46 protein-coding genes and 4 pseudogenes are annotated in these 51,126 nt (G+C 62.8%); 15 read left to right on the forward strand and 35 right to left on the reverse strand.

Translation table 11 applies throughout. The annotated features are described in order from the left end of the window. From MESS4_RS18825 to MESS4_RS18840, 4 genes and pseudogenes are all read left to right on the forward strand, one after another. A partial coding sequence (locus MESS4_RS18825; protein WP_036241635.1) for an FAD-binding oxidoreductase occupies positions 1-304 on the forward strand: 304 nt, incomplete at its 5' end. 215 nt (positions 305-519) lie between these two features. Then, positions 520-1,845, forward strand: coding sequence for an FAD-binding oxidoreductase (locus MESS4_RS18830; protein ID WP_006334138.1), 1,326 nt, complete (start codon positions 520-522; stop codon positions 1,843-1,845). An 80-nt stretch (positions 1,846-1,925) separates the two neighbouring features. Beyond that, positions 1,926-2,872 (forward strand): annotated as a pseudogene (locus tag MESS4_RS18835) (tartrate dehydrogenase); the annotation flags it as partial. 10 nt (positions 2,873-2,882) lie between these two features. Beyond that, complete coding sequence (locus MESS4_RS18840) at positions 2,883-3,359, forward strand: Lrp/AsnC family transcriptional regulator (RefSeq protein ID WP_006334141.1); 477 nt, start codon at positions 2,883-2,885, stop codon at positions 3,357-3,359. Positions 3,360-3,551: 192 nt separating this feature from the next. Here MESS4_RS18840 and MESS4_RS18845 read toward each other — a convergent pair whose 3' ends face one another. Together MESS4_RS18845 and MESS4_RS18850 are read right to left on the reverse strand one after the other, a co-directional pair. After that, positions 3,552-4,928: an aspartate aminotransferase family protein gene (locus MESS4_RS18845; RefSeq protein ID WP_006334142.1), complete on the reverse strand. Its 1,377-nt coding sequence runs from the start codon at positions 4,926-4,928 to the stop codon at positions 3,552-3,554. Positions 4,929-4,942: 14 nt separating this feature from the next. Beyond that, positions 4,943-5,782, reverse strand: a complete 840-nt coding sequence (locus MESS4_RS18850; protein WP_006334147.1) for a GNAT family N-acetyltransferase — start codon at positions 5,780-5,782, stop codon at positions 4,943-4,945. 323 nt (positions 5,783-6,105) lie between these two features. On the opposite strand from MESS4_RS18850, the gene MESS4_RS18855 reads away from it, so the two are divergent. Further along, positions 6,106-6,795 carry a haloacid dehalogenase type II gene (locus MESS4_RS18855; protein WP_006334149.1) on the forward strand — a complete coding sequence of 230 codons (690 nt, stop codon included), beginning with the start codon at positions 6,106-6,108 and terminating at the stop codon, positions 6,793-6,795. Positions 6,796-6,933: 138 nt separating this feature from the next. Here the strand turns inward: MESS4_RS18855 and MESS4_RS18860 are convergent, their stop codons facing one another. The 5 genes and pseudogenes from MESS4_RS18860 to argE form a co-directional block, all read right to left on the reverse strand. Continuing rightward, positions 6,934-8,409, reverse strand: a complete 1,476-nt coding sequence (locus MESS4_RS18860; protein WP_006334150.1) for an NAD-dependent succinate-semialdehyde dehydrogenase — start codon at positions 8,407-8,409, stop codon at positions 6,934-6,936. Positions 8,410-8,428: 19 nt separating this feature from the next. Beyond that, on the reverse strand, positions 8,429-9,472 hold the full coding sequence (locus MESS4_RS18865) for a tartrate dehydrogenase (RefSeq protein ID WP_006334151.1): 1,044 nt from the start codon (positions 9,470-9,472) through the stop codon (positions 8,429-8,431). A gap of 229 nt (positions 9,473-9,701) precedes the next feature. After that, entirely contained in the window at positions 9,702-10,058 is a 357-nt protein-coding gene (locus MESS4_RS18870; protein ID WP_006334153.1) for a cupin domain-containing protein, read from the reverse strand. A 15-nt stretch (positions 10,059-10,073) separates the two neighbouring features. Then, positions 10,074-10,995: pseudogene (locus MESS4_RS18875) on the reverse strand (glyoxylate/hydroxypyruvate reductase A). A 17-nt stretch (positions 10,996-11,012) separates the two neighbouring features. Beyond that, complete coding sequence (gene argE / locus MESS4_RS18880) at positions 11,013-12,137, reverse strand: acetylornithine deacetylase (RefSeq protein ID WP_036241645.1); 1,125 nt, start codon at positions 12,135-12,137, stop codon at positions 11,013-11,015. 234 nt (positions 12,138-12,371) lie between these two features. Between argE and MESS4_RS18885 the strand changes: the two genes are divergently transcribed. After that, complete coding sequence (locus MESS4_RS18885; protein WP_006334173.1) at positions 12,372-13,250, forward strand: GNAT family N-acetyltransferase; 879 nt, start codon at positions 12,372-12,374, stop codon at positions 13,248-13,250. Positions 13,251-13,706: 456 nt separating this feature from the next. After that, positions 13,707-14,000 carry a hypothetical protein gene (locus tag MESS4_RS35155; RefSeq protein WP_348259955.1) on the forward strand — a complete coding sequence of 98 codons (294 nt, stop codon included), beginning with the start codon at positions 13,707-13,709 and terminating at the stop codon, positions 13,998-14,000. Between the two features lie 168 nt (positions 14,001-14,168). On the opposite strand, the gene MESS4_RS18895 is transcribed toward MESS4_RS35155, so the two are convergent. The 20 genes and pseudogenes from MESS4_RS18895 to MESS4_RS18995 all read right to left on the reverse strand — a co-directional run bounded on the left by MESS4_RS18895 (position 14,169) and on the right by MESS4_RS18995 (position 34,932). Continuing rightward, a complete protein-coding gene (locus MESS4_RS18895) occupies positions 14,169-15,431 on the reverse strand; it encodes an MFS transporter (RefSeq protein ID WP_157385617.1) in 1,263 nt (420 codons plus the stop codon). A gap of 252 nt (positions 15,432-15,683) precedes the next feature. Beyond that, positions 15,684-17,180, reverse strand: a complete 1,497-nt coding sequence (locus MESS4_RS18905) for an ABC transporter substrate-binding protein (protein ID WP_006334182.1) — start codon at positions 17,178-17,180, stop codon at positions 15,684-15,686. 45 nt (positions 17,181-17,225) lie between these two features. Continuing rightward, complete coding sequence (locus MESS4_RS18910; RefSeq protein WP_006334184.1) at positions 17,226-18,365, reverse strand: ABC transporter ATP-binding protein; 1,140 nt, start codon at positions 18,363-18,365, stop codon at positions 17,226-17,228. After that, positions 18,362-19,393 (reverse strand): ABC transporter ATP-binding protein, encoded by a 1,032-nt coding sequence (locus MESS4_RS18915; protein ID WP_157385619.1) that lies wholly within the window; start codon positions 19,391-19,393, stop codon positions 18,362-18,364. Before MESS4_RS18915 ends, MESS4_RS18910 begins: the two co-directional genes overlap by 4 nt. Continuing rightward, positions 19,386-20,309, reverse strand: a complete 924-nt coding sequence (locus MESS4_RS18920) for an ABC transporter permease (protein ID WP_006334188.1) — start codon at positions 20,307-20,309, stop codon at positions 19,386-19,388. Before MESS4_RS18920 ends, MESS4_RS18915 begins: the two co-directional genes overlap by 8 nt. Continuing rightward, positions 20,299-21,243, reverse strand: a complete 945-nt coding sequence (locus MESS4_RS18925) for an ABC transporter permease (RefSeq protein WP_006334190.1) — start codon at positions 21,241-21,243, stop codon at positions 20,299-20,301. Before MESS4_RS18925 ends, MESS4_RS18920 begins: the two co-directional genes overlap by 11 nt. Before the next feature lie 672 nt (positions 21,244-21,915). After that, positions 21,916-24,738, reverse strand: a complete 2,823-nt coding sequence (locus MESS4_RS18930; protein ID WP_081609786.1) for a heavy metal translocating P-type ATPase — start codon at positions 24,736-24,738, stop codon at positions 21,916-21,918. Positions 24,739-24,956: 218 nt separating this feature from the next. After that, on the reverse strand, positions 24,957-25,352 hold the full coding sequence (locus MESS4_RS18940) for a metalloregulator ArsR/SmtB family transcription factor (protein ID WP_006334200.1): 396 nt from the start codon (positions 25,350-25,352) through the stop codon (positions 24,957-24,959). A gap of 95 nt (positions 25,353-25,447) precedes the next feature. Continuing rightward, positions 25,448-25,702 (reverse strand): annotated as a pseudogene (locus tag MESS4_RS18945) (hypothetical protein); the annotation flags it as partial. Positions 25,703-26,104: 402 nt separating this feature from the next. Further along, entirely contained in the window at positions 26,105-26,524 is a 420-nt protein-coding gene (locus MESS4_RS33625) for a hypothetical protein (RefSeq protein ID WP_157385620.1), read from the reverse strand. 1,219 nt (positions 26,525-27,743) lie between these two features. Further along, positions 27,744-27,977, reverse strand: a pseudogene (locus MESS4_RS18955) (hypothetical protein); the annotation flags it as partial. 136 nt (positions 27,978-28,113) lie between these two features. Beyond that, a complete protein-coding gene (locus tag MESS4_RS33630; RefSeq protein ID WP_006334214.1) occupies positions 28,114-28,401 on the reverse strand; it encodes a hypothetical protein in 288 nt (95 codons plus the stop codon). 267 nt (positions 28,402-28,668) lie between these two features. Further along, positions 28,669-29,397 carry a sulfur oxidation c-type cytochrome SoxA gene (soxA, locus tag MESS4_RS18960; protein ID WP_244441164.1) on the reverse strand — a complete coding sequence of 243 codons (729 nt, stop codon included), beginning with the start codon at positions 29,395-29,397 and terminating at the stop codon, positions 28,669-28,671. A 50-nt stretch (positions 29,398-29,447) separates the two neighbouring features. Then, positions 29,448-29,768, reverse strand: coding sequence for a thiosulfate oxidation carrier complex protein SoxZ (gene soxZ / locus MESS4_RS18965; RefSeq protein WP_006334220.1), 321 nt, complete (start codon positions 29,766-29,768; stop codon positions 29,448-29,450). Beyond that, complete coding sequence (locus tag MESS4_RS18970; RefSeq protein WP_006334222.1) at positions 29,768-30,253, reverse strand: SoxY-related AACIE arm protein; 486 nt, start codon at positions 30,251-30,253, stop codon at positions 29,768-29,770. The genes soxZ and MESS4_RS18970 overlap by 1 nt, the downstream gene beginning before the upstream one ends. 2 nt (positions 30,254-30,255) lie before the next feature. Next, positions 30,256-30,696 carry a sulfur oxidation c-type cytochrome SoxX gene (gene soxX / locus MESS4_RS18975; protein ID WP_006334226.1) on the reverse strand — a complete coding sequence of 147 codons (441 nt, stop codon included), beginning with the start codon at positions 30,694-30,696 and terminating at the stop codon, positions 30,256-30,258. Positions 30,697-30,701: 5 nt separating this feature from the next. Then, entirely contained in the window at positions 30,702-31,964 is a 1,263-nt protein-coding gene (locus MESS4_RS18980; RefSeq protein WP_006334228.1) for an NAD(P)/FAD-dependent oxidoreductase, read from the reverse strand. Further along, on the reverse strand, positions 31,951-32,271 hold the full coding sequence (locus tag MESS4_RS18985; protein WP_006334230.1) for a c-type cytochrome: 321 nt from the start codon (positions 32,269-32,271) through the stop codon (positions 31,951-31,953). Before MESS4_RS18985 ends, MESS4_RS18980 begins: the two co-directional genes overlap by 14 nt. A gap of 4 nt (positions 32,272-32,275) precedes the next feature. Then, a complete protein-coding gene (locus tag MESS4_RS18990) occupies positions 32,276-34,450 on the reverse strand; it encodes a molybdopterin cofactor-binding domain-containing protein (RefSeq protein WP_006334232.1) in 2,175 nt (724 codons plus the stop codon). A gap of 11 nt (positions 34,451-34,461) precedes the next feature. Continuing rightward, positions 34,462-34,932: a (2Fe-2S)-binding protein gene (locus tag MESS4_RS18995; protein WP_006334234.1), complete on the reverse strand. Its 471-nt coding sequence runs from the start codon at positions 34,930-34,932 to the stop codon at positions 34,462-34,464. 315 nt (positions 34,933-35,247) lie between these two features. Here MESS4_RS18995 and MESS4_RS19000 point away from each other — a divergent pair, with 315 nt between their 5' ends. The 3 genes from MESS4_RS19000 (at position 35,248) to MESS4_RS19010 (ending at position 38,106) form a co-directional block, all read left to right on the forward strand. Continuing rightward, on the forward strand, positions 35,248-35,967 hold the full coding sequence (locus MESS4_RS19000) for a response regulator (protein ID WP_006334236.1): 720 nt from the start codon (positions 35,248-35,250) through the stop codon (positions 35,965-35,967). After that, positions 35,964-37,445, forward strand: coding sequence for an ATP-binding protein (locus MESS4_RS19005; protein ID WP_006334238.1), 1,482 nt, complete (start codon positions 35,964-35,966; stop codon positions 37,443-37,445). Before MESS4_RS19000 ends, MESS4_RS19005 begins: the two co-directional genes overlap by 4 nt. A 205-nt stretch (positions 37,446-37,650) precedes the next feature. Continuing rightward, complete coding sequence (locus tag MESS4_RS19010) at positions 37,651-38,106, forward strand: cytochrome c family protein (protein WP_006334240.1); 456 nt, start codon at positions 37,651-37,653, stop codon at positions 38,104-38,106. 320 nt (positions 38,107-38,426) lie between these two features. On the opposite strand, the gene MESS4_RS19015 is transcribed toward MESS4_RS19010, so the two are convergent. Continuing rightward, entirely contained in the window at positions 38,427-39,317 is an 891-nt protein-coding gene (locus tag MESS4_RS19015) for a LysR family transcriptional regulator (protein WP_006334242.1), read from the reverse strand. A 27-nt stretch (positions 39,318-39,344) separates the two neighbouring features. On the opposite strand from MESS4_RS19015, the gene MESS4_RS19020 reads away from it, so the two are divergent. From MESS4_RS19020 to MESS4_RS19035, 4 genes are all read left to right on the forward strand, one after another. After that, positions 39,345-40,475, forward strand: coding sequence for an aldo/keto reductase (locus tag MESS4_RS19020; RefSeq protein ID WP_348259956.1), 1,131 nt, complete (start codon positions 39,345-39,347; stop codon positions 40,473-40,475). Positions 40,476-40,492: 17 nt separating this feature from the next. Beyond that, positions 40,493-41,056 (forward strand): nuclear transport factor 2 family protein, encoded by a 564-nt coding sequence (locus MESS4_RS19025; RefSeq protein ID WP_006334248.1) that lies wholly within the window; start codon positions 40,493-40,495, stop codon positions 41,054-41,056. Between the two features lie 137 nt (positions 41,057-41,193). Then, positions 41,194-41,745: a nuclear transport factor 2 family protein gene (locus MESS4_RS19030; protein WP_006334249.1), complete on the forward strand. Its 552-nt coding sequence runs from the start codon at positions 41,194-41,196 to the stop codon at positions 41,743-41,745. 121 nt (positions 41,746-41,866) lie between these two features. Further along, on the forward strand, positions 41,867-42,217 hold the full coding sequence (locus MESS4_RS19035; protein ID WP_006334250.1) for an Atu4866 domain-containing protein: 351 nt from the start codon (positions 41,867-41,869) through the stop codon (positions 42,215-42,217). A gap of 138 nt (positions 42,218-42,355) precedes the next feature. On the opposite strand, the gene MESS4_RS19040 is transcribed toward MESS4_RS19035, so the two are convergent. Beyond that, positions 42,356-43,312, reverse strand: a complete 957-nt coding sequence (locus MESS4_RS19040; RefSeq protein WP_006334251.1) for a zinc-binding alcohol dehydrogenase family protein — start codon at positions 43,310-43,312, stop codon at positions 42,356-42,358. A 122-nt stretch (positions 43,313-43,434) separates the two neighbouring features. Between MESS4_RS19040 and MESS4_RS19045 the strand changes: the two genes are divergently transcribed. Beyond that, positions 43,435-44,355, forward strand: a complete 921-nt coding sequence (locus MESS4_RS19045; protein WP_006334252.1) for an AraC family transcriptional regulator — start codon at positions 43,435-43,437, stop codon at positions 44,353-44,355. Between the two features lie 291 nt (positions 44,356-44,646). Here MESS4_RS19045 and MESS4_RS19050 read toward each other — a convergent pair whose 3' ends face one another. The 6 genes from MESS4_RS19050 to MESS4_RS19075 form a co-directional block, all read right to left on the reverse strand. Beyond that, positions 44,647-45,636 (reverse strand): alpha/beta hydrolase, encoded by a 990-nt coding sequence (locus MESS4_RS19050; protein WP_006334260.1) that lies wholly within the window; start codon positions 45,634-45,636, stop codon positions 44,647-44,649. A gap of 26 nt (positions 45,637-45,662) precedes the next feature. Continuing rightward, positions 45,663-46,577 carry an SDR family oxidoreductase gene (locus tag MESS4_RS19055; RefSeq protein ID WP_006334262.1) on the reverse strand — a complete coding sequence of 305 codons (915 nt, stop codon included), beginning with the start codon at positions 46,575-46,577 and terminating at the stop codon, positions 45,663-45,665. A gap of 200 nt (positions 46,578-46,777) precedes the next feature. Further along, positions 46,778-47,725 carry an SDR family oxidoreductase gene (locus MESS4_RS19060; protein ID WP_006334267.1) on the reverse strand — a complete coding sequence of 316 codons (948 nt, stop codon included), beginning with the start codon at positions 47,723-47,725 and terminating at the stop codon, positions 46,778-46,780. A gap of 263 nt (positions 47,726-47,988) precedes the next feature. After that, on the reverse strand, positions 47,989-48,675 hold the full coding sequence (locus MESS4_RS19065) for a DUF2306 domain-containing protein (protein ID WP_006334268.1): 687 nt from the start codon (positions 48,673-48,675) through the stop codon (positions 47,989-47,991). A gap of 265 nt (positions 48,676-48,940) precedes the next feature. Next, positions 48,941-49,411, reverse strand: coding sequence for a DUF2147 domain-containing protein (locus MESS4_RS19070; protein WP_006334270.1), 471 nt, complete (start codon positions 49,409-49,411; stop codon positions 48,941-48,943). A 416-nt stretch (positions 49,412-49,827) separates the two neighbouring features. Further along, positions 49,828-50,919 (reverse strand): oxidoreductase, encoded by a 1,092-nt coding sequence (locus MESS4_RS19075; RefSeq protein ID WP_051070900.1) that lies wholly within the window; start codon positions 50,917-50,919, stop codon positions 49,828-49,830. Positions 50,920-51,126 lie beyond the last annotated feature (207 nt).

A 51,126-nucleotide genomic window follows, 5' to 3' on the forward strand; every position in this document is an offset into this window, starting at 1 on the left:
GATCAGGGAGACCCACCGCCGTGCTGTCGAATTACTGCCGCAGCTCCGCGAAGCAAAGATCACGCACGCGTGGGCCGGATTCGTCGACTGCACGCCGGACGGTGTTCCCTGTATCGGTGAGGTGCCGGATGTACCAGGCTTCATCCTGGCCGTTGGCTTTTCCGGCCACGGCTTCGGGGTTGGTCCCGGCGCCGGCCACCTGATCGCGGATCTTGCCACCGGAGCCGAACCGATCGTCGACCCCGTTGCGTATCGACCGGGACTCTTTAGCAACTCGGCATGGGGCACGGTCGCTGAGTTTTAGGCCGCACACGCAACCGGACGCCCCTTCACATGAGATGGCTTTGAGGCTTCAGCCTACCTCCCCACTGTGAGGTGGGACACCAGCGAGCTTTTCACGCAACAATTGCATGTCCTAAGGGCCACTAACCGCATGATATTCCGTCCAGGCACACAACTCCGCAGCCTGTCTATTCTCGGCGCAGGTTAGAATGCTTCAAAATTACCGGAGTTCCGCAGATGCCCGCGCCGCTCATGCACATCGAGTGCAGCCCTTCCCTGCCCCGCGAGGCGGATGTCGTCGTCGTCGGGGGCGGCGTGGTGGGCGTGTTCACGGCGTATTATCTCGCGCGCCGCGGCGTCAGCGTCGCCCTGGTCGAGAAAGGGCGCGTGGCCGCCGAGCAGTCCAGTCGAAACTGGGGCTGGTGCCGCCAGCAGAACCGCGATGCACGCGAGTTGCCGATGGCAACCAAGAGTCTCGATCTATGGGAGAAAGTGGCACAGGAGACCGGGCACGATACAGGCTTTCGCCGTTGCGGCCTCCTCTATCTCTCACAGGACGAAAATGAGCTGGCGAATTGGGCCAAGTGGCGTGACTTCGCCAGGACAGTGGACGTGACGACACATGTGCTGAGCGCGTCAGAAGCCGCCGAACGGGGCAGAGCGACCGGCCGCAAATGGAAAGGTGGCGTGTTCTCGCCAAGCGACGGAACGGCGGATCCTTCCAAGGCCGTGCCGGTCGCCGCGCTTGGGATCATGGCGGCTGGTGGCACCCTGCATCAGCATTGCGCGGCTCGCGGCATCGAGTTGAGCGCCGGCAGGGTCAGCGGCGTCGTAACCGAAGCGGGAACCATCCGCACGAAGACCGTGGTCATGGCCGGAGGGGCATGGGCCTCTTCGTTCTGCAACCAGCTCGGTTTGCGTTTCCCGCAAGCTGCCGTGCGTTCCTCCATTCTAGCCGTGGCGCCGGGCACAAACGGTCTGCCAGAGGCCCTGCATACCGCTCGCGTCTCGCTGACGCGGCGCAGCAACGGTGGATACACGCTGGCGATCAGCGGGCGGGCTCGCGTCGACCCGACGCCACAGCAGTTCAGGTTCAGCCGCGAGTTTATACCGATGTTCGCCCGCCGCTGGCGCAATCTCGCCCCGGGCGCCTTCGAGGGCTGGCGTCAGGGCCATGAAAGCTTGGGCAAATGGGGCCTTGACGACATTACGCCAATGGAACGGAACCGGATACTCGACCCGAAGCCCGACATGGGACAGATTCGGCTGACATATCGAAGAGCCTGCGAATTGATCCCCGAACTCCAGCGCGTCGCGATCTCCGATGCCTGGGCGGGTTATATCGACAGTACACCCGACGGCATTCCCGCAGTCGGTGAAGTGGAGGGAATTCCGGGCTTCATCCTGGCGGCGGGATTCAGCGGTCACGGCTTCGGCATTGGCCCCGGCGCGGGGCATATGATCGCCGACATCATTACAGGCAGCGAGCCTATTGTCGATCCGCGTCCTTATAGGCCCGAGCGCCTGAAGACGGCTGCGTGGGGCAAGGTCGCTGAATTCTGAGGAGATCAGCTTGCCAAGGTACAACCGGCGCACACGAAATTGAGGCCGCGAGTGCTCAAAACAGGGAAGTTACGATGCGCTTCGACTGGGGCTCGGACTACTACAAGGCCAATGGCCGGATGATGCCCGAAGATGGAATGGCGCAACTGAAGCGCTTCGATGCCATCTTCTTCGGCGCGGTCGGCTCTCCCTATGTGCCGGACGACATCACACTTTGGGGTCTCCGGCTGCCGATTTGCCAAGGCTTTGATCAGTACGCGAACGTGCGGCCGACCAGGATATTGCCCGGTATTATTTCGCCGCTGGCGGGCGTTGGGCCTGGCGACCTGGATTGGGTGATCGTGCGGGAGAATTCCGAGGGCGAGTATTCCGGCCATGGCGGCCGTGCCACCGCGGTCTCCCCGAGGAGGTTGGAACCGAGGTCGCGATCTTCACGCGCGTCGGCGTCACCCGCATCATGCGCTATGCATTCCGGCTGGCGCGGTCACGGCCGCGAAAGCTCCTGACCGTCGTTACGAAATCCAACGCGCAGCGTCACGGCATGGTAATGTGGGATGAAATCGCAGCCGAGGTGGCGGGGGAGTTCCCTGACGTCGCGTGGGACAAGATGCTGGTTGATGCTATGACGGTGCGCATGACACTCAAACCTCGCAGCCTCGATACGATCGTCGCCACCAATCTTCATGCCGATATTTTGTCAGACCTTGCAGGCGCGCTGGCGGGCAGTCTCGGCGTTGCACCGACCGCCAACATTGATCCCGAGCGGCGCTATCCCTCGATGTTCGAGCCAATTCACGGCTCCGCCTTCGACGTCGCCGGCAAGGGTATCGCCAACCCCGTCGCCACATTCTGGACCGCTGCCCAGATGCTCGAACATCTGGGCGAGAGCGCAGCCGCCGTCCGGTTGATGAGCGCTGTGGAAACGGTGACGAGCGAGGGCGTGCTGACGCCGGACGTGGGTGGGACTGCGACCACGCAGGACGTGACGGACGCCGTCTGCCGGACGATCCGCGGCTCTAACGTGTGACAGGTTTCCAATGAAGCTCGACAAGATCGACATCAAGATCTTATCCCAACTGCAAAAGAACGGGCGGGTCACCAACGTCGAGCTTGCCGACCTGGTCAATCTATCGCCAAGCCCTTGCCTGATGCGGGTGAAGAAGCTTCAGGCGGAAGGCTTCATTACCGGCTATTCCGCCCAGATCGATGTGTCCAAGCTCGGACAGACTCTAACGGTCTTCACCGAGGTTACGCTCAAGCACCATCAACAAAACGACTTCGCGAGATTTCTCACCGCCATTCAGAAAGTCGATTCCGTCATCGAATGCCATCTGATCTCGGGCGGGTATGATTACCTTGTGAAGTTCGTCACAGCAGGCATAAGCGAGTATCAGACGATCATGGAGCGCATGCTCGAATTGGATATCGGGATCGACAAATATTTCAGCTTCGTCGTGCTGAAGTCACCGATCGTGAAATCCCATTTGCCTCTCGATGTCATTTTCGACAAATGAAAAGCCGCTCCGCGGTCTGAACCTGGAGTACGCGCGCCAGCGTTCTCTTCCGCCGCGCGCGTGCAACGGCGAGAGGTCCACATAACTGCAACTTGCTTGGCAACTCCCGGTATGCGGCATCACCTGAGGATCTGCTTCAGGCCCCGCTAGCTGTCTGCCGCATGGACCGGGTGGCTTCAGCGATGGCGACGATCATCCCTTCATCGCTTCCCGCACATCCTTGTCTTCGAGGGTTTGATCCAGCGTCATCCGGGTACGTTCGAGGATACCATCTATATCGTCGCCCGTGCAGCAGAGCGGCGGGGCAAAGCCGAGGATGCCGCTGTTGAAGGCGCGAATGACAAGGCCGTTCTCCCAGGCGCGATCGAAGATGCGGCGCCCCGCATCGGCCGCCGCCGGCAGCGGCGTCTTGCGCGCCTTGTCGGTCACCAGTTCGACCGCGGCCAGCATGCCGCGGCCGCGAATATCGCCAACCAGCGGGTGATCGGCGAGCGAGCGGAGGCCTTCCATCAGGCGCTTCCCGGCCGTTCGTCCGTTCTCGATCAAGCCATCTTCATAGAGACGCAGGCACTCGAGCCCGACAGCGGCGCTCACCGGATGGGCTGAGTAGGTGTAACCGTGGCCGACAGCCGCTTTGCCGGCTCCGTCCGCGATCGTATTGTAGACATGGTCGGTCATGAAGACGGCCCCCATCGGCACGTAGCCCGACGTCAGTCCTTTCGCCGTGGTCATTAAATCCGGCACGACTTCGTCTTCCTCACAGGCGAAAAGAGGCCCCGTGCGGCCAAAGGCGGTGATGACTTCGTCGGCAACGAACAGAATGTCGTGTTCCTTGCACACGGCCTGCAGAGCCTTTAGCCAGCCTGCCGGCGGAACCAGGACACCGCCCGAACCCTGGATTGGTTCAGCGTAAAAAGCCGCGACGCGATCGGCGCCGAGTTCAGCGATTTTGGCCCGCAGCGCCGCGACCGATGCATCGATGATCGCCTGCGGGTCGGAACCGACCGGGTTGCGATAGGCGTAGTGCGAGGGAATCTTGTGCTGCCAGTCGTAAGGCACACCGAAACCGGCATGGAAAGCCGGCAGCGCGGTCAGACCTGACCCTGCCGTCGAGGATCCATGGTAGCCATACTCGACCGAGATAAACTGGTCTTTTCGCGGCGTCCCCTTGGCGTGGTAAAAATAGCGAATGAAACGGATGGTGCTGTCGATCGCGTCGGAACCGCCCAGCGTGAAATAGACATGGTTCAGATCGCCAGGCGCCAGTTCGGCAAGACGCGCTGCAAGACGGATGGCCGGCTCAGACCCCAGCCCGAAATATCCCGTCGCGTAAGGAAGCTCTCTCAGCTGCTTGGCAGCTGCCTCGACGACGCTTTCCTGCCCGTATCCGATGTTTACACACCATAGGCCCGCGAATCCGTCCAGCAAGGTTTTCCCGCTTGCCTCGGTCACTGTCGCGCCCTTGGCGGATTTGAGTACGCGCACGCCCGTCTCTTCGTGGCTCCGATAGCATGAAAACGGGTGAACCAGGTGCGCGCGGTCGAGTTCGATCAGGGAGTTTGCAAGCATTTCTTCCTCCGATTTCAGCGTAGCGCCTGACTGACGAGCGCATAAGTTCGGTGTGGTGTGGTTTCGTCCTTCGGCTCGCCTGCGCTTCGTCGCATTGTTATGCCACCACCGACATGGGCCAGCCCGCGACGGGTGAGCCACTCGCCGAGATCTGTGGTTTCTTCAGTGTCGATGCGGACAAACTTGCCCGCACTGTCAGCCAGCAGGAAGTCGACAAGGCATCTCGCTTCGTGAAGCTTCCTCGCCACCACCGGCCCAATGACCAGCCCGCGGCCAAACCGACGAATTGCCGCAAACGCCTGAACATCGCCTTCATCGCGAACGACGGCGAACTTCGCGCGCTCGCGCAACGAGCGCATGAGCGTCGTCCGGTCATGACCAAACGCTGCGCGATCCAGAACAACAAGGCGCGCGTGGTCGCCGTCGTCGCCCCATGACACATGTGCCGGTGCGTCTACAGAAGGCGCCAGGCCCTGGTGCTGCACGATCTTGCCGGTCGCGACAAATCCCAGCTTCTCGTAGAGTGGGAGCCCTTCCTGCGTAGCCACCAAATAGCAAGTGCGCTCGCCTGCCCTGCCAAGTGCCTCCTCCATCAGCTTGCGACCGAGCCCGCGACCGCGCATTGCGGCATCGACGATGACCATGTTGACGGTGGCGGCATCGTCGCCATAGGGCGTCATCAAGATCGTCCCCACCACGCGTCCTTGCTCCCGGACAACGAGGCCTTGGCTGAGCGATTGCATCAGTTCCCAGTCTTCACGACGGTGCGGCCATCCAACATGACGGGACAATTCGACAGCATCGTTCAAATGCTCGGTTGTCATCGTTTTGAGCGTGACTCGCGCTGCGGTCATGGGTCGTTTCCCGGCCTGAATTCTTCAATGCCAAGTTAGGCTGCCGTCGCCAGCAGTTCCTCCCGACGCGCACCGGCGGGTTAGATGTTTTGACTTTCCTTTGCCGCCGGCGCCGCATCTTATGCCGACGAGTCGGCGGGCAAGGGAAGCTCTTTGGCAAGTTCTGAGCCAGGTCGCGCGCAACTCTCTGCCAAAGCCCTGCCACGATACAAAACAATCTGCTTCAAGCGGCAAAGAATGCGGCGACTAGTCCTTTCCGCTGCTCGTTATGATCCTTCTCGCTAAGGCACGCAGTGCCGCCAAGATTGGAAGGATCGACCCCCATGACCCAGTTCAGACCGAAATATATCACCTTCGATTGCTACGGTACGCTGACCAACTTCGACATGGCCGGCGCAGCGCGACGCGTTTATGGTGCGCGGCTATCCGCAACCGTGATGGCGCAGTTCATCAAGGATTTCTCGGCCTATCGCCTCGATGAGGTTCTTGGCACCTGGAAACCCTATAGCGAGGTCGTGCACAATTCCGTGGAGCGCGCCTGCAAGCGCAACAACGTGGCGTTCCGCCCTGAGGATGCCCAGCGCATTTATTCGGAAATACCGACATGGGGTCCGCACCCGGATGTCCCGGCGGGACTGGCCAAGGTCGCCAAGGAAATCCCACTGGTGATCCTGTCGAATTCCATGAACAACCTGATCATGTCGAACGTAGAGAAGCTCGGCGCACCCTTCCACATGGTCATCACGGCCGAGCAGACCGGCGCCTATAAGCCTTTGATGAAAGGCTTCGAGTATATGTTCGACAAGCTCGGCTGCGGCCCGGAGGACATTACGCATGTGTCGTCCTCATTCCGCTACGATCTCATGACCGCCTATGACCTTGGCATTAAGAGCAAGGTGTGGGTGAATCGTGGCCACGAACCCGCGAACCCTTACTACGAGTACACCGAAATCAAGGACATCGGCGGTCTGGCCGGCGCCGTCGGACTGGAGCCGGCTCGGGAATTCGCCTGAACCACTGTTTGCCGGCGCCGTCGCTCCAGATTGAGGCGCTCCCAAAACGTTACAATAAAGAGGGGCGGTTTTCACCGCCCCTTTCTTGTTGTTCCAATGCCTGGAAGCTGCAGGTGTCTCCACCTGCTTGCAAGACAACTAGTTAAGCCCGCCAACATGAAGGGTCTTGACCTCGAGATATTCCTCGATGCCGAGCTGCGATCCTTCGCGCCCCACCCCTGACTGCTTGACACCGCCGAAAGGCGCAACCTCGGTCGAGATCATGCCTGTGTTGAGCCCAACCATGCCGAACTCCAGCGCCTCGGCAACACGCCACGACCGCTTGAGATTATCGGTGTAGAAGTAGGCGGCAAGGCCGAAGGGCGTACCGTTCGCGATCGCGATGGCCTCTTCTTCCGTCTCGAAGCGAAAAAGTGGGGCCACTGGGCCGAACGTCTCTTCCGATGCCAGCAGCATCTCGGTCGTAGCCTCTCCAAGCACGATGGGCCTTGCATATTGCTTGCCGTCCAGCACCGTCTCGCTCTGGGCGATGATCCGAGCGCCTTTCGCCCGTGCATCCGCGATGTGACGCTCGATCTTGTCGATGGCGGCCGCGTTGATCATCGGGCCGATCTCAGTGCCTTCGTCGGTCCCTGGGCCAACCTTCATTCGCGATACGCGCTGGCTCAGCTCTTCTGCGAAAGCGTCGTAAACGCCCGCCTGCACGAGAATCCGGTTCGCGCAGACGCAGGTTTGACCGCCATTGCGGAACTTGGATGCGATCACCCCCTCGACTGCATTGCCCAGATCGGCGTCGTCAAAGATGATAAAGGGCGCGTTGCCGCCGAGCTCGAGGCTGAGCCGCTTGATGCTATCGGCCGCGCCACGCATGAGCAGCGCTCCGACGCGGGTCGAGCCGGTGAACGAGATCTTGCGCACCGTCTCATTGGCCATCAATTCGTTGCCGATCTCGGTGGGCATGCCGGTCACAATGTTGATCACGCCGGCAGGGATACCTGCCCGTTCCGCCAGGACGCCGAGCGCCAGCGCCGAGAATGGCGTGAATTCCGACGGCTTGATAACAACGGTACAACCCGCGGCCAGCGCCGGTGCCACCTTGCGCGTGATCATCGCGTTGGGGAAATTCCACGGCGTGATGATGGCGCAGACGCCGACGGCCTCCTTCAGCACCAGAATGCGGCGATCGGGCGTCGGCGACGGAATGGTCGAGCCGCCGATCCGGCGTGCTTCTTCGGCGAACCATTTTACGAAGGAGGCGCCATAGCGGATTTCACCGCGTGCTTCCGCCAGAGGCTTGCCCTGTTCCAGCGTCAGCAGCAACGCCAGGTCCTCTTCATTTTCCAGTATCAGGCTGTGCCAGCGTTCCAGAAGCGCTCCGCGTTCGGCATGGGTCCTGGCCTTCCAGTTCTTGAACGCCGCCTGCGCTGCGTCTACCGCCGCCCTCGTCTCATCCCGGCCCATGTCGGGCACGGTTCCAAGCACCTCCAGACTGGCCGGATCGGTCACATCGACAGTAGCGTTGCTGTGTGCATGCTGCCAGACATCGCCAATGAGTCCCCGCTGGCGAAACAGGTCCGCGTCCTTCAGGAAACCAATCTTCGTTATTGCATTCATGGTCTTTTCCTCAGCTCCTTCAGCTTAATCCTGCCAGCACGGCCTGCGTGATTGCTTCAGTCCCGTCCTTGCCTGCAATCGTGCCTACCCCGCGTGCGGTTGCGGACTCGATCGCCGACATCACTTCAGCCGCGGCCTGCCCCTCGCCCAGATGCCCGAGCATCATGGCGCCGGACCAGATCGCGGCGATCGGATTGGCGACGCCGAGATGCGCGATATCGGGTGCCGAACCATGGACCGGCTCGAACATCGAAGGCGCGCTGCGATCGGGATTGATATTGGCGGAGGCGGCGTAACCCAGTCCCCCCTGAATGGCCGCTCCAATATCCGTGAGGATGTCGCCAAAAAGGTTCGAGGCGACGATCACGTCGAGGCTTTCAGGCGCCAGGACCATGCGGGCGGCAATGGCGTCGACGTGGTAGTGCGAGACCTCCACATCGGCATAGTCTTTTGCCACCTCGCGCGTGACCTCATCCCAGAAAACCATGGAATGTTTCTGCGCGTTGGATTTGGTGACGGATGCGAGCTGCTTGCGGCGCGTCCGCGCCTGTTCGAAACCGAAACGGAGGATTCTTTCGACACCCTCACGCGTGAAGATTGCCGTCTCGATCGCGACCTCATTGGCCGTGCCGGAATGAATGCGCCCACCGGCGCCGCAATATTCGCCTTCCGTGTTCTCGCGGATGCACAGGATATCGAAACCCTCACGACGAAGGGGGCCCTGAACGCCTGGCAACAGCCTGTGCGGCCGTATGTTGGCATACTGCGTGAATCCTTTGCGGATCGGCAGGAGCAGTCCGTGAAGCGATACGGAGTCGGCCACTTTCGCTGGCCATCCCACAGCGCCGAGGTAGATCGCATCGAACTTCCGCAGTATCTCGACGCCGTCTGGCGGCATCATCGCACCGGTTTCCAGGTAGTAGGCGCACGACCATGGGAACCTTGTATCCTCAAGGGCGAAACCGCCTCGCTTTGCCGCAGCCTGCAGCACCTCCCATCCCGCCTCGGTCACGTCCTTGCCGATGCCGTCGCCTGGGATGTGCGCTATCGTGTAAGCCTTCATTGAGATCCTCCTAGAGACCGATGGGCACCGAAGGTCACAGCTTGCTCAACACGGCAGCGACATTCGGCATCTCGTACCGGGTTTCATCGGAACAATAGTCGACAGCGCGCCGCATTTTCCGTCGAGGATGAGCCGCCCGCCAGCGTCGAATCGCGTCGGGCGGGACTTGGAAAGTCGATTGTTCTGGAACCGCCGCGCGCGCTATTCGGCCGGACCTTGAGCGTTGAGCTCAGTCGTAAACGCTGACGTAGATCTTGCGCACGGTTTCGATCGTGCGCCAGACGCCGACAAAGCCGGGCTTCATCACGAAACTGTCGCCGGTGCGGTAAGTCTTGGTCTCGCCGCCCGTCTCCTCGATCTCGACGAGGCCCGAAACGATGTGGCAGAACTCGCAGGTAGTGCCTTTGATCGAATGCGTCTCGCCAGGCGTCGCCTCCCAGACTCCGGTCAGGACCTTTTCGCCTTTCGAGGCATCCTGCGCCCAAGTCTTGAAGGATGGATTGCCCGAAATGAGCCGCTCCGGAGCCGGTAATGCCTGCTTCGGCGCGAAGGCCGGATTTGTGTCGATCGTGATCAGAAGTGACATGTCATGTTTCCCTGGTTAGTAGCCGAGTGTCCGATCGACGAGGCCGATCAGTTCTTCTCCGGCGCGGTGGCGCCGGATATTGTCCACGACGGATTGCGCCGCGGAATCTGCTTGCGTTACGGAAGCGATGTGCGGCGTGATCGCCACCTTCGGGTGCCGCCAGAGTGGATGGTCGTCCGGCAGCGGCTCGGGATCGGTGACATCCAGCATTGCGGCATCAAGATGCCCGCTGTCGAGAGCCTGAAGCAGGGCAGTTTGGTCTAACTGCGGCCCACGGCCGACATGCAGCAGCCTCGCCCCGGCCGGCAGCCAGGAAAAGAGCTCCGCATCCAGAATGCCGCGGGTTTCTTCCGTCAGCGGCAGCAGGCAAACGAGAATGTCCGTGCGCGAGGAAACCGGCAAGCTGATCCGCGCCATAAAAGCAGGTGACGCCGTCGATCTCCTTCCTGCTTCGGCTCCAGGCAGCGAGGGGAAAGCGAAACGGCAGCAATCGCTCGATAGCCGCCTGCGCCAGCATGCCGAGGCCAAGAAAGCCCACGCGGCGCTCGGTCGCTTGCGGAGCTGCAAGCCCCCGCCACGCTTGGCACTTCTGCTGTTCACGATACGCCAATATATCCCGGTGGAGGCTCAGCACGCCGAGAACGACATATTCCTGCATCATACGAATGATGCCGTCCTCGACCATGCGCACCAGCTTCACCTGCTGAGGCAGGCTTTCACGCTTGAACTGGTCGACGCCGGCGCCAAGCGAAAACAGCACTTCGAGATTGCGATAGCGCGCGATGTCGTTCGGCGCCGTCCAGGTCAGGAGGTAGCGCACCTTCTCCGGGTCGAGACATTCGCTGCTGTGGAACAATTCGACGTCCGGGAGTTCGCGTGCGAAAACCTTGCGGAAGACCGCTGCGCGCACCGGGTCGGAATTGAAAAGAAAAGCCATAAAACCGCCCTCTCCCGCTATGCGGCAAGGCGCGTGCCGAGACGCTCGATCATGCTTTGGCAGACAGCAAGTTCGCCGATCTCGATATATTCGTTGGCACGATGAGCCCGGCTGATATCGCCGGGACCGCAGATGATCGCGTCGATGCCGGCCTGCTGATAGAGGCCAGCCTCCGTGCCGTAACTCACCGCAGACAGGGGCTCGCGCCCCGTCAACTCGACCAGAAGGGCCGTCAATTCACTCCCCTGCGCGAGCGAGAGTCCCGGATAGGCGCTCAACTCATGCCACGCCACCTCAAAGCCGCTGTCGCGTAGAGCCGCTAGCTGGGCCTTTACCGGCTCGAGCAGGGATGATGGGGAAATACCCGGCACGGCACGGACCTCGATATCGGCGGTGCAGCGATTGGGGATGATATTGACGGCTTGGCCGCCCGCGATGACACCGACCTGCAATGACGAGTATGGCGGCGCGAAATCCGTGTCGAACGGTCCATTCGCAAGGGTCTGGCCATAGGTCACGATCTGCGTGACAAGACCTGCCATTGCGTGCACGGCATTCAGACCCAGTTCGGGCCGTGAAGAATGGCCGGACCGTCCGATCACCTCGAGCCGCGCAGCCGCCTTGCCTTTGTGCCCCCGCACGGCTTCCATCCGGCTCGGCTCACCGATAATGGCGCCAAGCGGCCTCTCGCACAGGTTTGGCAGGGCGGCGATGAGATGCGGCACACCACGGGCACCTGCCTCCTCGTCATAGGAGAATGCGAGATGAATTGGCCGCTGCAAGTTCATCGCCGCAAGCCGCGGCAGCGCGGCCAGCACGCAGGCGAGAAAGCCCTTCATGTCGGAGGTACCGCGACCATGCAGCCTGGCGCCGTCTTGGCGCAGCACAAAGGGATCCGAGTTCCATTCCCGTTCCCCGGCCGGCACGACATCCATGTGGCCCGACAAGATGTAGCCGCGGGCGCGCCGCGGTCCGATTGTGACAAACAGATTGGACCGGTCGCCTTCGGGGCCACGAAGGACGGTCGCTTCTGCTCCGGCCGCCTCGCAATATTCACGCAGCCAGCCGACGAGCGCGCCGTTGGGCGCGCCCACGACCGAGGGGAACGCGATCAGCCTCGCAAGAATTTCTTCGACATTCACCGGGCGCCGCTCCACTCGCAGTTCGCTGGATGCAACAAGTGTGGCAGCAGGCGAGAGCATTCCGTGCCGAATGAAGCTATGCTTTGGCCGAAGATTTCGAATATCGGCCCGTAACCAGCGAAACCTGCTGGCTTTCGGGTGCAATCATAGGGCAAAAGACGGCTGCGGAACCGTCAGCGGCATCAAGACGTGCTCGCGAGCACGGGATTTCGACAATGGAGCGGGTCGACTGAAATGCAGAGATCAGTGCGCCTGAAGTCTTTCGAACTGGTCGCGCGGGACATCGACGAAGTCGAAGTCGATCTGCTCCACGCGCTGTCGATCTCAGTCCGCTGGCCGCATCGGCCGAAGGACTGGGACACTCTGCGCCGTGCGGGCCGTGGCATCGTTGCCGTAGACGGCATTGGCCGGGTTTTCGGCAGCGCGATGTGGTTTCCGCAAGGGGACGATTTCGCCACCATCGGCGTGGTGATCACAACGCCCCGCACACAAGCGCAAGGCGGCGGCCGATGGCTCATGGACCAAGTGCTTGAGCAGTGTGGCGATCGCAATCTGGCGCTCAACGCCACCCATGCCGCCTATCCCCTCTATGTCTCACTTGGCTTCACGACCGAGGAAATCGTATTCATGCGCCAGGGGGAGGTTCCGCCGGCACTCCCGGCAATGCCGGCCTTGGACGGTGAATTGCAGGCGCTGCCGAGCGACAGGCTGAAGGCAATCATGGCGCTCGACAGGCGTGCGTTTGGGATAGACCGCGAGAGGCTGCTCGCACTGCTTTCGGCGAATGCCTCAATCCAAACTTTGAGCCGTGGCGGCGAGATCGTCGGCTATTCCATGTGTCGCGAGTTTGGGCGTGGTTATGTGATCGGGCCGATGGTCGCGCGCAACGATCTGGATGCGGTACATCTCACAGCCGTCCATCTGAGAAATCTTGCAGGACGGTTCGCCCGAGTCGATACCCGGGAAAAGGATGGCGTGTTTGCCACGTTTCTCGAGCAGTGCGGCCTTGGCATTGCCGAGACCGTTACGACCATGTCCAAAGGGCGCCGATTCCTGAACCGGGAAGAAAACGGACCGTGGGTTTATGGATTGGCCGGCCACGCATTGAGCTGAAGTGGCAACCTTGATTCACAACCCCATGGTCGTTGCCATTGCGATAGCTTGCGCTGCGGGCCGCTACCGTGAACTCGCCAGTGAACAAGTTTGTCGATGCCGCCCGGACCTATTCTAAGGGCTGAAGCGCCCCGCCCCGGCAATACTGTCCGCGTCATGCGCATTGCCATTGGGACGAGGCCGACGACGTGCAGGACGACGGCAAGGACCCTGCTGGCGAGAGCTCTAGGGCCGAAGGGTGGAAGAAGCGCGCCGAGAACATGACGCCGGTTCGGATAGAGCGGGGGTGAGGTGAAGAAGCTCGCACCTGGCTTGAGACGCCGTCAGATGGTGTCCTCGGCCGCTCAGAAACATGGAGGCCGCCACGAACGCTACGCCTAATTGTCCCAGTCCAGTTGTCTGGCTCGTAGACAAGAATCAAGAAAGACTCGCTCAAAGCCCAATGCGCATCCGTCTTTGCGCGGATCGGACGCCTTTGAAGGTGCCGTTTTCCCAATCGATGAGGATCGCGTCGCGAGCAGCTTAAGAGAGCCGCGTCGCCTCGATCTCGATATGCAGTCGGTCGGCGGGCTGCGGGTCGCCGTCAGGCTGGAACCGCGCCAAGATGTTGAGGATCATCAACGCGATGATGCCTTGTCCGTCGGGCGGGCATTCATGCAGGTGGCTGCGAAAACCAGTGGATGGGTGCGATGGCAGGGCCAGGAAATTCTGCCGTTCGGTTATCCGTCAGGCTCCAGCGGCGGGGCATAGCTACTCCGTGTGTCACAAAAAGACCATGGCCCCTCCCATCGTGAATTACAGCAAACCCACCATAGCACAGCAAGCAGCCGGGGGCGTCTACAGCATCAGAGCCGGGCAGCGGCGAGATTGAGTGACTCTCAATGTCAATAGTAAGACGGATCGCCGGAAGGCGGCGCCTCATGCGGTGCTATTGTAGTGCCGGTGAGCTTTGCCCTGCGAGATCATCCGGCTGAGCATCATCAAGGCGACGAAGGCGATAGCCGCCATGCCGAACCCGAACCAAAGCACAGCCTCTGCCGAGCGGGACATGCCCCATGCGAATGCGGCGGGGACGACGGCATTGGCCAGGTCAGTCGGTCGGCCGAGCCGGCCGAGCCGGAGGCCATAGTTGAACGATCCGAAGATGTGGTACGGCAGTACCGGGCGGAGAATTCCCAGCAACCCCGCGGGCAGCCCGTAGCAGACCGCCGCGACCGCCGCGAGCCAGCCGGGCACGGGCAGGGCCAGCACCGCACAGACGAGCAGCGGGAGCAGGCTCAATGGCAGGGCGGCATGTACGAACCGGGCCAGCCTGATCCGCGGCAGTCGGCTGCCGAGCAAAGTGTCGCCGCCGCGGCTCACCAGATAGGCAAGACCTATGAGCGAGCCAGCAAATACGGCCTCCGCCCGCGACGTTCCCAGCGCTACAAAGATATCGATGGCAAGAATGGCCATCCCTGTGGTCAAGGCGGCCGTCAGAACTTGCATGATCATGAGCAATGCGAACGCCCGGCCAGCAAGTTCCGGGGAAACATGGGCTGGACTTGCACGGCTCTCGTCCTGGGTCGCATGCTCCCGGCTCGGATTGTGCCGCTTGGCCAGCCAAATATGTATTGGCCAGGCGATCACCATGGTTGCGGCGGCGTAGAGCAGGCACAGCTGACGCCAGTCCATCAGGCCCAGCAGCGCTTCCGACAGCGGCCAGAAGATCGTCGAACACATGCCGGTCGCCAGTGTCAATAGACCGATGGCGCGGTAGGCGCTCTTCCCCGCGACTTGGGCAATGCCGTTATAGGTGGCCGTGCCCAGCCCGAAATGCATCCCGAACCCAAACAGCACCCATGCCGCATAGTACGCATTCGGGCCACTGGCGGTGGACAGCACCAGCAGCGCCGCAGCCAGGACCGGCGTCCCGTAGCAGAGCACGCGCAGTCCGCCGACGCGATCAGCCAGCCGTCCGGCTATTGGGGCCAGAAACGCTCCGGTCAGAAACATGACGGTCGTTCCACCGAAGACCGCGGCGCTGGAAAGGTCGAGATCGGCGCGGATATGCGCGGCCAGCACTCCGATGAGCGATATCGAAGTACCCCAGCCGAGCGTCTGCGTCAGCATCAACATCATCACATGCGATGGTGGCAGTTCGGACTGGGATCCATCTGTCCTCCGGTTCGGAATGATCACGGGCTGATGCTACTCCGGTTCAGTCGCGCAGTAATGCCGGACCGCTGGGATCGTACCAGCAGGTTGCTTGGAACGGGACTATCAATGCCAACGATCGGGAAAACCTTCTACCGATGAAAACGCTAATTTAGTCTGCGTTCAGCCTGATTAGCGACGCGCTCCCCCCGGTGTCGCTACCGAGCAGACAGTCGCAGAGGCAGAGGGCCGCAGGCGCAACGTGCCCGGCGCTCGAGGCGCCGGGCAAGAGATGGGCTACTTCACATCGAGATCGGTATCAAAAACGTAGTAGTTCAACGGATGCGGCGTGAAACCGGTGACGCCCGACGACGCGACGTCGAAGACCGTCTCGTTGACCAGGAAAACGGTGACCGCGTTGTCGTAGACGTACTGCGCCAATTCACCGTAGGCGCGGTAGCGCGCCGTTGGATCCCCCTCGCTGGCCGCTGCCGCCAGCATAGTGTCGAATTCAGTATTGCAGTACTGCGAGATGTTGTAGCTGCCCTTGCACGAGTAGTCGGCCGTCAGGTAGCCGACGGGCTCCGGCACGTCGGTCATGTAGCCGCGCGACAAGAGCGCCATGTCGTAGTTGCCGGACAACATGTCTGGCTCGATCGAACTGTATTCGGCCACGCGCACATTGACGGTGAACCCGACCTCGGTCAGCATCGCCTGGATGATCTGCGCGACGTCGCGCAGTTCGGTCTTGCCGGTGTAGGCGAGGATTTCGATTTTCAGCGCGGCAGGGTCAACGCCCGCCTCATTCAGAAGCGCACGCGCCTTCTCCAGGTCTCGCTCGATTACCGGCGCGTTCGGCGCTTCCCAGGGTTGATCCGAGCGGAACGGGTCGCCCGCCGGCGGGCTTTTGCCTTCGAAGATGGCGTTCGAAATGCCGGCCGTGTCGATCGCAAGCCTGACCGCTTGACGTACCTTCTGGTTGTCGAAGGGCGCGCGCGCGTTGTTCAGAAGGAGTTCCAGGACCCGCGGTGCATTGACCTCGAGCACGGCGAGATCGCCGCCAGAGGAGAGCGTCGCCACCGCCGCAGGCGGCACCAGGCGGGAGATTTGTGCCTCGCCAGATCGCGCCATCGTGCCGCGGGTGTTGGCGTCCGGAATGAAGCGGATTGTCCCCCCGGCCAGCTTCGCCTTCCCGCCCCAATAGTTTTCGAACCGCTTTACCTTCACGTATTGTTGCGGGTCGACCTCGACGATCTCGAACGGCCCAGTACAGGTGCCAACGGGATTGATCCCGTCCTTCGAATAGGCGGCTGGAGACAGAATCGCCGTCCCTGGATTGGCAACGCTCCCCGGCAGGGTGACCAGCGGTGTATTCGTCTTGATCGTGACCGTCATCGGCCCGGTTGCTTCGACCGATGCGATCTGCTTTGGCGAAAACCCGCGGATTGGCACCTCCGATTTGAGCGCATGATCGAGCGCCTCAGACACCGCCTTGGCGTCGAGCGGGTTCCCGTCCTGAAAGGTGACGCCTTCGCGGATCTTGAACTCCCAGGTCAGCGGGTCGACCAGCGCCCAATCCGTCGCGAGCGACGGTTCGACCTTCAGATCCTGCGATACCCGCGTGAGCCCTTCGTAACAGCCGGCATGCGCGCCGATGAATGCGTCGTCGCCAGACATAGCCCAGTTGGCCTTTAGTGCGAGGTTGTCAGCCAGAACAAGCTGGCCATCCTGCGCCAGAACTGGTGCCGCAGCTAATAAGAATGCGGTCGATACCGACAAGAAGCGTTGCATCATTTCACTCTCCCATTGGATTTGGACCGGTAGGGGTCGGCCATGATCTTAGAAAGCCGTCGCGGCAGATTGTGCCGATCGCGCGAGCGTCCCCGAAGGATCCCCCGTTGTTTCGCGCACGCCGGCAGACTCTTCTGCCAGCGCCTCCCAGTACCGGCAGCGCACGAACTGGCCAGGGCGAGCCAGCTTCAGCTCCGGCTCAAACGCAGCGCAGTCGGGCCGCGCGTGGGGGCAGCGAGTATGAAAACTGCACCCGGAGGGCGGATTGAGCGGGCTCGGTGGATCTCCCTCAAGCAGGGAGTCGGCTGCGGAGAGACTGTTCTGGTCGAGCAGCGATGCGGCGAGCAGCGCCTTCGTGTAGGGGTGCGTCGGCGAGTTGAAAAGGGTATCGCGATCGGCGAGCTCGATCAGCTTGCCGAGGTACATGACGGCGATGCGGTCACAGAGGTATCGCATGACGCGCAGATCGTGCGAAATCACCACCATCGTGAGTCCTCGCCGCAACTTGAGGTCCATCAGGAGATTGAGGATCTGTGTCCGCATCGAGGCATCGAGCGCCGAGGTGGGCTCGTCGCAGATCAGGAGCTTTGGCTCAAGCAGCAGCGCCCGGCCAATCACCACCCGCTGCAGCTGCCCACCCGAGCATTGCTTCGGAAGCCGGTGGTAAAAGCTCGCGTCGAGCCCGACGTCCCCAAGCATTTCCAGTACCCGCGCCCGTCGCTCCGCCGTCCCCCCCCCGAGGCCGTGGTGCGCCATCGGCGCGCTCATGCTGGTGCCGATCGTCATCCGCGGGTCGAGCGCCGCATAGGGGTCCTGGAAGATCAGTTGCACGTCGCGGCGCCGGCGGCGCAGCGCCTCGCCCGTTGGGGCGAGCCAGTCCTCACCGTCGATCAGCACCTTGCCCTCCGTCGCGTTGGTAAGGCGCGTGACGATCCTGGCGAAGGTGCTCTTGCCGCAGCCGGACTCGCCGACCAGCCCCATCACCTCTCCCACCTGCACGTGGAGCGACACGCCGTCCACCGATTTCACCACCTTCGCGCCGGTCAGGCTCGGCAGCCGGTAGTGTTTGACGACGCCCTCGACGGAAAGAAAGGCCGGCTTGCGGCAGGCAAGGTCGGCGTAGCGCGGCGCGTCGCGCCGCGGACAGTCAATCGTGGCGCTGGTCGCGGCGATCGGTCGGCGCATCATGCGACGTCTCCTTCGTGCAGAACCTCTGCAGTGGCGTGACAGCGGGACTTCCAGCGCTGGCCAACCGGCTCTAGTCCGGGCTCCCGGCTGCAGCAGGCAATGCGCAGCCCTGGATGTTCGCGCATCAGTGTGCAGCGCGGCGCGAAGCGGCAACCTTCCTTGATGGCGAGCGCTTGGGAGCCGGAGCCCGGGATCGACATCAGTTTGCCGTCGCTCTCGGGCACCAGCAGCGAGCACCGGATCAGCGCGCGAGTGTAGGGATGCGCCGGTCGGCGCATGATCTCCCGGGTCGGCCCCTCCTCGAGTATGCGGCCGGCGTACATCACTGCCACCCGATCGGCGAACGCGGACACGATCGAAAGGTCGTGGGTAATGAGCAGAATCGACAGGTCGTGACGCTCCCTCTCTTCCTTCAGCAGCCGCAGGATCTGAGCCTGCACGGTCACGTCGAGCGCGGTCGTCGGCTCGTCGGCGATCAAGAGCTTCGGGCCGGCCGCCATCGCCGCCGCGATCATCACCCGCTGGGCCATGCCGCCAGAGAGCTGGTATGAAAAGGCGCGCGCCCTGACGGCCGGGTCGGGGATGCCGACGCTCCGGAGGAGGTCGACCACCCGCGCGAAGGCCTGGCGGCGCCCCAGGCCGCGATGCTTGCGCAGCGGCTCGGCGACCTGGGCCTGGACTCGCGACGTCGGATCGAGCATCACCTGCGGCTGCTGGAACAGCATGGAGATGTCGGCGCCGCGCATCCGGTTCAGCTCGGAGTCCGACTTCGCCACGATATCTTGCCCCTCGAAGCAGATCGAGCCGCTGGTGATCCGCAGCGCGTCCGGCAGCAGCCGCGACAGCGCGAGCGCGGTGACGCTCTTGCCGGAGCCGCTCTCGCCAACGAGCGCCACGACCTCGCGGCGACCGATCGTCAGGTCGAGCCCGTCAATCAACGTTTTCCCGCTCTCGAGCGAGACCCGAAGGTCGCGGACCTCGAGGAGCGGGACGCTGACGTTCTCCCGGGTCATGTCATGGTCAGCCATTCCCTGCCTCCTCCGCGTTGGTCGTCGCTCGGCTGCGCGCGCCGCGGCTCTCAATCTCCAGGCCGTGGCCGATCCAGGTCACGCCGAGCGCGGCGAGGAAGATAACGGCGCCGGGCGCTATCATTAGGATGGGGGCCCGTTCGAGGTAGGGCTGGGCTTCCGCCATCATCAGCCCCCAGTCGGGATTGGGCGGCCGCACGCCCAGCCCGAGGTACGACAGCCCGCCCACGGTGATCAGCTTGTGGCCGAAGCGCAGGAAGGAAACCGCAGCGACCGGGTGGATCGTGTTGGGGACGATGTGCCGTAAGATTACGAAGCTCCGTTTCATGCCTAGAACCTCGGCGGCGCGGATATATTCGCGCGCATTGATCTCCTTGGTCAGTCCGCGGGCGAGCCGAGCGTATGGCGTCCAGCCGATCAGGGTCAGCGAGAGGATCAATGTGGCGTAGTTCGGTCCGAACACGCCGATGAGGAAAATCGCGATCACCACGTCGGGTATTGAGATCAGCAGGTCGACGACCCGCATCGCCACCTCGTCGAGCACGCCGCCAGCCCGGCCTGCGACCACGCCGATCAGCGTACCGACGACCAGGGTGATGATGACGGTGATCGCCGAGATCGTCACTGCAAACTGGCCGCCCACCAGGAGCCGCGAAAGCACGTCGCGCCCGAGATGGTCGGTGCCCAGCCAATGCTCCGCCGAGGGCGGCCGCAGCCGGTTGATCAGGTCCTGCGCGGCGGGATCGTAGGGCGCGACCCACTGCGCGAAGCACACCATGACCAGGACCATGGCCAGCAGCACCGAGCCGGCCTTGAACGTCCAGTGCCGCGAGGACACGAAGGCGTAGGTACCGGCGAGGGGCGAGCGGCGCCGTTCATCGAGCGTGAGCCGCGGGTCGGCCATTTCAATGTCCATGGCTGCCTCGCATTGCCGGATTGAAGAGGACGTAGAGCACGTCGGTGATCGTGTTGATCAGGATGGAGAGGCCAACGAGGGCGACGAAGCCGCCTTGCAGCACAGGCACGTCGTTGTTGACTACCGCCTCGTAGAGCAGCCGGCCCATGCCCGGGACCGCGAAAATCACCTCGATGACCACCGACCCGCCCAGCAGCCCCGCGAACCATAGCGCGAAGAAGGTCACGACCGGCAGCGAGCCGTTGCGGAGGCCGTGGTGCACCACCGCCTCATTCATCGACAGTCCGCGCGCTCGCGCCGCTGTGATGTAGGGGGCCGCGATCACCTCGCGCATCGCCGCCCGCGTCACCTGGGTGAAATAGGCCATCGGCCGCAGCATCAGCGCCATTGCCGGCAGGATCAGCGACTCCCAGCTCTGCCAGCCGGCCGACGGCAGAATACCGAGCCAGAGCACAAAGACCAGGACCGAGACCGGGGCGAACCAGTATTCAGGCGTCGCGACCAGCGTTTGGATCAGGAGCGTCGTGAAGCCGTCGACCTTGCCGCCCGGCCGCATGGCAGCGGCAGTGCCGAGCGGCAGGGCCACCAGGAGCGCCACGCCGAGGGCCGACAGCGCCAGGGTTATCGAGACCCCGAGCGCGCGGGTGATCTCAGCTGCGACCGGCTGTCGCGATGCGAACGAATAGCCGAAATCGCCCTGCAATGCGGAGCCGAGCCAGGAGAGGTACTGCACCGGCAGGGGCCGGTCGAGCCCAAGTTCCCTGCGCAGCGCCTCCACCGCCTCCGGCGCGAGGTCCAGGTCCGACACCCGGGAGAGCAGGATCGTGCGAGCGGGATCACCGTCGCTCAGCAGTGGCACACAGAAGGCGGCCACCGACACGATGAAGAGCATCATGACGAGGATCGCTACACGCTGTAGAATGATCTTCCACATTTCGCCTCCCTTTCGCGATCCGCGCACCACCTAGTTGGGGCCGATGGTCCCCGAGGTTGCTCGGGTCCATCAGCTGCAGGATAACAGGTGCAAAGAGCGGTTGGTGTCAAAACGGCCCGACCTGCGAGAATATGCTGCGGTTTCGCCGCCCGTTTGCCAAAGATATTGCCGTCCGATCTGCCGCTGCCCGCGGGGCGGCTGGCGCGGAAGGCGGCACGGACGCACGCCCGGCAGATACTGCCATCTGGGCGATGGCTCTTTCGCGGCATCCGGATCAAAGCCGCTGAGATCCAGGCAGGGACTCACGCTGACAAGGGCTGATGATCAGTCCACTTAACTACCCTTCCTGGCCCTTGGGCAAAACAGTTTCCCGGGCAAGCTGGACAAGACGCTGCGCGTCGGTCAGCACTTCCCTCATCTGTTCGAGCCTGTCGATTTTCTGTTGGGCAGCAGCCAAATGGATCTTCACAACACTGTTGTTTGTGCGGACTGAGCAGCAGGCAAGGCAGCGACACGCAGCAGATCCTTGGCGATTTCCCTTGTCCCTTGCTCCCGTCGGCAGGAGCTCGATTTGCTCGTAGCAGCGAATCGTGTGGACCTTCCGCTCTTATATGGCCCCTCAAAGTGGGAGAAGGCCGCCGACCATTTCCGGCCGCCGACCCGTCGTTTTGATCAGTGACCTTCGGCAGCAACCAGAGGGCGAGATGGAAGCCCCCTATCCCGACTATCATCGGCCGTCTTCGTTCCCTTGAAGCGCAGAAGCCGCAGCGCATTCAGCGTGACGATCGCGGTAGCGCCGGTGTCGGCGAGCACGGCCACCCACAGCCCGGTGATGCCGAGCACGCTGGTGACGAGGAAGAGGGCCTTGAGCGCCAGAGAGAAGACGACGTTCTGGTGGATGTTCGCCATGGTGGCGCGCGACAGCGCAACCAGGTGAGCAAGGTCCGTCACGCGACTCTGCAACAGGGCGGCGTCCGCCGTCTCGAGCGCCACATCGGTGCCGCCACCCATGGCGATGCCGACATCGGCTGTTGCAAGCGCCGGGGCATCGTTGATGCCGTCGCCCACCATGGCCACCTTGCACTTCTCTTTCATCTCGTTGACGAGATCGAGCTTGTCCTGGGGCAGCAGTTCGGCGTTCCACTCGATGCCGAGACCTGAAGCGATTGCCTGGGCCGTGCGCCGGTTGTCTCCGGTCAACATGACGGATCGCACGCCCATTGCCTTGAGCTGGGCGACGCCTTCGCGCGCATCGCGCCGCGGTTCGTCGCGCAGTGCCACAAGCCCGAGGATTTCCTTCGTGCCTTCATCGAAGAGAACCGCAACGGTGTTCCCGCGATCCTCGAGCCTTTCGATCGCCTCACGCTCCGGGATCCCGATCGTCACGGTCTTTGCGGCGTGCGACGGAGAACTGACGGCCAGTCGGCGTGCGCCCACGGTGGCATGGACCGCCTTGCCGGGGGTCGCGGACGCGTCTTTCGCCACCGGGACGGCGATGCTCGCCGCTTCGGCGCGCCCGATGATCGCCTTGGCAAGAGGATGGTTCGAGCCGCTCTCGACGGATGCTGTCAGCGCAAGCACTTCATTCTCGTCGCGCTTTCCAAACGGAAGAACTTCGGTGACGCGGGGCTTGCCCTCGGTCAAGGTCCCTGTCTTGTCGAAGGCGATGGCGCGCACTTTGCCGATGGTTTCGAGTGCGCTGCCACCCTTGATCAGAAGACCGCGGCGTGTGGCCACGGCCAGGCCCGAGGCGATCGCGGCCGGGGTGGAAAGCACCAGCGCGCAGGGGCAGGCAATCAGCAACAAGGCGAGGCCACGATAGAGCCAGCCAGCCCAGTCGCCGTCCAACACCAGCGGCGGAATGACGATGATCAGGGCTGCGATCAGCATCACGGCAGGCGTGTAATAGCGACTGAAGTTCTCGATGAAGCGCGCGGTTGGCGCCTTGGAACCCTGGGCTTGCTCCACAAGGTGGATGATGCGGGAAATGGTGTTGTCGGCTGCCGTCTTTTCCACGCGAACATGAAGAACGCCATCGACGTTGATCGAACCGGCGAAAACGCTGTCTCCACTCGCCTTGGACCGCGGAATCGACTCGCCCGTAACCGGTGCCTCGTCAAGGCTGGAGGTTCCCTGAACGATCTGACCATCTGCTGGCACACGGTCACCCGGGCGCACCAGAACGAGATCTTTGACGCGCAGCGACGCCGCCGAGACGCTGCGTTGGCCGCCATTGGGATCAACAAGGACCGCCGTCTTCGGTACGAGCGAGGCTAGCGCCTTAATGCCGGCACGGGCACGCCCGGCCGCCACGCTTTCCAGAAGCTGGCCGACGGCGAAGAGAAACACGACCGCGGCGGCCTCTTCCGCCGCGCCGATCGCAAGAGCGCCGACGGCGGCCACTGACATCAGCGTTTCGATCGAGAACGGCGAGCCGGCCCTGGCGAGCGCAAAAGCCTGACGCGCGAACGGAATGACGCCCGTTATAACCGCACCGGCGAAAATCCAAATTGCGTAAGCGGGGAAGAATTGGGCGATGGCATAAGCCGAGCCCATCAGCAGGCCAAGGACGATGACGTGCTTGCCCTTGCGCGTCTGCCACCAACGCTGATTGCGCACGGCTGGGGCAGGCGCGGCATCGATGATCGCATCAGAGGCCTGGTCAAGCTGGAGCGTATTCGACACGCCAAAACCGAGCCCCTTGATCGTCTTTTCGATGTCGGAGGCCTTGGTGGTCGAACCGGGCGCTAGCGTGAGCTCGAGAGTTTCCGCTGTGAAGTTGACCCGAACATCGGAAACGTCGGGCATGCGCGCCAGCGCCACCTCGATCTTTGCGACACAGCTTGCGCAATCCATGCCGTCGACCCGCATAGAGACGTTAGGTGGGGTACTCGGAGCAGCGCGCTGGACAGGGGCATGTGCTGCGTTATCATGACCACTGCAGCTTCCGTGATCATGGTCATGCTTATGATCCTGGCCGCCACAGCCACCATGATCATGGTCGTGATGACTGTGATCATCTTTGTGTTTGTGGTCCCCGCCACAACCACGATGATCGTGGTCATGTTTGTGATCGTGCTTACTATCATGGGTTCCGCCACAACCAGGGTGTTCATGAGCACCGTGGTCGTGCGCATGATCATGATTGTGGTCATGATCGTGATTGTGATCGCCGCAGCGACCGCTGTGATCGTGCTCCTTGTGAGCACGAGTGGTCGGGTGCTCGGCTGGTGCCGGTACGGCAGATGCCGGCAGTTCCGTGACATCGAAACCGAGCGACCGAATTTTCTTGGCAATGTCCTTCGCCGTCGCCTTGCTAGCGGCGTCGCGCGACAGGGCCAAGGTTTCGGTGGTGAAATTGACGGCGACGTCGGAAATTCCCGCCATACGGCCCAAGGCGGTCTCGATTTTTCCGACGCAGCTTGCGCAGTCCATGCCGCCGACATGGAAACCCAGCCGTTCTCCGGCATTCGGCGTTGAACATTCTGTTGTCATCCCAGACTCCTTTCTCGCCGGCGCAGCGGCGTTCGTTCGCCTTAGGAATCTGCGTGGCTTCGGAAGAGACCTATAACTCACTTAAACAATTATTCAAGTGTTCATGCAAATATTCCTCCCAGTCGGCATCGGGACCGATTCGACTGCGGGATTGCGCTGGGCAAGGGAAAACGTCGCCTGCAGACGCAGACGCGGGAAGAGACGTTCGCAGGGCCGGTTTACTCGTCCGTGTGGTCTTCCGAGATGTGCGTTGCCATGTCCTGCAACATCTGGCTGACATGCTGGTCGGCGATCTCGTAGAAAATCTGCTTCGCCTGACGCTCTCCCCTCACGAGACGGGCGCCACGCAGGAGCCGCAGATGATGGCTGACGAGGGACAGGGACAAGTCCAGATTCACGGCGATGTCGCCCACCGATATCGGACCCGGCAGGCAGGTTAGAAGGATCTTCAGTCGGGATGGATCGCCAAGTAGGCGGAAAGTCTCCGCCAGAATGGCGACTTCGTTCCGCGACAGCGAGGAATGGTCGAGGGGCTGGGCGGATGCCGCGGTGCCGCCCTGCTGTTCAGGAGCGTCTTGTTTTGTAAGGCGCGCCTTCGGCTTACTAGAAATCATCTGATTGTATTACCTTGGGTCGGGATCGCGGTCGTCGGCACCGAACGGACGAGACACGCCTATTGATATCTCAATCTGACAAGTTGTTGAAGAACTCAGTCGGGTTCGCAAACGAAGCCGGATTTGTCGCCGTTGTGGATGTAGATGTGGCCGACGAGGCGGCCTGCGGAGCCGAGGACGGCCCAACCTCGGCCTGAGGCGGGGTCGTTTTCGTCGAAGCCGTCCCAGGAGAACTCGGCGATGGCCGCGCCGTCCCGCGATCCGTAGCACACATCGAGGAAGCCCTTGAGGGCTATGAAGGCGATCTCGCCGTGCGCGGCGCCCTTGAAGGTCAGATGGGCTTGCTGGACTTTGCCCACGTCCCCTCATTCCCCGCCCGGAGAATGCTTCCAATCCGACGCCAAGTCGATACATGCGAGAAATCGCTAATAGGATGCACATCTAACTCAGTCATCGTCGGGTCGACATAGAAGGTTGAGTCGTGGACGAGCGAATTCAGATAAAAGGCCACAGGGAAGCGCCAGGATGCGCGGCAGCCTTCGGCGGCATAGGACAGCGGCCGACGCCAAGAATTTCCAAGGGCCTCCGCGAAGTCCACGGATTGCTTTGCCTCGTCGGGCAAAACATGCGGACGCGCGGCGTCGGCATGCCTAGGGCGGTTGGAGCCTAAGCGAACAGAATGCGCCCACTCGGCCGTCTCATTTGTAAGTAGGCCGCAAGAGCTTCATCGATCCTGTCATAGAGGCTTCCTTTCACCAGGCCTTGTCCTTCAGCATAGCGACGACAGCACTGCCAGCCATGACGGCGGCGGCGTCTGGCGCGTGTAGCCTGTCATATGCCTGCTGAAGAAATTGCCGAGCAACTGGCGGAATGTCCTCACGAGCCTGTTTCGGCTCTGGGAAAAGCTGAAAGACGATGAACTTGGCACCGCCGTCGTGAACGCCGGTAGCAGACACCAATGAACCGCAAGAAATGCAGATGTAGACGGCCCAGTGACGGGCCATCCCTCCATCTCTGCGTATTGTGGGGCCTTCGCTACCCCCGACGCGCGCCAGCGTTGGTGCGGCGATCGAACATTGAGGACACCGATTTAGACCGAGCAGTTGGGATCCCATTCGGTAGCCGCTGACTTGCTCGACCAATGTTTTCGCAATGCCCACAATCGATGCCATCGATCCCCCTCTCAATTGAAGCGAGCGCCAAATCACCATCACAGCGCAGGCACAAGGACTCGCCAGACCGCGTGGGGGACTTTCACAGTCGGGGCCGTCGCGGCGGAAACGCGCGCTGGCGAGGCTCTGAAGGGGCCTCGGAACCGAATCAAGGGTTCGCAGCTTCTACTGACGAAGCATGCATGAGGCGTACCTAGTGATTCATGCTGGAACTGGTTGCGGAGGTTGGAGTCGGACCTATTCGCGCTGATTAAGAACTCCCGTCAGCAAACGAACTCGGTCACAGCACTGTATTGGCGGTATCCCTCTTCCGACTCGAACCCCCAGATAAGCGCTTGCGATCAAAGTCGCAAACACTGCGGATCCAGACCCGCCAACTTCCTTCATCAGCGCGCGCAATTCGGCTGGAGGCGCAAGGCAGAACGTTCGAAAACCTTCCAAGAACCCCAGGCAAATTGGACGCCGCATCGGACAATAAGGGTCACGGACATCGCAGCGAATGTTCGCAATGGAACGGTCAATCCCATCGTCAAAAGAGCGTCCGAATAGGGCTCTCGGCGGCTCCGTCGTGGGAACGAAAAAAGAAGAGAAGGAGAACTTTCGTGTGCGATTTTTGCACACGACTTCCCGCAACTATCTGATATTACTTATCTATCTTCCCCATCCATCATGGGTACAACGGCAAAACTGTTCGATAACATATTGATCCACTTACTCTTTTTTCGGCGATCCGTCTTTGCCTGAAATTGGGCCGACCGCGAATCTGGCCAAACGACTAGAATCCACCTTGTTTGTTTTCAATGGTTTAGCCGTCCGATTGTCCGATTTTGTCTTATTTTGTACCCGGCGAGAACCCGTTCTGGTAAAGCATTGCAGTACCGCAGAGCGCCATGCTGTACCGTCAGCGGGTTCGTTCCATCCACTCCCCGTCCCCGTTCGCAGGGCACCGCTTGGCGGTACTGCATTTGGTACAGGACGTGTGTAAAGGATCGGCCTTAAGCTTGACTTCAAAGTTCCTTTCTCAGGCGTCCGTCCCATTTGATGTTTGCCCCGTCGTTCCACCAGTCGTCAAAGACGTTGATGCGCCATATCGCGACGTTCGCGCTGAGCCAACGAAGGTCGTGACAAGACCCTGAGCCGACTGCCGCAAGTTTCACATCCGGCTGGTCTACAGGCATTGCGAGATGCGCCGGCGCCCGTCTCCTCCAACAACCGAGCCCTATTCGGCAGCTATTGCTACTCGCAGTTCCGGTTCCTCCGGCGAAACCTCATGGATCTCATCCGCAGTCGGCTTGATCCGGAACCACGCGGCATGGAGCGCGGGAAGGAAGAGCAGGATCAACACCGTGCCGACCGCCGTGCCGCCGATCAGCGTATAGGCCGTCGATCCCCAGAGGACGGAGTGCGTGAGGGGGATGAAGGCCAGCACGGCGGCAAGCGCGGTCTAGATCATTTCTCACCCTGCTTGATGATGAACGCCTTCTGCGTCCGTGAACTGCGATGCCTTCATTGCTTCTCCGCTCCTTGTCCCAGCCAGGAAAACAGCCCGGTGTTACCGCACGACGCAGTGCATGGACACTTTCGTTAACTCAGCTGCCAGCACCTGAAGGACCGTATCCAGAAGACGTCGATGTTTGACATCGGCCGACACCGGCTGCCGTGACGTTTCGGTCCGTTACACGAAGAATGGACGCGGTCTGCTGGGCATCCACGAACCCGGCCACTTCGCTCTTCTCCGCAAAATCGGCAAAGGAGGCAGCGGTCAGAATCGTCACCACCACGCCTGCGCTCACAAGAAACTGCATCGGAACGTTGCTTATCGCCGACAAACGATCCGACACATAGTGCGGCCTCTCTGAACTGGACAAATGACGCATTTCTGATCTCCGTTTTTGAAACACCGTGGTAAGCAACGTGCCGGCTGATGAGAACCATAGGCCGAGCTTGTCGCAGGGGTTTGCCAGATAGGGCCAAAGTTGTATCGGTCTGTCGCAGGTTAGCTGTCGGGATCAGCTGTCTGTAGCCACAGGCCGGGCAAATTGTTTCTCTTCAGCTATGTTTCTGCGGTGGGCGACTATTCAGCGGCCGCTCCACAGACGCGGGAAGAATGGCGGAGGCCGAAGCTTGATCTCAGCCCACTCACTTTATGGCCGCACCCCCGGCGTCTCGATGGGCAGGCCGCGCGCCCGCTCCATGAGATAAAGCTCCAGGTCGACGAACTCGGGCGCGCCAAAGGCAAAGGGCTCGGCCCTTACACCGATCATGCAGTTGCGCAGGCGCCGCTGCAGAGAGCCGACCGCCTGCCACTCCAGCCGGTAGAGCGGGTAGCCGTTCGGATGCGCCTGCGGAATGACGCTGCCGCCGAGCCGCCTGCCCCAGTTGGCGTCGTGGCAGGAGGCGCAAGAGAGATCGAGTTGGCCGATGCGGCTCTGGAACAAGCGCCGGCCATTGTCGCGGAACGGCGCGATCCTGGCATCGGTGGCCGGCGCAACCGGCATGCCGCGCGACTGGTGCGCCACATAGGTGGTCAGCGCCAGCAGCTCGTCCGACTCCGGCGCCAGCGGCTCGGCCCGCTGCCTAGCGGCACGGCAGGAGTTGATGCGGCCGGCAAGATCGATCGGCCGCCCGATCGCCTCGTCAAACGCCGGATAACGGGCGGCAACGCCGCCCATGGTCTGGCCGGCATCGCCGTGGCAGCCGGCGCAGGCGATTTCCGCCCTACCCTCCGGCTGTTGCCAAAGCTGCTCGCCCTGCAGCACCCACAGCATGCCGGGATTGCTCATGTCGTCAGTTTGCAAGGCCTGCGTCTCAGGTGTCATGAAGTCGAAGCCGGACCGTTTCTCGCCGTTCTCCAGGCCGGTGGCAGCGACCATGCTGCAGACGAAGGCGACGGCGACGCCGGCAAGCCCCCAGAGGGCGCGCATCAGCTCACCGCCATCTCGGCCGAGACCGTCTGCGTCTCGCCGGCATCGTCCGTCCAGGCGAAGGTGATGGCGCCGCTCGCCGTGGCGACGAGTGTGAAGGCGATGAACGGATTGGCCGACATCGCCGGAAAAAGCTCGGCGGAAAACACCTCTTCGCCGTCATAGCCGCAGGCGAAGCGGCGGATGATGTCGCGGGGGATGCTGGCCCCGTTCGTGCCCATGCGGTAGCCGGTCTCCATCGGATGGGCGATCATCGCCCGGATCTCGACGATCTCGCCACGCCTGGCCGTCTTCGGCACGTTGATGAGCGCCCGCGCCACTACGACAGGTCCTCGATGCAGGCGGCCAGCGTGACGATGGCGCTCGCCCGGCTCGACCAGAAACTGCCGTCGCTCATCTCGGCGACGGCGACGACCACCTGGGACGTGGCGAGCCGGATGCGCGTCGAGACCTTCGCGCGGCCGGAGCGTGATCCGAGATGGAAGATGACGACATTCGCCTCAGGATTCTTCTCGTTGAAGAGGCCTATGCGGATCACGTGATCGGCCGCTGTCATCGGACTTTCCGCGGCAATCGTGACCCCGACGGCATTGCCGTTCTCGACCAGCGGCGGCAGTTCCAGCCGGACGCGGCCGTCCAGCACCTCGGCTCCCCCGGTGAAGGTCTTGATCGCCTCTTCGAGGCTCGGCCGGGCGAGCGCGCTCCGGGGCAGGCTGACCACGACGAGGCCGGCAAGGCCGGCTGCGAGCACCTGCCGCCGGCGAACAGGAAGTGAGAGGCCGTGACTTCGGCTCGGATCGCCCATTCTCACCCCTTCAGCGTCGCCAGATAGACGACGATATCCTCGATGTCGGCGCTCGAAAGGATCGGCTTGCCGCGCCAGCTGGCGGCGAGCCGGCGCTCCTCGTCGGCAATACGATAGTAGGAGGGCATGATCGTGTCCGGCACGAGCCGCCTCATGTCGACGACGCGCAGCCGGATCTGGCCTTCGGAGAGCCGCGCGCCGACGCCGGCGAGGTCGGGCGCAAGCGTCCCGTGCAGATGCGGCTCGGGGAACGGGCCGCTGTGGCAGAGCGTGCACAGGCTGCGTTGCCGATCCATCATCAGCGCCGCGCCGCGCGCCGGATCGCCCTGTTTGCCGGTGAGCGGCTGAAGAATCGCATCGCCGGTGATGGCATAGGAACGTACTTCCCCGCCGGTGGAAGGCGAAGCAACAAGCACCGTGGCGGCGAGGGCGAGACCAACCATCCCTTTCATCCGAACACTTCGCCGGTGATCGTCCGGAACCAGTCCTCCGCATAGCTGGCTTCCAGCTCGCGAACTTCCGGAGGCGCATCGAGCGGACTGACGCCGCCTGCACCCTCGACCTCCGCAAGCAGGCCGTCGCGCGGCTGGTAGACCCCGGCAATCGAGATGCCGTAACCGGGCGCCACCAGGCTGTAGCAGGTGTTGATGAGCTTTGGCTGCGCCGGCTCGCGCTCGCGCAGCAGGGCGGCAACCGCAACCGCGCAGGCTTTTGCCTGGGCGTTGGCGCTGAAGGCGGACTTCGGCATCGCCCCGCCGATCGCCGCGTCGCCGACGACGTGGATGCCCGGCTGGAGGCGCGACTCGAAGGTGACCGGATCGATCGGGCACCAGCCCGTCCGGTCGGCGACGCCGGCAACTTGCGCGATCGCGCCCGCGCGCTGCGGCGGGATAACGTTGGCGACGTCGGCCTTGTGGCTGCCGAACTCGGTCGCCAGCGTTTGCGTCGCCGGATCGACCTCCGTCACCCGGCCGCCCGCGGACAGTGGCACCCATTCGATCAGGCCGGGATAAAGTTTTTGCCACGCCGCCTCGAACAGCCGCTGCTTCGAAAAAGCGTCCTTGGCGTCGAGGATGATCAGTTTCGAGCGCGGCTTATTCCTCTTAAGATAGTGCGCGATCAGGCTCGCCCGCTCGTAGGGGCCTGGCGGGCAGCGGAACGGATTGGCCGGCGCCGACAGGACGACGGTCCCGCCGTCCGGCATGGCGGTGAGGCGGTCGCGCAGCAGAAGCGTCTGCGGCCCCGCCTTCCAGGCATGCGGCATGATCTCGGCGGCGGCCGCGTCGTAGCCGGGCAGCGCTTCGAAGTTGAGCTCGATGCCGGGCGCCAGCACCAGGCGGGCGTAGTCGATGTCCGTGCCGTCATCGAGCCGGACGCGCCGGCGCTCCGCATCGACGGCCACCGCCCGCTTGCGGATCAGCGCGATGCCGTCGAAACCGTCATAGCCGAATGTCTGTGCCTCGATGCCGCGCAGCCCCGCCAGGACGGCATTGCTGAACGGGCAGGCCACATAGGCCGTCTCCGTCTCGATCAGCGTCACGGCGAGATCGCGATCAAGCCGCGTCAACGCGCGGGCGCAGCTCGCACCGGCAAACCCGCCCCCGATCACGACCACGCGGGGCTGTGTTTGCGCGCGCGCACCCGGCGAGGGCAACACAGCGGCTGCGACGCTGGCCGCCGCGCCGCCGAGTAGAACTCTACGGCTGGGCATTGCGGTCTGCCTCCGGCTGGGCAAGCCATTCGGCGATGGCGCGCGTCTCTTCATCGGAAAACCCTTTTGCAACACGGTCCATCACGGTCGCCGGTCGCTCACCGCTGCGGAACGCTTGCATCTGGACGACGATCTCTTCCGCCGCATGGCCGTCGAGCGAAGGGATGGCCGAGCCGAGCACCGCCGGCCCGTGGCAGCCGGTGCAGGCGCTCGCCCCCGGCGGGGCATCGGCCCAAGCCGGCCAGCTTGCCACTAGCGCGGCCAGCAGAACGGGCGCGGAAAATCGTCTCCCGCGCCTGTCCGTCATCCTGTTACGCCAGGTCATGGTTCTTCAGCGGCAACGTGCGGATGCGTTTTCCCGTGGCAGCGAAGATGGCGTTGAGGACGGCCGGGGCCGCTACCGCGATGGTCGGCTCGCCGACGCCGCCCCAAAAGCCGCCGGACGGCATGGTGATCGTCTCGACCGCCGGCATGTCGGCCATGCGCACGACCTCGTAGCTGTCGAAGTTCTCCTGCTCCATGCGGCCGCCATTGACCGTGCATTCACCGTAGAGACAGGCGGATAGTCCGTAGACGAAGGAGCCCTCGACCTGCCGCTCCACCTGCGCGGGATTGACGACGTGTCCGGGGTCGGTCGCCGCGATGATGCGATGGATCTTGAGTTGCCCGTCGGTGACGGAAACTTCGGCCGCCGCCGCCACATAGCTGCCGAAACCCATGATCTGCGCAAGGCCGCGATGGATACCGGCCGCGGGCGGGGTGTCCCAGCCGATGCGCTCGGCCACCGCCTCCAGCACCGCCAGATGCTTCGGATTGTTCGCCATCAGCTTGCGACGGAAGGCGAGCGGGTCCACACCAGCCGCATGGGCGAGCTCGTCCATGAAGCATTCCATGTAGACGGCATTCTGGTTGAGGTTCACGCCACGCCAGAAGCCTGGCGGGATCGGCGGGTTGCGCATGGCATGGTCGACAAGCAGGTTGTCCACCGTATAGCCCAGCGTGCCTTCCGTGCCGGCGAGGACCAGCCCTTGGAAGACGATGGGGTCCATGCCGCCCTGCATGCCTTCCGGCCGCACGGCCGCAAGGATCGATTGGCCGGATATGCGCATGTGCAGAGCGGTCAGGTTGCCGTCCGCGTCGAGCGCGCCCGTCAACCGGCATCGCGTGGTCGGGTGGTAGGCGCCGTGCAGCATGTCCTCTTCGCGCGACCAGATGAGCTTTACGGGCGCTCCCGGCACCTGTTTGGCAATGCTGACCGCCTGACGCACATAGTCCTGAAAGTTGCCGCGCCGGCCGAAGCCGCCGCCAAGGTGGATCTTGTGCACCTCGCATTGCTGCACCGGCAGGCCGGCGGCCTCGGCCGCTGCGGCAAGGCTCGCCTCGCCATTCTGGGTCGGCACCCATACCTCGCAGCGCCCCGGCGTATAGAGCGCCGTCGCGTTCATCGGCTCCATGGTCGCGTGATTCTGATAGGGGAAGGCATAAGTCGCCGTGACCGGCCGGCCGGCGGCGGACACGGCAGCACCGGCGTCACCCTGCTCGGCGCCAATGAATGCGTCATTAGCGCCGAGGCCCTCTTCGAGCATCGCCGCGATCGAGGCGCTGCTGACCTGCCTGTTGGGACCTTCGTCCCAGACGACCGGCAGGGCATCGAGAGCGGTCTTCGCCCGCCACCACGTGTCGGCGACAACCGCAACGGCGGTCTCGTCGACCTGAACGACGGTGCGCACGCCGGGCATTTCAGCCACCGCCGCCGCGTCGAAGCTCTCCACCTTGCCGCCGAAATACGGGCAGGCCCGGATTGCCGCGTTGAGCATGTTCGGCAGTTTGAGATCGACGCCGTAGACCTGGCTGCCGTTGAGCTTGTCGGCCGTATCGAGCCGCGGCAGCGGCTTGCCGGCTATGGTCCAATCCTTCGGGTCCTTCAGCGTAACATTGGCGGGCGGCGTCATCCGCGCGGCGGCGGCCGCCAACTGTCCATAAAAGGTGGCGCGATCTGATGCTGCATGCGTGACCATGCCCATCCTCGCGATGCATTCGCTGGCCGGCACCCCCCATTCGGCGGCCGCGGCGGCGATCAGCATCTCGCGCGCGGTCGCACCGCCGAGACGCACATATTCGTGCGATTCGCGAATGCCGCGGCTGCCGCCAGTCGAGAAATTGCCCCAGACGCGGTCGCGCGCCAGATTCTCGGCCGGCGACGGATATTCGGTCGTGACCTTCGACCAGTCGCAGTTCAGTTCCTCGGCGACGAGTTGCGCCAGGCCGGTCAGCGTCCCCTGCCCCATCTCGGAGCGGGCGATGCGGATGACCACCGTGTCGTCGGGCCTGATCACCACCCAGGCATTGATCTCCGGCGCCGAGACGGCGCCCTCGGCAAGCGCAGGTTCGATGAACGGCACGTTGAACCCGAGGGACAGGCCGCCGGCCGTGGAGGCCACGCCGATGATGAAGCTGCGGCGGGAGATGGAAATTATGGCGTTCATGACTGTTCTCCTCAACCGCGTTGCGTGGCTTCGCCGCCATTGGCGGCCAGCTTGATCGCGGCGCGCACCCGGTTGTAGGTGCCGCAGCGGCAGATGTTGGTGATCTCGGCGTTGATGTCCTCGTCCGCAGGGTTCGGATTCTGCATGAGCAGGCTCGCCGCGGCCATGATCATACCGGCCTGGCAGTAGCCGCATTGCGGCACATCGAGCGCCAGCCATGCCTGCTGCACCGGATGCGAACTGTCCGGCGAAAGCCCCTCGATCGTGGTGATTTGCTGGTCCGGCTCGACCGCGCTCACCGGAAGCACGCAGGAGCGCGTAGCGACGCCGTCTATATGGACGGTGCAGGCGCCGCAGGCGGCAACCCCGCAGCCGTACTTCGTCCCGGTAAGCCCGATCTGCTCGCGGATCACCCACAGCAGCGGCGTGTCCGGATCGACCTCGACATCCCGTGAGGTTCCGTTGATGGTCAGTCTGGCCATTTGCGTTCCTTTCGGTCAAAGGCTGGCGGGGAGCCACGGTCCGGCTGCCGCAGGGACTGATCACGCAGCAGGACGCAGCTCGGCTAGCGACGGGGCGAAGCTAGGCGGGAGCTGTCGCAGAACCTTGCCCGATGACCGGAAGTTCATCGCAAGCTGTCGCAGGCAGAAGTGCCTGATACATTTGGTTACACTTCTCACGCTTTGTTGAAGTGCCGCGAGATTGCCGCTATGGTGCGGAAGGTGATCATCCGTGTAGACACAAACTAGATATCGTCGATACTGGCCGGCTATTTAGCGACGGCTCTGGAGCATTGCATGGAAGTGGCGCAGCACATCGCGGTCGTCGACGACCACAGGGACATCCGCGATCTCGTGGGGAAATACCTCACCCAGCAGGGTTATCGCGTCAGTGTCGCCGACAGCACGGCCGCGCTCAAGCGGCTGCTCGACCGCAGCCTGCCCGATCTCATCGTCCTCGACGTCATGATGCCTGGCGAGGACGGCATTGCCGCCTGCCGGCACGTGCGCGGGACGGTCGACGTTCCGATCATCTTCCTCACCGCAATGGCCGAGGAAGTCGACCGCATCGTCGGGCTGGAGATCGGCGCCGACGACTATCTGACCAAGCCGTTCAATCCGCGCGAACTGCTGGCGCGGATCAAGGCGGTGCTTAGGCGCGTCCACAGCCTGCCGCCACAGCGCGGCCGGCTGAAGTCGAGCGCGTTGCGCTTTGACGGCTGGACGCTGAATGTCGGCCGCCGCGAGCTGGTCGGCCAGGACGGCGTGGCGGTGGCGTTGAGCACGGCCGAGTTCCGCCTGCTGACCGCCTTCATCGAGCATGTCGGCATCGTGCTGAGCCGGGACCAGCTGCTCGACCTGACCGTCGGCCGCACCGCCGACGGCTTCGACCGCGCTATCGACAACCAGGTGAGCCGGCTGCGCAAGAAGATCGAGGCGGATCCCAGGAACCCGATGCTGATCAAGACCCATTGGGGCGGCGGCTACTGCTTCACGGCCGAGGTGGCCCAGGCATGATGCTGCTCTGGAGACGCAGCCTGGCGGCCCGCTTCCTCCTGCTGGTGCTGTTCGCGCTTGCTCTGTCGCAGGCGATTACCTTCCTCGTCTCGTGGGACGAGCGCGGACAGGCCCTGCACGCGGCGGCCAAGGGCGAGTTCGTCAGCCGCACGTCCTCCCTTGCCCTTCTGCTGGACACGACGCCGCCCTCGCTTCGGCCCGACATCCTCAACGTCAGCGGCACGGCCTATACGCGCTTCTGGACCTCCGACGACGGACCGAGCAATCCCCTCGCCTGGCAACGGGAAGCCTTGACCCAGCTCGCCAAGCCGCTGCCCGGGATTGCAGGCAAGTATGCCGCCTACATGAACGGACAGGCCTCGACCGCAGTCGATGCCGCCAATCCTTCCGTGCCGCCTCGCATGCTGGATTTGTCCGGCAATGGCATGCCCTTCTCGCGGCCGGCCAAGTTTCTTTATATGGACGGCGCCCCAAACGGCATGGGCCTTTCCGTCCGCCTCGACGACAGCACCTGGCTGAATGCCGCCTACGCCAAGGCAATGCCGAACGCCTTCTGGACGACGCAATCGGCGATATCGCTGGCGCTCACCGCACTCATCCTGTCCGCCATAGCGATTTTCGGGGCGCAGGCAATCGCGCGTCCGCTGCGACGCCTCGCCAATGCCGCTGAACTGTTCGGCCGCGGCGAGGCCGTGCCGCGGCTGCCGGAATCAGGGCCGGACGACATCCGCCAGACCGCCGAGGCGTTCAACCGCATGCAGGAGCGCCTGCAGCGCTTCGTCGAGGACCGCACGCGCATGCTGGCGGCGATCAGCCACGACCTGCGCACGCCGCTGACCTCGCTCCGGCTGCGCGCGGAATTCGTGCAGGATCACGATCTCCAGGAAAAGATGTTGAAGACCATCGAGGAAATCCAGACGATGACGGAAGCGGCGCTCGCCTTCGCGCGCGAGGACGCCGCGGTCGAGGCGACGCGGACCGTCGATCTTTCGGCGCTGGTCGGCAGCCTCTGCGACGATCTCGCGGAGCTGGGCCAAAACGTCACCGTCAGCGACGGGCCCAAGGTGCTGTATCGCTGCCGGCCGGACTCCCTGCGCCGGGCGATCCGCAACCTCGTCGAAAATGCCGTCCGTTACGGCGAGCAGGCCAAGGTGAGCCTGATCAGGAGTGCCGACAGCCTGGACATCGTAGTCGAGGACGCCGGACCCGGCATTCCGCAAGGCGATATGGAACAGGTGTTCGCCCCCTTCTTCCGCCTGGAGCAGTCACGCAACCGGGAAACCGGCGGCGTTGGGCTCGGCCTGTCAATTGCCCGCGCCATCGCGCGTCACCACGGCGGCGACATCGCGCTGGAAAACCGGAGCCGGGGCCTTCGCGCGGTGATCAGGCTGCCGTTGATCGACATGGCCAAGCAGCTTGCCCCGGCGCCTGTGCCTGAAACGAGCCCTCCGAACGGACTGCGATCCTTGCCGGTTTGACCGAAACCCGTCCCGCGATCCGAACTCACGCGCTGCCACGCCAGGATCAAATCATCGCCGTCGCAACGAAGGACAAGTCACCACCCGCATCCTCCCCAGCACCTTCCTTAGCCTGGCCGCCGCTCTCGCTGTGAGCGGCTGGTCCTGCCGGAAGCTTCGGGCCACCAGCAAAGCCCTCCCCTCAACGTTCCGCAGAGGTCATCCGATGAACCGTTCACACGCCACGACACGCGACCACGTTGTTTCCGCCGGAGTTGCGACCGCATCCCCGGCGACGTCTATCACGCGAGCGCGTGCGTTCCTGGCTGGGCTTTTGGCCGCCGCCGGCCTGCTATTGCCGGCCGCCGCTTCCGCCCAGCAGGCCGACGGCGAGCGGCTGTTTCGCCAGCGCTGCGGCACCTGCCACAGCCTGGAGCCCGGCCAGAACAGGGTCGGCCCGCATCTGTCGGGCGTCGTCGGCCGCACCGCCGGCAGCGTCGAGGGCGCCCGCTATTCTGCCGCGATGCGGGAGTCCGGTATCGTCTGGGATGCCCAGTCGCTCGACACCTTCCTTGCCGCCCCCCGCCAGATGGTTCAAGGGACGACGATGACGGTGGGCCTCCCCAATGCTGAGCAGCGTGCGGCGATCATCGCCTTTTTGGAAGGCGCCGGCGCTCCATAGCTGACGCGCCATACAGCGCCATAAGCAGACCTTTGCGAATGCGTGTACGTAACGACCGGATCGAGCGAGTTTGCTGGTGTCACCCAGGGATCTCGCATGAGGTACCTGGCCTGGAGTGTGAGCGTCCTAAGCTGCCACCGCCTTGTTCTCTTCGAACACCAAATAACGGCGACACGCCGTTCGGCTAAGCGGACCTAGGCGCGCCCGAACTGAGTTCCTTCAGCCTCGCCCGAGTTCACCGCAGTGCGCCTTCCGCTCGGTCTCGGCCTCCAGCGCGACACCCTACCGCCGCGGTTTATTCGAACCGCGGACCGTCGGCGCTATCGCCACCGTCGCACATGTTCGACCAGGGCGCGCAGCTTCGGGGCGAGATTCCGACGGTTGGGAAAATAGAGGAAAAAGCCCGCGAACGGCGGGCAATACTCTTGAAGGAGCGGGACCAGTTGGCCGGACGAGACATAGGGTCTGAAGGTCTCCTCCATGCCAAACGTAATGCCTCCCCCCGCACAAGCCGTGCGGATCATCAGCCACATATCATTGGTGGTGATCTGAGGATTGACCGCCACGTCGAACTCTCGTCCATCCTCACCAAACTCCCAGCGGTAAGGCGCGGTGTGGGGTGCGGGACGCCAGCCGATACAGCGATGCTCGGCTAGTTCCGAAGGATGCAAGGGCTTCCCAAAGCGCTCGATATAGGAAAGCGCGGCAAACGCGCCCTGACGCTGCTCGCCAGACACCGGGATGGCGATCATATCTTGATCGATCACTTCGCCCAGGCGCACCCCCGCGCCATATCCCTCCGCCACAATGTCGAATTCCTCGTCCGTGACGGTCACATCGATCTGAACGGCGGGATAGGTGTCCGCAAAACCCGACAGCAGCGGCCCCGAGATGAATCGCTCCGCGATCGAGGACACTGCCAGCCGTAACAGGCCGCTCGGCGCGCTGTCCCGATCAGCGGTGGCGTCCAGGGCCAGACCGACCTCGGAAATCGCTGGCGCCACGCGTTGATAAAGCTGCTCGCCTGCCTCTGTCAGGCTGACGCTCCGTGTCGTTCGCTGAACGAGCGCGACGCCTAGCCGATCTTCGAGGCGCCGGATCGTCTGGCTGACCGCTGACCGCGTGACGCCCAAATGCTCCGCTGCCGCGCGGAAGCTTCGTGCTTCCGCCACGGCCAGGAAAACAGCGATGCCATTCAGATCTACAGCCATTGGTTAGATCAGATTACCAGCGTAGTTATGATTGGGCAAGTTGTCCGCACCTCTAGGAGGTTCTACTTTTGGCTCGACGAATTGGAGAGAGCCAACAAGATGTCACTCGAGAACTACAAGCTACTAGGACGCTCAGGACTGCGTGTTTCGCCCCTAAGCCTTGGCACCATGACCTTTGGGTCGGATTGGGGATGGGGTGCCGACGGCAGCGAAGCCCGTCGCATCTTCGATCTCTATGTCGATCGGGGTGGCAATTTCATCGATACTTCGGTGAACTACACCAACGGCGCCGCCGAGCGCCTGCTTGGAGAATTCGTCGGCGACAAGCGTGAGCGGCTCGTCCTCGCGACGAAGTTCACGATGTCCCGCGAGCCCGGCAATCCCAATGCGGGCGGCAACCATCGCCTCAACATTATGCGGTCTGTCGAGCAGAGCCTCCGCCAGCTCGGCACCGATCGCATCGATCTCTTCTATCTGCATGCATGGGACATGACGACCCGACCGGACGAGGTGATGCGGGCCCTCGACGATCTCGTGCGGTCCGGGAAGATCCTCTATCTCGGCATCTGCAATACGCCCGCATGGCGGGTCGCGGAGATGCAGACGCTCGCTGACATGCGCGGATGGTCGCCCTTCGTCGCACTCCAGATCGAGTACAGTCTCGTGGAGCGCACCGTCGAGCATGAGCTCATGCCGATGGCTGCGGCCCTGGGGCTCGGCGTGCTTGCGTGGTCGCCGCTCGGCGGCGGCGTGCTGACCGGCAAATACTCCCGAGCCGACGTTCAGGATTCACGGGAGGCAGCCGTCTCTCCCAGTCGCAAGGGCGTCGTCGCTTCGTCCGGGCATCTCAACGAACGCTCGATCGAGATCGCGCACGAGGTTCGCGCCGTTGCCGAGGAACTGGGCTCTACACCGTCCCGGGTAGCGCTCGCGTGGACGCTGACGAACCCGACTGTCGTGTCGCCCATCATTGGCGCCCGCGCCCTCGCCCAAGCCGAGGACAATCTCGGCGCTCCGGATGTGGTGCTGTCGCCAGACCAGCTCGATCGCCTGAACCGGGCAAGCGACCCGGATGCGATATTCCCGAGCCGCTTCATCGAACGCCCATTGGTGCAGCAACTCATCTTTGGCGGAGCGACCGTGGCTCGCCGCATCTGACCTTCAAGGAGACCGACATGCGTATCCGTCTATTCTCGATCATCGCGGCAGCAAGTATAACGCTCGCATCGCCAACAGTTGGACAGGCGCAATCGGAAGCCTCCGCCCAGTGCGCCACTTCGGGCACAAATTCGGTCCCCGAGCTCCACAGGGTATGGATCCTTGTCGGATGGGACAAGCCTGTCGTCGGTCAATCCTGGGATTTCCTGGAGAAGCTCGGCAAATACTACGACTGGGAGGCCAATGACGTCGTGCTCTATGACGACATGGCACCTGATTTTCGTATCGCTCGCTCGCCGGAGGAATATCGTGCGCTCTGGGAGCCGTCGTTCCAGGCGCTGCGCCGTGCCGACCACCTGGTCCTGAACGGCCCCGAGACGGTGGTCGGCGATGAGCTGGCGACCTCAACGCTAGAATTCGCCGGGCGACTTGAGCCAGCCGAGGGCCAGCCGATCGTCTCAATTCGGACGCGCTCAACGCTGGTGTGGCGGTGCACGAATGGCGGTTGGAAGATCCTGCGCGAGCACAACAGCTCACGCCCCATCACGCCCGCGGAATCCCGTCAAATCTTCGGCTTCTGATCAACCTGAAACAGCTCCGGCCCAAGCGTCCAGGCGTGGCGTGGACAGACCAAAGCACCACCGCGCCTCGATCGAAGGAAGTTCCGCAAGCAGCGCCCCTTCCTTGCCTTCAGCAACCCAACGAAAGGAATGATCCCGTGACCATCTTTCCACTGACCAACCACCTTACCGGTGCGAGCCGCAAGCTGCTGATCGCATCAGCATTTCTGGCCATCATCGGGCCGGCGCATGCCGAGACTTCCGCGTCGGCCGCCCGCGTGGAAACCACGGACACCGCCGTCGAGACACGGAACAAGGCCATCGTGCGCGCGGCGTTCGAGAAATGGCGCGCAGGGACTTACGTCTTTGCAGAGCTTCTCGCACCCGATGTCGTCTGGACGATCCACGGCTCCGGCCCGGTCGCCGGCACTTACCGCAGTCAAAAGGACTTCGTCGAACGAGCATCCGTCCCCCTCACCAGCCGTCTCTCGACCCCTGTGTTGCCGGAGGTGCATAACATCTTTGCCGATGGAGACATGGTCATCATCCGGTTCGACGGGTCGGCCACAACGACCTCGGGAGCACCTTATCGCAACCAGTTCGTCTGGATATTCCGGATGAAGGACGGCTCTGTCGTCGAGGCTGAGGCCTTTCTGGATCTCGTCGCCTACCAGCAGGTCGTCGAGAACAACGAGCCGCGTGCGCGATAGCCAGCGTTACGGGTTCGGCTGTGGTTCGGCCTCTCGCATCGTCAGCCGGACCCCAGCCCCACGCACAACCAAATTCGGCTCTCGCAGCCGGGATACACAATAGATGTTGAGGAGCCCGACCATGCGGCAGGCATTTGCAGTCCTGATGACTGCCACACTCTTGAGTCAATCCGTACAAGCTGAGGAATCCAACGTGCAGGCGAACCATCCCTATACCGGCATGTGGGTGACCGACGACGGCAATGTTCGCCACGAACTCCTGCCAACCGGGCGCTATGTCGAGGCACGCGGCAGGCGCGAACGCGCCTATGAAGGGCGCTACGAAGTATCCGGCACACATATCGAATATTGGGACGACACCGGCTTCACCGCCGATGGCGATTTCGTGGACGCGAACACCTTGCACCACGGCGGCATGGTCTTGCGCCGCATTACGGATCCCGCCGCAAACCCCTCCCTGCCGAAACGCTAGCGGCGCAGAGGCGGACCTGGCTTTGGCCGCGACCTGATAGGCGACCGGATTTCGCTATCCGCGACACCCGAAGAATCGTTCACGGTCGATCAGCGCCGGCGCGATGGGACTCGCCGGAGCTTAAGCCATGGCCTCGTTTCATCGTGTATACCCGGCCGGAGACAGGACATAGCGAACATCCGGAGAGCCAGCCCAAGCTTCCCCAACAGCAGTGAGCGGGAGCGTTGTAACAGGAGCGTCAAAACCGGCCCGTTGGGTGGCTGCGATCAGCTCGCCCGCTCCTGCCAACAAGTCGCGCACGGCGACGCTGCCTATACCACTGCCTAGGAGCTCCAGCCCCGTACTTCTTAAGGAATCGCCACGGAGCGAAATCTCGTCGCCAGCGACGGTACCAAGCTGAACGTACCGCACCCGCGGTTCACCAATTCTGGACCCGCGGTTCTTCGTTGCCGCCGCGATAACCCGGCTGGCGGGTTCCCCCCAGATGAAATCGAGAACGACGTCAACGCCGCGATCGAACTCTTCACGTAGTGCATCATCGGCAGCATCGTCGAGCTTGATCCTTGCCTCCAAGTTGAGCTCGCTCAGCTTGTGCAGATTGCGACCGACACCGATGATCCTGGTTGCGCCGAAGTGGCGAGCAATCTGTATAGCCATGCCTCCCGCCGCGCCTGTCGCGCCATTTATGAGGACGGTAGAGCCTTTATGAAGCGGAGTCCGACGCGTCAGCGCGATCCACGACGCCAGACCACCGGTCGTGACCGCGGCGGCCCGGACGTCGGAGATGTCGTCTGGGATAGGAACCACCATGTCATTGCTGACCAACGACATCTCGCCCATCGATCCGAAGGGCGCCTTTGGAAACAAAAAGTACACTCGGCGGCCGTCGGGATCGGTCCCGACGCCGTCGACACCCGGCACGAAGCCGGCATTGGCTCCGCTTGCATAGTGCTTGCCCGCAGCGAGTCCCCTAACAATCGGGCTCAGCGGGGCGGCATGTACTCTGATGATGGTTTCTCCGTCACTTGCTTCCGGTTCCCTGAAATCTCCATACTCAGGCGGCTCGCCGAAATGATTGACCACTGCTGCTTTCATTTTAACCTCCGTAAGACAACCGAACGGTAGATCGTCGGTGCGCGCCACCAGACATAGACGGGCGAAGTGGCACGAACTATAGCTAACCGTACTGAATTTCTTTGCCATCGTACCGTAGGATCATGGACCCACTTTCTGGCATTCTCTCGCTGCTAAAACCCCGGAGCTATATTACGGCCGGCTTCAATGCCGGTGGTGACTGGTCTTTGAGGCTCGATGATCTCGCTGGCCGCATCAAGTGCTATGCAGTCGTCAGCGGCGGCTGCTGGCTGTTGCTTGAAGAAGATGGCGAACCGCTCAAGTTGGTTACGGGGGACTGCTTTGTGCTGCCTAGTGGACGCCACGTCAGGATCGCGAGCGACCTCGCGTTGGATGCAACGCTCGCAAGCGAAGCGCTCTCGCCCGACCGAGACGGTGAGACAGTGACATATAATGGTGGCGGAGACGTGCTGCTGGTCGGCAGCAGGTTCGAGGTAAGCGGCCGCCATGCAAACGAGTTACTTCAAACCCTGCCGCCGGTAATCCACCTGAGAAGAGCTGAGGAACAAGCGACGCTGCGCTGGTCGATTGAGCTCATGATGCAGGAACTGCGCGAAGCGCGGCCAGGCGCGTCGCTCATGGCGCAGCATCTCGCTCACATGATGCTCGTTCAGACACTGCGTCTTTATCTATCGCAGCAGTCCGGCGCTGGATTCGGATGGTTCGCAGCGCTGGGCGATCCCCCGGTTGGCGCGGCATTGAGCGCAATCCACGCAGATCCGGCCCACAATTGGAACCTCGAGGAATTGGCTGCAAAAGCCGGCATGTCACGGACGGTGTTTGCGCGGCGCTTCCGTGAGAAAGTCGGGGAGACCCCAGTGGCTTACGTCACGCGTTGGCGAATGATGCTTGCCGCCGAGCGGCTTATGTCGAGCCGCGATCCGCTGTCTCGGATTGCAAGTTCGGTCGGCTACGAATCGGAGAATTCTTTCAATACGGCGTTCCGACGAGTGATGGGATCCTCGCCGCGACGTTATGCGCGTGCTCAGGAACAAACGGACTGAATTCTGACTTCGCCAGTCAATCGACTATCACGTCGGCATACCTCGAGGGTAACGACACGATCCACGAAAAGCGCAAATGCCTTCTTCGCTTGACCTCTGGTCGATAGGAACTGGCTGTAGTCTTGCCGGGTTGCAGCCCGTATATTTCAGCAGGCTTTCATATAAATTCAGCATGTAGCGCAGAATGTCTCCCGCACGCTCTTGAGTCGTTCGACTCACGGGCCGCATGTGCTACTGCCTATGAACCCAAATGTTTCGAATAGAATGGCGCCAGCCGGTCGATGGCCTGATTCACGTATTCGGGCTTGTAATACATATCGTAATGGCCGGCGCCCTCGACGACGAAGAAGTCCTTTTCGGTGGTCGGCGAAAGATCGAACAGGGTTTGTCCGGCCTCATATTGGCCAGTGTTTCCGCGCCGGCCCCGACAATGACCTGAAGAGGCTGGGACAGAAGCTCGGGCACAAGGTGGAAGGCGTCGAACTCCAGCAGATAGCCATAGCTCCTGAAGAGCAGACGGTTGGTGGAGTTCGGGTGTCGATAGGGCGACTCCCGGTAGAAGGTGACAGCTTCAAACACCTCCGGGTCCGTTATGCCAGCTTCTTCCGCCTCTTTCAGGCTGTCGGGTATCCAGGGAGCGCGCCTCGGCTTACCGCCGCGCGCTTCGGCGGTCCGCTGTTTTCCGACGTCCTCCAGAGTCTTACGAACGTCTGGCAGCATCCGTCGAAACGCCTGGCCTATGTCATTGGCGATGACGGTTCCGAGGGCCTTGAAGCGGTGTTCGGTGATCGCGGCGTTCACCGCGTAGCCGCCCCCGGCGCAGATGCCCAGCAGCCCCACCCGCTCCTCGCCCACGAAGGGCAGCGTCATCAGGTAATCGACGGCGCAACGAATGTCCTCGACACGGGCGGCCGGGTCCTCAAGATCGCGGGGCTCGCCGCCGCTTTCGCCCTGGTATGACGGGTCGAAGGCAAGAGCCACGAACCCGCGCGCGGCCAGCTTCTCCGCGTAGATCGCCCCGATCTGTTCCTTCATGCTGCTGCCGGGCGTGGTCAGGACAAGCGCGGCATATGTCCTGGTCTCATCGAATCCGTTCGGGAAATAGATGTTCCCTGCAACGTCGATGTCTCTGTTTTTGAATGAGACACGGTTCAAGACGACGGTCCTCCTGTCATCATTGGTCAGCCCCGACGCATGCATCGGCGCTGCCGTTACAGTGGCGGTTGCGCCCGCGGCAATGAGGATGTCTCTTCTGGAAATCGTCCGATCGGGGCCAACCATGTCACTTGCATCTCAAAGGCTTGCCATCAGGCGAACTTCACCTTGGTTAATTCTTGAGACGCCTCCCAGAGGCGGGTCGCCACGGCGGTATCCAGCGCCTGTTTCGGTGGCTTCTCCTCGGTCGGATAGCCGCGCGTGCCGCCTAGCCCGTCAGGCCCATAATAGGCGCCGTCCCGGGCTGCAGGGTCGGTCGCCGCGTAGAGCGTGGGCAAGGCGCCCTGCCACGCGGGCTGGAACAGGAATGGCAGGAAGCGGCGGACCCTCGCAGCCGCGCCCCGTTGGCCCACTCCATTTGGAAGCAGATCGGTACGCGAGATGCCGGGATGCGCCGCAATACCCTTGACGCCCCATCCGGCAGCCTTGCTGCGCCGGCTCAGTTCGAAGGCGAACATGACGCAGGCGAGTTTCGACTGGCTGTAGACCGGCATCGGCTTGTAGCTGCGCTCGGCTTGCAGGTCGTTGAAGTCGATGGCTCCGTTGCGCGCCGCCACGCTGCCCAGGCTCACAACCCGCGAATTTTGTCCCCGCTTCAGCAGCGGCAGCAAATGTGCGGTGAGGGCAAAATGGCCGAGATAGTTCGTGCCGAATTGCAGTTCGAAGCCGTCGCTGGTCGCGCGACGCTCCGGCGGCGTCATAACGCCGGCATTGTTGATCAGGAGGTCGAGGCTGTCTTGCTCCCGCGCGAGCTGTGCAGCGAATTCGGCGATCGATGCGAGGTTCGCGAGATCCACCTCCCCAAACCGCACTTGTCCGCCAGGGACAGCTTGTCTGATCGCGGCCACGGCTTCAGCGCCCTTCCGCGGGTTGCGCCCTGCGATCACAACGCTTACACCGGCCCGAGCCAGGGCCAGCGCGTCTTCGTAGCCCAATCCTCCGGTTCCGGTGACGACCGCTGTACGGCCGTGTTGCGGGGGAATGTTCCTTGTCGTCCACTTGGTCATATATGAAATCCACGCCTTCTCGAAAGTTCAGCGAGACTTCGAGAGAGGATTGTCTCAACCCGCCCGCTTTTAACCTTCCTCAATAGAATGGCTGCGGCCCCGAACCTCCATGCCTGAATCGGTAAAAAACATGCCTATTCCTACATTAATTCGGCTGGCGAGAATATCCGAAGGATGTGCAGGCCGGAACTCCGCCGCGCTTAAGTTGGCGCGATCAAAGCCCGCGGGCGTCCTACATGTATGTCCACGTTGGTCAGTTCCAGCGAGGTCTCCCAGAGGCAAGTCGCGACGGCTGTGTCCAGCGCTTGGCTAGGAGGTTTCTCCTCGGTCGGATAGCCCCGCGTCCCGCCCAGCCTGTCAGGTCCGTAGTAGGCGCCGCCCCGCGCCGCCGGGTCTGTCGCCGCAAAGAGCGTGGGCAAGGCACCCTGCCATGCGGGCTGGTACAGGAACCATAGATAGCGTCGCGCGAACCCAGGTACGCTCGACCAGCCTGGTCCGTTCGGAATCAGGTCGGTGCGTGAGATGCCGGGATGCGCCGCCAAGCTCTGCACGCCCCATCCAGCCGCCTCGCTGCGTCGGTTCAGTTCGAAAGCGAACATGATGCAGGCCAGTTTCGACTGGCTGTAAACCTGCATCGGCTTGTAACCGCGCTCGGCTTGCAGGTCGTCGAAGTTAATCGCTCCCCACCGCGCTGCCACGCTGCCAAGGGTCACGACGCGCGGCTTTTGCCCCCTCTTCAGGAGCGGCAGCAGATGCGCGGTGAGAGCGAAATGGCCGAGATAGTTCGTGCCCATTTGCAGCTCGAAGCCGTCGCTGGTCTCGCGACGCTCCGGCGTTCTCATGACGCCGGCATTGTTGATCAGAAGGTCCAGGCTGTCTTGCTCCTGTGCGAGCTGCGTGGCGAACTCGGCGACCGAAGCGCGGTCGGCAAGGTCCACCTTGCCGAACCGAGCCTGCGCGCCAGGGACAGCTTTCTTGATCGCCGCGACGGCGTCCGCGCCCTTCTGGGGATTGCGCCCGGCGATCACAACGCTAGCGCCGGCACGCGCCAGGGCCAGTGCAGTCTCGAAACCCAGCCCGCCGGCGCCAGTGACGACTGCCGAACGGCCGTGTTGCGATGGAATATTCCTGGATGTCCACTTTGTCATCAATCATCCTTGCCTTCTCGGCCGCTCGGCGGAGACTTCGAGCGATGATCGTCTCGACGCACCCGCCTCTTTGTCTTCTTCGCCAGGATGCCCGAAGCGCGGCAAACCTCCATGCCGGAACCCGCAAAAGGCATGCCTGATCCTACGTTCGTGCGGCTTACGACGAACTATTGGAGGGCTAGCGAATGGCCCAGGTTCTGATGGTGCTCAGGTTCGCGCGAAGCCCGGCTCATCTGCCACGGCCGCATTGCTTGGTGGACGGCCTACAGCGACGGTTGCGTGATGCCGCTGATCATCCCCGGTCCCCAGTTGCGAGCGGTGAAGCTCCAGGTCGCGAAGATAATGAAGGCGCTCGCGGCCAACAGCAGTGTTGCTGCTCCCAAGCTGACAACCGCTCCGCGATCCCGCCGGCGCGCCCGGATGAACAGTTCGGCGACGATGAGATTGGGAACGTAGAAAAAGAACATCATGATCGCGTCGAACCAGCCGGTGAAACCGCTGCCTGTTCCGAGGCCGCCGGATAGCAGGAACCAGGCGCCATATTCCATCCTGTACAGCCAGGAGCCGATTGTCAGCGCGAAGAGCCGGATCGCCCAGGCCCGGTGTCGTTCGTATCGGCCGGACCGGGCATGGACATAGGCCATGGTCGCGCAAAGCACCATCAGCGCGCCGTAAAGGCCAAAGCCGACATCCATCAGCGGGCCGCCGATCGTGCCTTTTTCCAATATGAAACCAAGCCCACCCAGCCCCGCCAAGCCGGCCGAAATCACGTAGATCCGGCCCAGCCAACGATGGAGCCAAGGGACGGCGCGGCGCACACCGCCGATCAACTGAACAGGTCCGAGCAGCAGGAGCACGCCCCCAGCAATGAAATGCGCGCCGATGGCTGCCGTCGCAAGCAAGGAGCGGCCATCATACAGATCGGGGAAGGGACTCGTTCCATCGCTCACCGGCTCCCGCTAAGGCCACCCCGCCGAAGAAAGCGATGATGTAGGCGGCGAAGATGGCGCCGCTGATCCAACTCGCGGCCACGAGCAGCCGAGCGCTCCAGCGCAGTGCAGCGCCATGAGGGCCGCCGGCCGGCCTGGCAGCTTGCCGACCAACGACCGATGCGCCGTCCGTCATCGCGATTGTGTTAAATCCCGCGCCCATGGCGCACTCCTCGAAATGCATGCTTTTGCCCAGGGGCGGTTCGTTAAAGCTGCTTTTATGGCTTCATTGCGCGCGGCGCAGCACTATGGTCCGACCGAGCATGGGGGTGCCCCTGTAGGCGCGAAGCTCCAGTTTTCCGCTCACAAGCGTTGCTCGGGCGGAATGGGTCTGACCGGTAGCCCCACTGTAGAAATTACCGCCCTCCCAGCGACCATCGGCGGCATCCCACTTGAGGTTGGTCACGAGAACAGCTCGCTCCAGCGAACGGCTTCTGAGTTTCGGATCCGGATTGAGGGTGTCCTTCTTGAAGGTCTTGCCGTCAGCCTCGACCAGGAGCTTTCCGTAGATGATCCGGGCCGCATAGGTTTCTCCGGCGTCAAACATCTCAAGTTTGATGTTGCCGTCCTCGGATTCCCAGACGCCGATAATTTGATCCGGCGAAGAGGCCTGTGCGAAAGCATCTCCAACCGGGAGACCTATCATTCCTGCCGTGAGAGCTGCGGCCAGCAAAGGCCCCATTATCGATTTCAACATTCTACGTTTCCTTTTTTGACGATTCAGGGCGGACGGCCGACGTGAGAATTCGTGCCGTCCGAGGCTTCGATGGCTGCCCAATGATCCAGCGTTTCTCCTCAGAGGGAGCGCGGCCTTGGAGCCGGCCCGGAGAGTTGCCGGGCATTGCGCTGTGAAGCTACACGCCGGCGGCGCGGTGACGAATGCCGAAAGGCGGAAATTTCCTGCCTGATCCTCCAGTTACACTGGAAGTTTGATAGCTCGCCCAGTTCTTGCGGCAGTTCGTGGCGAGACAGGTTCGGCACCGCTCGGCAATCCATGGCACCTCCACTTGGATGTCTCGCGTGCTCGCGGTCTTGGTTTTCAGCCGGTCGTGAGGACCGTTTATCAGGCTGTGCAGGAAACCTGATGTGATGTGCGTCTCGCAGGCCCCGCCGCTAGCCGAATGAAACCTGACCCAGTCGCTCCAAAGAGGCCCACAAGGTCGCCGCTGACCATCGATCCTGAGCGGCGGCGGGAACGCTCGCCACGCCCGGCAGACCTCTCAAACCCTGAAATCCCTTCGGCCCGTAATAGCCGCCGGCCATGGCCTGCGGCGACGTCGCCGCATACAGTATTGCAAGGGCGCCCTGAGCTGCGGGCTGAAACAGGAAGGGCAGCATCCTGAACCTCCACCCTTCCCGACTGTTGAGGCCAGGACCATCCGGGATGAGATTGGTTCGCGCGACACCCGGATGCGAGGCCAGGCTGGAAACGCCCCAGCCCGATGCCTTGCTTCGGCGCTCAAGCTCGAAGGCCAGCAGGAGATTGGCAAGCTTGCTGTTGTCGTATGCGGCCGCGTAATCGTAGTTCCGCTCGAGCTGGAGATCGTCGAACGGAAGCGCGTCGGACATCCGCATGCTTGACACCCAAACAACGCGGGGCTCTCGCCCCTTCCGCAGCACCGGCAACAGCAGGGCCGTCAGCGCGAAGTGGCCGAGCGTGTTCGTCGCGAAAACGCGTTCGAAGCCATCGACGCTCACCCGGCGATGGAAACGCCCCATCACGCCGGCGTTGTTGATCAGCATATCGAGACCTTGGCCGGACGCGCGCATTCGAGCGCCGAACGCCCGGACGGATGTCAGGTTCGAGAGATCCAGCCTCTCGAAGCGGACTTTGGAGCCAGGCGCGTCCGCGCGAATCCTCCGCACCGCTTCCTCGCCCCGCGCCTGGTTGCGCGATGCGATCGTCACGTCCGCGCCCGCGCGCGCCAGGGCGAGCGCGTCTTGATAGCCCAAACCGCTCCGGTCATCTTCCGGATAACCATTCCCCCCCGTTACGAGCACCCTGCGACCGTGCTGTGCCGGGATGTCAGCAGCGGTCCAGTCGGGAATTTCCGCCTCGGCGCGACCGCTCGATCCGGCGGACGAGCAGCCTGCGACCAAGCCGGCTGAGACGCCAACGGCGGACACCTGCAGGAACAGACGCCGTGAAAGCGCCGAGCGGTCCGCGCTCGGCCGCGGTTGATCATCGTGATTGTCTATTACCATTGTACGCCGGGCCTCCATCGCTTGCCGTATTCAAGCTAAAGGCTCAGGCGCTGACGGCGATGCCGATTTCCCGATAAATCTTGCCTATTCCTATGAATCTAGCGCAAGACGATAGTGATCGCAGGATCGCGCCTCCGTGCTCATATCGCGAGTGCCGCTCCGAGCAGAAACTGCAAAGAGCGGCCTCCTGAACACACGATCGACAGA

Origin of the sequence: Mesorhizobium sp. STM 4661 (genome assembly GCF_000359125.1) — a bacterium.
In the GTDB taxonomy this organism is placed as follows: Bacteria; Pseudomonadota; Alphaproteobacteria; order Rhizobiales; family Rhizobiaceae; genus Mesorhizobium.

Excerpts from the sequence above, each read along its gene's own strand:
- MESS4_RS18830 (WP_006334138.1), top strand. The coding sequence starts at position 520 with ATGCCCGCGCCGCTCATGCACATCGAGTGCAGCCCTTCCCTGCCCCGC.
- MESS4_RS18840 (WP_006334141.1), top strand. The coding sequence starts at position 2,883 with ATGAAGCTCGACAAGATCGACATCAAGATCTTATCCCAACTGCAAAAG.
- MESS4_RS18845 (WP_006334142.1), bottom strand. The coding sequence starts at position 4,928 with ATGCTTGCAAACTCCCTGATCGAACTCGACCGCGCGCACCTGGTTCAC.
- MESS4_RS18850 (WP_006334147.1), bottom strand. The coding sequence starts at position 5,782 with ATGACCGCAGCGCGAGTCACGCTCAAAACGATGACAACCGAGCATTTG.
- MESS4_RS18855 (WP_006334149.1), top strand. The coding sequence starts at position 6,106 with ATGACCCAGTTCAGACCGAAATATATCACCTTCGATTGCTACGGTACG.
- MESS4_RS18860 (WP_006334150.1), bottom strand. The coding sequence starts at position 8,409 with ATGAATGCAATAACGAAGATTGGTTTCCTGAAGGACGCGGACCTGTTT.
- MESS4_RS18865 (WP_006334151.1), bottom strand. The coding sequence starts at position 9,472 with ATGAAGGCTTACACGATAGCGCACATCCCAGGCGACGGCATCGGCAAG.
- MESS4_RS18870 (WP_006334153.1), bottom strand. The coding sequence starts at position 10,058 with ATGTCACTTCTGATCACGATCGACACAAATCCGGCCTTCGCGCCGAAG.
- MESS4_RS18885 (WP_006334173.1), top strand. The coding sequence starts at position 12,372 with ATGCAGAGATCAGTGCGCCTGAAGTCTTTCGAACTGGTCGCGCGGGAC.
- MESS4_RS18905 (WP_006334182.1), bottom strand. The coding sequence starts at position 17,180 with ATGATGCAACGCTTCTTGTCGGTATCGACCGCATTCTTATTAGCTGCG.
- MESS4_RS18910 (WP_006334184.1), bottom strand. The coding sequence starts at position 18,365 with ATGATGCGCCGACCGATCGCCGCGACCAGCGCCACGATTGACTGTCCG.
- MESS4_RS18915 (WP_157385619.1), bottom strand. The coding sequence starts at position 19,393 with ATGGCTGACCATGACATGACCCGGGAGAACGTCAGCGTCCCGCTCCTC.
- MESS4_RS18920 (WP_006334188.1), bottom strand. The coding sequence starts at position 20,309 with ATGGACATTGAAATGGCCGACCCGCGGCTCACGCTCGATGAACGGCGC.
- MESS4_RS18925 (WP_006334190.1), bottom strand. The coding sequence starts at position 21,243 with ATGTGGAAGATCATTCTACAGCGTGTAGCGATCCTCGTCATGATGCTC.
- MESS4_RS18930 (WP_081609786.1), bottom strand. The coding sequence starts at position 24,738 with ATGACAACAGAATGTTCAACGCCGAATGCCGGAGAACGGCTGGGTTTC.
- MESS4_RS18940 (WP_006334200.1), bottom strand. The coding sequence starts at position 25,352 with ATGATTTCTAGTAAGCCGAAGGCGCGCCTTACAAAACAAGACGCTCCT.
- MESS4_RS33625 (WP_157385620.1), bottom strand. The coding sequence starts at position 26,524 with ATGGCATCGATTGTGGGCATTGCGAAAACATTGGTCGAGCAAGTCAGC.
- MESS4_RS33630 (WP_006334214.1), bottom strand. The coding sequence starts at position 28,401 with ATGCGTCATTTGTCCAGTTCAGAGAGGCCGCACTATGTGTCGGATCGT.
- soxA (WP_244441164.1), bottom strand. The coding sequence starts at position 29,397 with ATGGTCGCTGCCACCGGCCTGGAGAACGGCGAGAAACGGTCCGGCTTC.
- MESS4_RS18970 (WP_006334222.1), bottom strand. The coding sequence starts at position 30,253 with ATGGGCGATCCGAGCCGAAGTCACGGCCTCTCACTTCCTGTTCGCCGG.
- soxX (WP_006334226.1), bottom strand. The coding sequence starts at position 30,696 with ATGGTTGGTCTCGCCCTCGCCGCCACGGTGCTTGTTGCTTCGCCTTCC.
- MESS4_RS18980 (WP_006334228.1), bottom strand. The coding sequence starts at position 31,964 with ATGCCCAGCCGTAGAGTTCTACTCGGCGGCGCGGCGGCCAGCGTCGCA.
- MESS4_RS18985 (WP_006334230.1), bottom strand. The coding sequence starts at position 32,271 with ATGACGGACAGGCGCGGGAGACGATTTTCCGCGCCCGTTCTGCTGGCC.
- MESS4_RS18990 (WP_006334232.1), bottom strand. The coding sequence starts at position 34,450 with ATGAACGCCATAATTTCCATCTCCCGCCGCAGCTTCATCATCGGCGTG.
- MESS4_RS18995 (WP_006334234.1), bottom strand. The coding sequence starts at position 34,932 with ATGGCCAGACTGACCATCAACGGAACCTCACGGGATGTCGAGGTCGAT.
- MESS4_RS19000 (WP_006334236.1), top strand. The coding sequence starts at position 35,248 with ATGGAAGTGGCGCAGCACATCGCGGTCGTCGACGACCACAGGGACATC.
- MESS4_RS19005 (WP_006334238.1), top strand. The coding sequence starts at position 35,964 with ATGATGCTGCTCTGGAGACGCAGCCTGGCGGCCCGCTTCCTCCTGCTG.
- MESS4_RS19010 (WP_006334240.1), top strand. The coding sequence starts at position 37,651 with ATGAACCGTTCACACGCCACGACACGCGACCACGTTGTTTCCGCCGGA.
- MESS4_RS19015 (WP_006334242.1), bottom strand. The coding sequence starts at position 39,317 with ATGGCTGTAGATCTGAATGGCATCGCTGTTTTCCTGGCCGTGGCGGAA.
- MESS4_RS19020 (WP_348259956.1), top strand. The coding sequence starts at position 39,345 with ATGATTGGGCAAGTTGTCCGCACCTCTAGGAGGTTCTACTTTTGGCTC.
- MESS4_RS19025 (WP_006334248.1), top strand. The coding sequence starts at position 40,493 with ATGCGTATCCGTCTATTCTCGATCATCGCGGCAGCAAGTATAACGCTC.
- MESS4_RS19035 (WP_006334250.1), top strand. The coding sequence starts at position 41,867 with ATGCGGCAGGCATTTGCAGTCCTGATGACTGCCACACTCTTGAGTCAA.
- MESS4_RS19040 (WP_006334251.1), bottom strand. The coding sequence starts at position 43,312 with ATGAAAGCAGCAGTGGTCAATCATTTCGGCGAGCCGCCTGAGTATGGA.
- MESS4_RS19045 (WP_006334252.1), top strand. The coding sequence starts at position 43,435 with ATGGACCCACTTTCTGGCATTCTCTCGCTGCTAAAACCCCGGAGCTAT.
- MESS4_RS19050 (WP_006334260.1), bottom strand. The coding sequence starts at position 45,636 with ATGGTTGGCCCCGATCGGACGATTTCCAGAAGAGACATCCTCATTGCC.
- MESS4_RS19055 (WP_006334262.1), bottom strand. The coding sequence starts at position 46,577 with ATGACCAAGTGGACGACAAGGAACATTCCCCCGCAACACGGCCGTACA.
- MESS4_RS19060 (WP_006334267.1), bottom strand. The coding sequence starts at position 47,725 with ATGACAAAGTGGACATCCAGGAATATTCCATCGCAACACGGCCGTTCG.
- MESS4_RS19070 (WP_006334270.1), bottom strand. The coding sequence starts at position 49,411 with ATGTTGAAATCGATAATGGGGCCTTTGCTGGCCGCAGCTCTCACGGCA.
- MESS4_RS19075 (WP_051070900.1), bottom strand. The coding sequence starts at position 50,919 with ATGGTAATAGACAATCACGATGATCAACCGCGGCCGAGCGCGGACCGC.